The 57671-nt window shown below is 55.0% G+C and carries 49 protein-coding genes and 1 pseudogene (1 of these 50 running past the window's edge); 39 read left to right on the top strand and 11 right to left on the bottom strand.

What is annotated here, in order from left to right:
- Positions 1 to 752: 752 nt before the first annotated feature.
- Positions 753 to 1334, bottom strand: a pseudogene (locus ACFQMF_RS16000) (7-cyano-7-deazaguanine synthase); the annotation flags it as partial.
- 78 nt (positions 1335 to 1412) lie between these two features.
- Between ACFQMF_RS16000 and ACFQMF_RS16005 the strand changes: the two are divergent.
- From ACFQMF_RS16005 to ACFQMF_RS16015, 3 genes are all read left to right on the top strand, one after another.
- On the top strand, positions 1413 to 1775 hold the full coding sequence (locus ACFQMF_RS16005; RefSeq protein ID WP_256409730.1) for a nucleotide pyrophosphohydrolase: 363 nt from the start codon (positions 1413 to 1415) through the stop codon (positions 1773 to 1775).
- A 155-nt stretch (positions 1776 to 1930) separates the two neighbouring features.
- Positions 1931 to 4885: an AAA family ATPase gene (locus ACFQMF_RS16010; protein WP_256409731.1), complete on the top strand. Its 2955-nt coding sequence runs from the start codon at positions 1931 to 1933 to the stop codon at positions 4883 to 4885.
- Positions 4882 to 6240: a hypothetical protein gene (locus ACFQMF_RS16015; protein WP_256409732.1), complete on the top strand. Its 1359-nt coding sequence runs from the start codon at positions 4882 to 4884 to the stop codon at positions 6238 to 6240. The genes ACFQMF_RS16010 and ACFQMF_RS16015 overlap by 4 nt, the downstream gene beginning before the upstream one ends.
- 117 nt (positions 6241 to 6357) lie before the next feature.
- Here the strand turns inward: ACFQMF_RS16015 and ACFQMF_RS16020 are convergent, their stop codons facing one another.
- Entirely contained in the window at positions 6358 to 8484 is a 2127-nt protein-coding gene (locus ACFQMF_RS16020; RefSeq protein ID WP_256409733.1) for a phospholipase D-like domain-containing protein, read from the bottom strand.
- 1035 nt (positions 8485 to 9519) lie between these two features.
- Between ACFQMF_RS16020 and ACFQMF_RS16025 the strand changes: the two genes are divergently transcribed.
- The 17 genes from ACFQMF_RS16025 to ACFQMF_RS16105 all read left to right on the top strand — a co-directional run bounded on the left by ACFQMF_RS16025 (position 9520) and on the right by ACFQMF_RS16105 (position 25360).
- Complete coding sequence (locus ACFQMF_RS16025) at positions 9520 to 10746, top strand: orc1/cdc6 family replication initiation protein (protein ID WP_256409734.1); 1227 nt, start codon at positions 9520 to 9522, stop codon at positions 10744 to 10746.
- Positions 10747 to 10874: 128 nt separating this feature from the next.
- Complete coding sequence (locus ACFQMF_RS16030) at positions 10875 to 11186, top strand: hypothetical protein (RefSeq protein ID WP_256409735.1); 312 nt, start codon at positions 10875 to 10877, stop codon at positions 11184 to 11186.
- A 369-nt stretch (positions 11187 to 11555) separates the two neighbouring features.
- Positions 11556 to 12026, top strand: coding sequence for a DUF7529 family protein (locus ACFQMF_RS16035; RefSeq protein WP_256409736.1), 471 nt, complete (start codon positions 11556 to 11558; stop codon positions 12024 to 12026).
- 169 nt (positions 12027 to 12195) lie between these two features.
- Positions 12196 to 13860, top strand: a complete 1665-nt coding sequence (locus ACFQMF_RS16040; RefSeq protein ID WP_256409737.1) for an ABC transporter substrate-binding protein — start codon at positions 12196 to 12198, stop codon at positions 13858 to 13860.
- 66 nt (positions 13861 to 13926) lie between these two features.
- A complete protein-coding gene (locus ACFQMF_RS16045) occupies positions 13927 to 14946 on the top strand; it encodes an ABC transporter permease (protein WP_256409738.1) in 1020 nt (339 codons plus the stop codon).
- A gap of 2 nt (positions 14947 to 14948) precedes the next feature.
- Entirely contained in the window at positions 14949 to 15857 is a 909-nt protein-coding gene (locus ACFQMF_RS16050; protein WP_256409739.1) for an ABC transporter permease, read from the top strand.
- Position 15858: 1 nt separating this feature from the next.
- Complete coding sequence (locus tag ACFQMF_RS16055; RefSeq protein WP_256409740.1) at positions 15859 to 16989, top strand: ABC transporter ATP-binding protein; 1131 nt, start codon at positions 15859 to 15861, stop codon at positions 16987 to 16989.
- Positions 16986 to 18041, top strand: a complete 1056-nt coding sequence (locus tag ACFQMF_RS16060) for an ABC transporter ATP-binding protein (protein WP_256409741.1) — start codon at positions 16986 to 16988, stop codon at positions 18039 to 18041. The genes ACFQMF_RS16055 and ACFQMF_RS16060 overlap by 4 nt, the downstream gene beginning before the upstream one ends.
- Before the next feature lie 2 nt (positions 18042 to 18043).
- Positions 18044 to 18430: a hypothetical protein gene (locus tag ACFQMF_RS16065; RefSeq protein WP_256409742.1), complete on the top strand. Its 387-nt coding sequence runs from the start codon at positions 18044 to 18046 to the stop codon at positions 18428 to 18430.
- Positions 18427 to 19515, top strand: coding sequence for a DUF917 domain-containing protein (locus ACFQMF_RS16070; protein WP_256409743.1), 1089 nt, complete (start codon positions 18427 to 18429; stop codon positions 19513 to 19515). The genes ACFQMF_RS16065 and ACFQMF_RS16070 overlap by 4 nt, the downstream gene beginning before the upstream one ends.
- Before the next feature lie 2 nt (positions 19516 to 19517).
- Positions 19518 to 20435 carry a DUF1177 domain-containing protein gene (locus tag ACFQMF_RS16075; protein ID WP_256409744.1) on the top strand — a complete coding sequence of 306 codons (918 nt, stop codon included), beginning with the start codon at positions 19518 to 19520 and terminating at the stop codon, positions 20433 to 20435.
- Positions 20432 to 21091, top strand: coding sequence for an AroM family protein (locus tag ACFQMF_RS16080; protein WP_256409745.1), 660 nt, complete (start codon positions 20432 to 20434; stop codon positions 21089 to 21091). The genes ACFQMF_RS16075 and ACFQMF_RS16080 overlap by 4 nt, the downstream gene beginning before the upstream one ends.
- Positions 21091 to 22038 carry an aminopeptidase gene (locus ACFQMF_RS16085; protein ID WP_256409746.1) on the top strand — a complete coding sequence of 316 codons (948 nt, stop codon included), beginning with the start codon at positions 21091 to 21093 and terminating at the stop codon, positions 22036 to 22038. The genes ACFQMF_RS16080 and ACFQMF_RS16085 overlap by 1 nt, the downstream gene beginning before the upstream one ends.
- Before the next feature lie 18 nt (positions 22039 to 22056).
- Complete coding sequence (locus ACFQMF_RS16090; protein ID WP_256409747.1) at positions 22057 to 22932, top strand: nitroreductase family protein; 876 nt, start codon at positions 22057 to 22059, stop codon at positions 22930 to 22932.
- Entirely contained in the window at positions 22929 to 23612 is a 684-nt protein-coding gene (locus ACFQMF_RS16095) for an aspartate/glutamate racemase family protein (RefSeq protein WP_256409748.1), read from the top strand. Before ACFQMF_RS16090 ends, ACFQMF_RS16095 begins: the two co-directional genes overlap by 4 nt.
- Positions 23609 to 24676, top strand: a complete 1068-nt coding sequence (locus ACFQMF_RS16100; RefSeq protein ID WP_256409749.1) for a succinylglutamate desuccinylase/aspartoacylase family protein — start codon at positions 23609 to 23611, stop codon at positions 24674 to 24676. The genes ACFQMF_RS16095 and ACFQMF_RS16100 overlap by 4 nt, the downstream gene beginning before the upstream one ends.
- 141 nt (positions 24677 to 24817) lie before the next feature.
- Entirely contained in the window at positions 24818 to 25360 is a 543-nt protein-coding gene (locus ACFQMF_RS16105; RefSeq protein ID WP_256409750.1) for an Lrp/AsnC family transcriptional regulator, read from the top strand.
- Positions 25361 to 25863: 503 nt separating this feature from the next.
- On the opposite strand, the gene ACFQMF_RS16110 is transcribed toward ACFQMF_RS16105, so the two are convergent.
- Complete coding sequence (locus ACFQMF_RS16110; RefSeq protein ID WP_256409751.1) at positions 25864 to 26001, bottom strand: hypothetical protein; 138 nt, start codon at positions 25999 to 26001, stop codon at positions 25864 to 25866.
- 343 nt (positions 26002 to 26344) lie between these two features.
- On the opposite strand from ACFQMF_RS16110, the gene ACFQMF_RS16115 reads away from it, so the two are divergent.
- The gene (locus tag ACFQMF_RS16115; RefSeq protein ID WP_256409752.1) at positions 26345 to 26809 is read left to right on the top strand and encodes a hypothetical protein; all 465 of its coding nucleotides are present in this window, start codon (positions 26345 to 26347) and stop codon (positions 26807 to 26809) included.
- A 5-nt stretch (positions 26810 to 26814) separates the two neighbouring features.
- On the opposite strand, the gene ACFQMF_RS16120 is transcribed toward ACFQMF_RS16115, so the two are convergent.
- From ACFQMF_RS16120 to ACFQMF_RS16345, 4 genes are all read right to left on the bottom strand, one after another.
- Entirely contained in the window at positions 26815 to 28029 is a 1215-nt protein-coding gene (locus tag ACFQMF_RS16120) for a hypothetical protein (protein WP_256409753.1), read from the bottom strand.
- 580 nt (positions 28030 to 28609) lie between these two features.
- Complete coding sequence (locus ACFQMF_RS16125) at positions 28610 to 29356, bottom strand: hypothetical protein (RefSeq protein ID WP_256409755.1); 747 nt, start codon at positions 29354 to 29356, stop codon at positions 28610 to 28612.
- Positions 29353 to 32745, bottom strand: a complete 3393-nt coding sequence (locus tag ACFQMF_RS16130; RefSeq protein ID WP_256409756.1) for an Eco57I restriction-modification methylase domain-containing protein — start codon at positions 32743 to 32745, stop codon at positions 29353 to 29355. The genes ACFQMF_RS16125 and ACFQMF_RS16130 overlap by 4 nt, the downstream gene beginning before the upstream one ends.
- A gap of 210 nt (positions 32746 to 32955) precedes the next feature.
- A complete protein-coding gene (locus tag ACFQMF_RS16345; RefSeq protein WP_256409757.1) occupies positions 32956 to 33504 on the bottom strand; it encodes a hypothetical protein in 549 nt (182 codons plus the stop codon).
- Between the two features lie 158 nt (positions 33505 to 33662).
- Here ACFQMF_RS16345 and ACFQMF_RS16135 point away from each other — a divergent pair, with 158 nt between their 5' ends.
- A complete protein-coding gene (locus tag ACFQMF_RS16135; protein ID WP_256409758.1) occupies positions 33663 to 34475 on the top strand; it encodes a uracil-DNA glycosylase family protein in 813 nt (270 codons plus the stop codon).
- 1254 nt (positions 34476 to 35729) lie between these two features.
- Positions 35730 to 37532, top strand: coding sequence for a sensor histidine kinase (locus tag ACFQMF_RS16140; RefSeq protein ID WP_256409759.1), 1803 nt, complete (start codon positions 35730 to 35732; stop codon positions 37530 to 37532).
- Between the two features lie 127 nt (positions 37533 to 37659).
- Here the strand turns inward: ACFQMF_RS16140 and ACFQMF_RS16350 are convergent, their stop codons facing one another.
- Together ACFQMF_RS16350 and ACFQMF_RS16145 are read right to left on the bottom strand one after the other, a co-directional pair.
- On the bottom strand, positions 37660 to 37827 hold the full coding sequence (locus ACFQMF_RS16350) for a DUF7987 family protein (protein ID WP_465261794.1): 168 nt from the start codon (positions 37825 to 37827) through the stop codon (positions 37660 to 37662).
- Positions 37828 to 38187: 360 nt separating this feature from the next.
- On the bottom strand, positions 38188 to 38394 hold the full coding sequence (locus ACFQMF_RS16145; RefSeq protein ID WP_256409760.1) for a hypothetical protein: 207 nt from the start codon (positions 38392 to 38394) through the stop codon (positions 38188 to 38190).
- Between the two features lie 169 nt (positions 38395 to 38563).
- On the opposite strand from ACFQMF_RS16145, the gene ACFQMF_RS16355 reads away from it, so the two are divergent.
- From ACFQMF_RS16355 to ACFQMF_RS16165, 5 genes are all read left to right on the top strand, one after another.
- Positions 38564 to 38893, top strand: coding sequence for a DUF8153 family protein (locus ACFQMF_RS16355; protein WP_465261795.1), 330 nt, complete (start codon positions 38564 to 38566; stop codon positions 38891 to 38893).
- A gap of 933 nt (positions 38894 to 39826) precedes the next feature.
- Positions 39827 to 42412: a PD-(D/E)XK nuclease family protein gene (locus ACFQMF_RS16150; RefSeq protein WP_256409761.1), complete on the top strand. Its 2586-nt coding sequence runs from the start codon at positions 39827 to 39829 to the stop codon at positions 42410 to 42412.
- Positions 42409 to 45258 (top strand): UvrD-helicase domain-containing protein, encoded by a 2850-nt coding sequence (locus ACFQMF_RS16155; protein WP_256409762.1) that lies wholly within the window; start codon positions 42409 to 42411, stop codon positions 45256 to 45258. Before ACFQMF_RS16150 ends, ACFQMF_RS16155 begins: the two co-directional genes overlap by 4 nt.
- Positions 45259 to 45373: 115 nt before the next feature.
- Positions 45374 to 46804: a lamin tail domain-containing protein gene (locus ACFQMF_RS16160; protein WP_256409763.1), complete on the top strand. Its 1431-nt coding sequence runs from the start codon at positions 45374 to 45376 to the stop codon at positions 46802 to 46804.
- Positions 46801 to 47100 carry a DUF3006 family protein gene (locus ACFQMF_RS16165; protein WP_256409764.1) on the top strand — a complete coding sequence of 100 codons (300 nt, stop codon included), beginning with the start codon at positions 46801 to 46803 and terminating at the stop codon, positions 47098 to 47100. Before ACFQMF_RS16160 ends, ACFQMF_RS16165 begins: the two co-directional genes overlap by 4 nt.
- A gap of 1 nt (position 47101) precedes the next feature.
- Here ACFQMF_RS16165 and ACFQMF_RS16170 read toward each other — a convergent pair whose 3' ends face one another.
- On the bottom strand, positions 47102 to 47986 hold the full coding sequence (locus ACFQMF_RS16170) for a hypothetical protein (RefSeq protein WP_256409765.1): 885 nt from the start codon (positions 47984 to 47986) through the stop codon (positions 47102 to 47104).
- Between the two features lie 264 nt (positions 47987 to 48250).
- Here ACFQMF_RS16170 and ACFQMF_RS16175 point away from each other — a divergent pair, with 264 nt between their 5' ends.
- The 9 genes from ACFQMF_RS16175 (at position 48251) to ACFQMF_RS16215 (ending at position 54174) form a co-directional block, all read left to right on the top strand.
- Complete coding sequence (locus tag ACFQMF_RS16175) at positions 48251 to 48403, top strand: DUF7837 family putative zinc-binding protein (protein ID WP_256409766.1); 153 nt, start codon at positions 48251 to 48253, stop codon at positions 48401 to 48403.
- A 214-nt stretch (positions 48404 to 48617) separates the two neighbouring features.
- On the top strand, positions 48618 to 49862 hold the full coding sequence (locus ACFQMF_RS16180) for an RNA-guided endonuclease InsQ/TnpB family protein (protein ID WP_256409767.1): 1245 nt from the start codon (positions 48618 to 48620) through the stop codon (positions 49860 to 49862).
- Between the two features lie 113 nt (positions 49863 to 49975).
- A complete protein-coding gene (locus ACFQMF_RS16185) occupies positions 49976 to 50320 on the top strand; it encodes a TRAM domain-containing protein (protein ID WP_256409840.1) in 345 nt (114 codons plus the stop codon).
- Positions 50321 to 50391: 71 nt separating this feature from the next.
- Positions 50392 to 50673, top strand: coding sequence for a helix-turn-helix transcriptional regulator (locus ACFQMF_RS16190; protein WP_256409768.1), 282 nt, complete (start codon positions 50392 to 50394; stop codon positions 50671 to 50673).
- 524 nt (positions 50674 to 51197) lie between these two features.
- Positions 51198 to 52016 carry a ParA family protein gene (locus ACFQMF_RS16195; protein WP_256409769.1) on the top strand — a complete coding sequence of 273 codons (819 nt, stop codon included), beginning with the start codon at positions 51198 to 51200 and terminating at the stop codon, positions 52014 to 52016.
- Positions 52013 to 52414 (top strand): hypothetical protein, encoded by a 402-nt coding sequence (locus ACFQMF_RS16200; RefSeq protein WP_256409770.1) that lies wholly within the window; start codon positions 52013 to 52015, stop codon positions 52412 to 52414. Before ACFQMF_RS16195 ends, ACFQMF_RS16200 begins: the two co-directional genes overlap by 4 nt.
- Positions 52415 to 52520: 106 nt before the next feature.
- Positions 52521 to 52889 (top strand): UPF0175 family protein, encoded by a 369-nt coding sequence (locus ACFQMF_RS16205; RefSeq protein ID WP_256409771.1) that lies wholly within the window; start codon positions 52521 to 52523, stop codon positions 52887 to 52889.
- The gene (locus ACFQMF_RS16210; RefSeq protein WP_256409772.1) at positions 52886 to 53392 is read left to right on the top strand and encodes a PIN domain-containing protein; all 507 of its coding nucleotides are present in this window, start codon (positions 52886 to 52888) and stop codon (positions 53390 to 53392) included. Before ACFQMF_RS16205 ends, ACFQMF_RS16210 begins: the two co-directional genes overlap by 4 nt.
- A gap of 296 nt (positions 53393 to 53688) precedes the next feature.
- Positions 53689 to 54174, top strand: coding sequence for an Lrp/AsnC family transcriptional regulator (locus ACFQMF_RS16215; RefSeq protein WP_256409773.1), 486 nt, complete (start codon positions 53689 to 53691; stop codon positions 54172 to 54174).
- Here the strand turns inward: ACFQMF_RS16215 and ACFQMF_RS16220 are convergent.
- A complete protein-coding gene (locus tag ACFQMF_RS16220; protein ID WP_256409774.1) occupies positions 54171 to 55187 on the bottom strand; it encodes an amidohydrolase family protein in 1017 nt (338 codons plus the stop codon). The genes ACFQMF_RS16215 and ACFQMF_RS16220 overlap by 4 nt on opposite strands.
- Positions 55188 to 55334: 147 nt before the next feature.
- Between ACFQMF_RS16220 and ACFQMF_RS16225 the strand changes: the two genes are divergently transcribed.
- Both ACFQMF_RS16225 and ACFQMF_RS16230 read left to right on the top strand, forming a co-directional pair.
- Positions 55335 to 56015: a carbonic anhydrase gene (locus ACFQMF_RS16225; protein ID WP_256409775.1), complete on the top strand. Its 681-nt coding sequence runs from the start codon at positions 55335 to 55337 to the stop codon at positions 56013 to 56015.
- A 189-nt stretch (positions 56016 to 56204) separates the two neighbouring features.
- Positions 56205 to 57671, top strand: partial view of a proton-conducting transporter transmembrane domain-containing protein gene (locus ACFQMF_RS16230; protein ID WP_256409776.1) — the 5' portion only. The gene runs 21 nt beyond the window's last position; 1467 of the gene's 1488 nt are visible here — the first part of the coding sequence; its start codon is at positions 56205 to 56207; its stop codon lies off the right edge, out of view.

Here is a 57671-nt window from a genome sequence, read left to right on the forward strand (position 1 = left end):
CACAACCTTGCTCACACCTGTATGAAGTCTCATCAACAGAGATGGAGACGGTGTGTGGTTTGTCGCGTCCAAGAGGGGCGGAGTGAGAGACGAATGAACGCTGTCCCATCGTACACGGTTGATAAAGAGACCGCAGCGACGCTTCGAGAATGGTTGTTCGAGCACGCTGTCGAGAAACACGGTGAGTCCGAGATCTCCGAGCCACTCGCCGAACTAGCAGCTGCCATCGACGGCGTGCTCTACGAGGGGGCAGCGGCCGTCGAACTCGGTGCGTGGGCACGGACCATCCCGACAGCTGACCAAGATGCGTCACTCGACGGCCGTACCCCAGTCGATGATCACCGAACCGATGCTGCACGCACACCGGCTGAGCCCACCGACCTCGATACGGACGTCAGTGGCCCAGATCGCATCCACGACACGTCTCCCGACTCGGCCTGGCAGCTCGATCACGATCCGTCCACGACGAACCGGGAACACTCCCCGACAGCAGCGTCTCATGGCACGACGACAGCGGCAGCGAACCCACACACACGACGGCAACAGCACCGTCCGTCAGTCCGGTATTGCACCGCGTACAAGTGCTCCGTGTGCAGCAGCGTTCGCGAGTTAGAAACCACGCTTCGAGTCTGTGCGTTCGTCGATGAGTGTCCCAGCTGCGGAGCGGTCGCTCGCTTTGCTGTAAACGGGATTCCCATGCCGCTCAGAAAGGATTCACAGTAGATAGCGAACCAAGCGTGCTGATTAATAAACTACGAGAACTCCGGCCGTTCCGCGTACGCAATCGGATCGTGTGACCCGGCGTTCCGGAACGCCTCAAGACGGAACGCACACGCATCACATGTCCCACACGCCGGCTCCTCGTCACGGTAACACGACCACGTCATGTCGTAGGGCACACCGAGCTCCAACCCCTGCTCGGCGATCTCCGTTTTCGACCACTCGACGAACGGTGCTTACAACTCGATCTGTGTCTCCGGTTTCGTCCCGACATCGATCACGTTCTGAAAAGCGTCGAAAAAAGCGGGCCGACAGTCAGGATACCCCGAGAAATCCTCCGAGTGCGCGCCGATAAACAGCGCCTCTAAGTCGGTCGCCTCCGCGTCCGACGACGCTATCGACGACAGATTCGCGTTCCGGCAGGCGACGTACGACGTCGGGATCTTGTCACTCCCCAAGTCCGCGTCAGCCACGTCCATCTCCTCGTCGGTCAAACTCGATACCCCCATTTGGGAGAGATGCCTTGTTTCGATATGGAGGAAGTCAGCCGCATCAACCTCCACAGCAAGTGCCTTCACGCACTCGTGCCTTTTGTCGCCAGACCGTGCGCGGTAGTCGAATCATCTCACCAGCGACTCTGATATGGAGGCAGTGCCCAGATTTGATACTCCTCCATAGGGGACTAGTGGTAGATGACTAGCTTCGACGAGTTCACTGAGCGATACAAATCATTTGTCGCGGACCGCGATTGGGACCAGTTCCACACACCAAAGAACCTCGCTGAAGCGATCAGCGTTGAAGCGAACGAACTGTTAGAACTCTTCCTTTGGCATGACAACCATCCATCTGAAACAGTGCAAGCCGACTCCGAACTCCACGGCCGAGTCAAAGAGGAACTCGCCGACGTGGTGATTTATTCGATTGCGCTTGCAACACAGCTCGACATTGATCTTGCTGACGCAGTGGATGAGAAAATGACCGCTAATGAAACCCGGTTTGATGAGGACACGGCTGCAGACATGACTGCGGAACTCGAATCCTGGCAGCGGGACTAACCCACAGACACAGCCGAAATACTCTCTTCGTTTCCCTGAGAGCACTACCACGTTCTAAACTGTTAGTTTGTGACCTCAGACGGTAGTTACTGGCTCCGAAATTTTGTTTAGCAGAATCATGTGTTATATGACATAGGCGTCGTAACCCATTTCTCATGAGTAATGGGTCTCCCGCCGACGGCAATCGTGAGCAGGCCGAACGCCGGGCGTGGGTTGTTGGGTTCAATAATGAAACGTGGTGTAACCTGTTTTTACGCGAAGGGAGCGTTAGCATGGGATGGTCGGACGTCACAACTGACATTTCTGCATTAACATCTCATGAGGCGATTATTGATGCGACGACGGCCCGCGACTCGGTGCACCCGCGAAACCCCGCAGTACAACTCCGAAAATTCGCACATGAAGCCCAGGTCGGCGATATCATCGTGCTCAAAAACGGGCTTCGCTACCGTTCCGATGACAAATGGCAGGGGAAGGCAACGATACGGGCAATCGGTGTCATCGACAGCGATTACACGTATCAAGACCCGAGTGACCGGTACGGCGAGCTCCCACCGACCGCACGAAATTCAGTCAACACTCACCACCGGGATGTTAATTGGATCCTCAACTTCGACGAACTGATCGGTGGAGCATTCACACCTGAAGTCCCAATCAATCGCTGGACCTTCGAAGAATTTGACGATTACCTGGAGCTAAAATCCCAGCTGCAATCATCCCGTGGGCTCACGGATCATTTCTCGGAACTCGAAGCGTACGCAGACCAAGCGAAAACACAACACCGCGACGACCAACCGACGGTCTGGATCGAGAAAAGCTACCACAACCGTGACGATCGCGACGTCGACGGATGGGGGCTCGGGGACGCATTATGGTGTCCACAAACCAGGACCGACGGCGGGAGCTCCGTGTACTACGACAACGCGACCGACGTGGAACCAGGCGACGTCATCTTACACCTTGACCAGCATCAACGCGCATTCACCGCCGCCTCACTCGCCGCAGCTACGTATGAGGAAACGACATGTCTCGAAGACACCGAATGGGATGACAAAGGCGTATCAGAAATGGGGTACAGTTCCGGCGAACGTCCCGCGTACCGGGTCCCACTCACCGAGTATGAGGAATTTGCGACCCCGCTTGACGTCGATGAGGTACTCACAGAAGCCAACGGAGACGTCCTCCATGACCTCCGTGACGACCACACCGTTGTCTACAGTAAGAACCTGAACCTCAATCAAGGCGCGTACCTTACCGAAGCTCCGCCCGCGTTCGTCGAACTCATCAGCGCTGCCGCACGCACCGCCATCGGCGACACACTTCCCCACCTCGACCGAGTGGGTTCCACTGAACGGATAGAAACTCTTCGGACAGACTCGACCGACACAGAGCCAGACGAGTCCGAACAGTTCGACCATCCGACCGACCCGTTAGTGCAGTACGTCCAAGCTGAGGAACCGACGATCTATGGATTGACCGCACCTGCAGACTACTGGGTGACGGCACTCAAGTACCGGGCCTTAGGTTTCGAAGACACACAGCACTCCCAGTGGGCGAATATGGACCCTGGCGATGTACTCATTTTCCACGCTGGCGGCGAACCAATGCATCCCGAGCTTTCACGGCCCGATGGCTTCGTCTTCGGCGTTGCGATCGTGGGCAGCCACTTCGAAACAGACGAGCAGTGGTGGTACGACGATATATACAACACCCGAACGTACCCGTACCGTGTTGCATTTGACCGACTTTTCCTCACCCCTGGGGCTGCTGTTGCGACAGATCTTCCAGACGCAACTGACTCTGTCCATGAGCTAACTGACGCCATCTCCCAACTACAACGAGAGAGTATTCCCATCGGCACCGTCAACGAACGCTGTGATGACGCGACAGGTAATCACTTCCCAAGCCGACAGTTCATCAGCATACTCGACGATGATGCCGAGTACGGGCGTGGTGAGGCAGTCATTGACCTCCTCGTAGCCACGACAGCTGAGTCGTCACCAATTGCAACGACAATTGAATTCTCAGGGACCATCGACCCGGATGCGTTCTCTGGTATCGTGTTTCCTGACGCGTACGATGTACCGTCTGCCAACGAACTTGCCGACCAGATTACGGCTGCTGTTCGCGCCGGCGACCACATCATTTTCACCGGCCCACCTGGCACCGGAAAAACCGAGATTGCCCAGCAAGTCACCGCCCACCTCACCCGCCACTACCCGCATCTATACAGCGGGTACCAGGTTACGACCGCCACTGCCGACTGGTCCACGTTCGACACCGTTGGCGGGTATATGCCGACCGAATCCACTGACGAGGAAAGAAGCGGTGACCTCGCGTTCACATCTGGGATCGTTCTCAACCGCCTCAAAAACACAAAAACGGGTGTTCAGGCCAACGAACCGATTATTATTGACGAGCTCAATCGGGCCGACATTGACAAAGGATTTGGCCAACTTTTCACCCTGCTCTCAGGACAACCAGTCCAACTTCCATACACGAAACACAACAACGAAATCGAGCTGCTCACCACCGATCATCTCGACGGCACCCCCGCGGATTACCAGTATCTCGTCCCTGACTCGTGGCACATCTTCGCGACCATGAATTCCTACGACAAAACGTCGCTGTACGAGATGAGCTACGCGTTCATGCGCCGCTTCGCGTTCATTCGGATCCCAGCGCCAACTCTCCCCGCAGGAACCGACGATGACGCACTCGACGCCCTTGATGACGGGATGCGGCAGTACATCGCTGCCTGGGATAATCTTGACCCGACACCCGAGGAACGACGCGCAGTCGGGCTCGTCTGGAAACATACCAACCAAGCCGTCGAGGATCGTGCAATTGGCCCCGCAATCGTCAAAGACATGCTCGGATACATTACCAACCACCACGACACTGGCAACGGCACCCTGCCAAACCGAGTTACCAATGCCGTTATCAGCTACATTTTCCCACAACTCGAAGGCGTCCCGAAACGAGATCAGATCGTGCGACACATTACTGACATCAACAGTCACGAGGAAACTGCCGATATGATTGACCGTGAACTGTTGGAAACAGCCGCACGTGATATGCTGCAAGTTACACTCGACAGTGATTCATGAACCGCGAGGCCCTCATCGACGGACTTACCCAAGATATTCTTGCATACGTTATGAACGGCGGGTTCCCCGAACGCGAACTCGCCAACTCACTCACATTTGACGGCCTTGACGAGCGATTCGAAGACTACGAGCTCCTCCTTGATTTGCATTTTATCCTCAAGCCCGACGTCGTCGAATTCGTTGAGGAGCTTTCACAGCGCTTGCGCAATGTCCGTACCGAGACCAAAACCGTGGCTCGGACGCAGCGTGGAGGGATTGACGGACACATTAACTGGGGTTCAACCGTCAAAGCCCGGTACTCAACGAATCCAAATGACCACTCACTCTTCGTCACCGAAAACCGTTCCGAGGACTACGACATTCCCGAGAATATCGTTCTCAAACGGCTCCTCTCAATCATTTACACAACGTTGCGTGACGCTGACGAATACCTGAAGGGCAACTACGATTGGGTCTCCGCTCGGTGGCAGGCGAACACCGACCTCATCGATGATGTGCAACGCACCGTGGAACGGAACGTCCACGTTCGGCGGATCCGTGACCCGAAAACGTACGAGCCGACCGAGCGAATGCTCACAACTGCGGAAAACTCTCGACAAGAAATCTACCGTGATGCTGCCGATCTTCTGCGGGATCGCCAGCGGCTCTTCGACGGGGATCCCGATGCGCTGCAGAGTCTCCTCAATCAAACTGCGATCACCCCAGACGATCAGGCGCGGCTCTTCGAGCTGTACGTCCTCTTCCGTTTCATTGGTACCCTCGAAGACCTCCAAGACACACCGCCCGTCTTTCAAACAATCAAGAGTGGACGACAAGAGATTGCTCGCATCGATGGCAGCAAAGAGATTGTGTTGTATCACGATACTTCCGCTAGTGATCGCGGTCTCTCTTTCCGTACAGATACCATGCCAGAGGACCGTGAACTCACTCGTGCCGAGCGCGTTCAACAAACTGCACGCGACGTTGCCAGTGCGTACTTCCAGAAGAATTTCCAAAATCACACGGGCCGTCCTGATGTCATTGTCCTCGAAGTCCAATCTGAGGACCCGCTCACGTATGAGTATCTCATCGCCGAAGTGAAGCATAGTACTCGCGAGGAAACCATCCGAACCGGGATCAAGGAGACGCTCGAATACCTTGCATTCCTTCGCATCAACGAAGACTACGTCTTTGGACGGGACACGAGTGATGAGGAGATTTTCGGGAGCGGGTGGAACGGTCTTCTTGTTGTACAGGATCTCGATCAAGAGACGCCGTCTGTGGATGCACAGGAAGACGAGCCGATAACCATTCTCCAGGCGGGGGAACTCGACGAGGCGTTGCCTGATATTCTGGAGAACGTATTGGATCAATAGCTCGTGTTTTATTACGTGTTTTTTACGTAATCAATACACGACGACATCTGTGAGCTTCTACAGTAGTCTATTGAGTCACTGCGGGTTTGGGGTTAGCTAATCGATGGATAAGACGAATTACCCCAGCAAGCGGTCGAGGAACCCTGGTGATGATTCGGTATCTTTGTTCTCACTCAGTTCAGCGAGGTCAATCCACTCTTCGAAGCCGTCTGGGTTCTTGATAATGATGCTCCGACCGCTCTTTTCTGGGCGCATTTTCGTCGGGAGGGTTTTCCGATAGCTGTAGAGTTCGTGTGGCTCAAGATCGAATTCGGCGATGAGTCGGTTTTCCCGCCGATCGAACGTTACGTCACCGCGTTCGTAGGCTTGCTTCCACTTGCGCTTGCCAATGTTGTACTTCCGGTTGGCCGGCTCTTTCGGGAAGAATCGCGGAACATTACGGTCAGCACGGTCGTAAAATTCGAGAAACACCTGGCGAACGTCATCGACAGTTCCGCCGGCGTCGAGATATCGCTCGTCGGTTAGGATGCGCCATGACACATACGAGAAGATCGGATTGCGGGCATCGAGGATTGTGTTGAGGTCTTCTTGCGCCTTGTAGAAGCCCTCATCCTCGGGATTCGATGGAAACGCGACATCGAAGTGAAGCATCTTCGCTCGGTTCCGGAACCAGTCATTCGGCCGAGAGTCGTTGCTCGTGAAGATGAGCGTCGGATACGCGACCTCATTTGATGGGTGCCACGAGTCTTGCCAGAAATTCCGCAGCGTATCGACACGCTCGATTTTTTGCTTGGAAATGTCGGAGACAACGTACGGGAACACCGTATCGATGTTCCGCAGCGATCGAATCTGGTTCTTACCGACATCGTCTGCGTCTGCGCCACCGCGAACGAGGTCATCAGAGATGAGCCGTAACACGAACTCCGTGAACTTATCTTTCCCTGCGTCAGACTCGCCAAAAATGTAGAGATATTGGAGCGCATTGTCGAGGGTAACGCTTCCGTAGAACTGCTCTGCGTACAGATTCACGAACGGCGCCCAGAGCCCGTAGAGAACGCCTTCATAGAGATGCGCCTTCACAGCTTCTGGGTTGTTCGTTTCACCCCAGCGGTCGATTGTCTTGATGTAGTTCTCGATATTCTCAAGGGCTGCGTCGAGGAGGTCTGGATTGGGATCGTGGTCTGCGGTCAAGATACGGTGATGTTCACCGTGTTGGAGATGGACGCGGTGATTCTCCTCGTCGATCCACATTTTCGGCACGTCATACCGCGTTTGAAGATAGTTAGTGTAGCCCTCAACGGGTGTTGTGATTGCGTCAGCGCCGACATCTGCGCCGCGGCGCTTAAGATCGGTTTCCATCTGGTCAAGATAGCCGTCGGTTTCGTACCCTTGCGTCGAGAGAGTGATTGAGTACTCTGGGGTTTTTGCTGCAGTAATGCCCTCAACTGGTTTTTCATCTGGTTGCTCGCCGTTAGTGTCTGTGTCGTCAGTTTCGATCTGCTCGGGATCGATGCTAACGACTTCATCTGCCTCTTCGGGGTCTTCGCTCACGCCCATAACCTGATCTACCTCGTCGCCTAACGCTTCGAGTTCTTGGCCAACATTGGAGTGGATCTCGCCTTGTTCTGAGAGCTGTGTGTTGCGATTGTCTATCCACAACTCAATACGGCGCTCAACCTCTTCTTCATCATCGAGTTCTTCCAGCTCCGCCGCGAGATCCTCCATGAAGATGGTATCAGCATACTCCTTGCGGTGGTGATCGATCCATTGTGTAAACTGTTGATCGAGTTGGCTCCCGACCTCTGTGTTGAACACGACAACGCTGTTGGTTTGGTTTTTCCAGCTGTTGTAGGATAGATTTGCGCTTCCAGCGATGAGCATCACTGTATCGTCGGCCTCAACGATTCGATACAGTTTGGAGTGGACGACTTTTCGATTTTTGAGTCTGACAGTCAGCCTGTCTTCCTCGTAGTATCGCTCAAGTCGGCGGGCTACCGTGGCATCATCAACGGCGGACTGGTACTCATCTTTATCGCCGACGAGGACGTCCATCGTCTCCAGACTGGAGCCCTCTTGATCAAACAATTCGAGGAGTAGTTCGGGTGACTCACAGTACGTGACTGCGTCGATATGGACCGCGTCATCGAAGAAATTTGTAAATGACTTCCAGCTCTTGACGGTTTGCCACTCCATCTGTGCGGAGTTACCGAACCCGCCGAGGTTGATCGTCGTGTCCCAGTCCATTTGTTGGTGGATTGGGAGGACTGGTAATAAGAATTGGCGAGGTGATTGGTCGGCTGTGAGGTGATAGCTGGGATTGACGCGCGATACCGTCACAGTTAACCAACAGATGGCGGTTCGATTGCCACTAGTTGGTTAAGATTGAAATCACTGGAAGGTGAGCCTAACAGGGACAGGGTTCAACACGGTCAGAGATATGTATAAAAAAGAATTCATGAAGAGAATGTATAATGTGAAAACAAACGGCGTTTCTACTGTGAGCGGACAACGAGAGATTATTTCGGTAGCTCTCACACCCCATATTCGATATGAAATCGGAGACTGGCGTAGCAGTTAGGTGACTTTCACACACCGTTTTCAATATGAATTTGGTTCTTCCACAGCGAAGATTGCTCTAAACCCAATTTCACCGTCTAATATGGCAGTATTAGTATTTTGTTCAAGCATTTCATCTCGAAGCACCTGCTGCTACTCCTCACGATGAGATCTCGTGGACGGGCTCGCACGCAGTGTTTTGGTATTTCATTTCGATGACGGGGTGTGTTGATAGGGCCAATTTCCGTGCTAGATGGTTTCATATCGACTGAGGGGAGCCCACTTCCAAGAAGATCGACTGCGGCCAGGGCTCGGAGGTGGGATTTCATTTCGAAGAAGGGGTGTCTGTCTTGGTATCTAAGATTTCATATCGATAGAGGGGTCTTCACTTCGAAGTCGGTGTATGATCACGGAATTGGGTGGGAAGACAGAGACACACCACTCTTGCAAGTGAAGACGAGAAACTGAGGTAGAGGGTGGAAGTAGAACAAGGCAGTCAAAGGGTCACGAATACTGATCTCAATACATAGAATCACTCTAAGTACAAACTACTACAAATCAATATGAGCAATACGTGTCAACGTTTTAGTTGAAACTGTGGACTGTTCCTTTGTTCAGTACTACTCGATTAGTATTTCACTTGTAACAGTGGTGTGTGTCTGTACCTTCACTTGAAACAGATGTGGGGGTGGTTTTATATGGCAAACACGAGAAAGTAGCGACATGCGTCGATTCGAGCGGAAGCAGAACATCTTCCGCAACAAGGACGCTCTTGGAGAATCCTACCGACCCGATCAAATCGAAGAGCGAGACGAAGAGATCGAGGAGTACATGGATGCACTCCAGCCTGTTGTGGACGGTTGGGAACCAAACAACATCTTTCTATACGGTAATACCGGTGTCGGGAAGACTGCCGTCACCGACTATCTTCTCGACAGGCTCAAAGACGATGTTGCCGACTACGACGACGTCGATCTGGCAATTATCTCGGTGAATTGTAAGACGCTGAACTCCTCGTATCAAGTCGCCGTAGAACTCGTGAATAAACTTCGTCCTGCTGGTGGTGAAATCAGCTCGACCGGGTATCCCCAGCAAACCGTCTTCAAAAAACTGTACGGGGAACTTGAAGCGATTGGCGGAACGATCTTAATTGTCTTGGATGAAGTCGACTCAATCGGTGATCGGGACGAATTATTATATGAACTCCCACGAGCTCGTGCTAACAATAACCTCGACTCGACCAAGGTCGGTGTCATCGGGATCAGTAATGATTTCAAATTTCGCGATCAGCTCGATCCTCGCGTTCAAGACACCCTTTGTGAACGAGAATTACAGTTTCCGCCATATGATGCGCCCGAACTTGAGAACATTCTCGAGTCCCGTGCTGAAGTTGCGATCGCCGAGAATGCCGTCGAGCAGGGCGTGCTGAAGTTCTGTGCGGCTCTCGCAGCTCGCGACAGTGGAAGCGCCCGACAGGCACTTGACCTCCTTCGCTTAGCCGGTGAGATCGCTGAGAATCGTGAGGTAGATCTTATTGAGCGAGACCACGTTGAGGCAGCACGCTCCCGTCTCGAACAGGAACGTGTGGAGGAGGGAATGCGCGAATTAACAACACACGGCCGTCTTGCGCTGTTAGCAGTCGTCTCGAAAGCTGCTAAGGAAGAGACGCCATCCCGAACCCGGGAGATTTACGAGGAATACACCGCACTCTGTGATTCCTCTGGAACCGACTCGCTCGCTCAACGATCCGTGCACAATCATCTGTCCGATCTTCGGATGCTTGGGATTCTGTCGGCCTATGAGAACCGCTCTGGGTCCCGTGGGAACTACTACAGCTACGAACTGGATGTTCCGTTCACGAGTGCGATTGAGGCAATGTCCGACGTTCTGCGATTAAACAGTGAGATAGAGACGATTCGGGATATCGCATCAATGAACAACGTCGTCTAGACACACCACTCTTTCAAGTGAAGCCACCAATGTCGAGTAATTTAGCCTCTTCACTTGTAACCGCGGTGTGGCCAGTTCTACTTGTAATCTCTTGTGGTCGTGGTTCGGTTCACTTGAAATAGTGGTGTGTGAGATGGGCAGAGATCTCAGCGTCGATCGGTATCTGCGTACAGATTGAAGTCCCCAATATTGATATCGACTTCCTAAACATCGGTGAGGCAGGTCATGTACTCCCACAGGTTTTCCTCGTTTTAGTGACCGTGTTCTCTCCAGAGACGCTCCGCGAGGTCGGGATAGTGTCGGAGTTGGAGGACTTGGTTTTTCGCGACGAACGCGCTATCGTGGTAGATGAGTACGATATCGTTGCGCTTGACGTTCCACCACGCCCCGGCTACGGAGTCCCTCAGATGTGGATGAGATCGTTGTCAGATGTCGTCTGAAATAGTTCGAGGCCCTAGTTATTGAGGTTGGACTCAATATCCTCAATTGGATAACCATCTCGGATGAACTGTTTGTAGTCCTCGAAGGCGTCGTCGCGACCAGCGGGGAGGATCACGATTCTGGTCATGCTTGAGTGGAAATCACTAGTGGGAAGCAAATAATTGGCTACAAGTTTATTTACTCTGTTGAAATCCTAAGGAACTGATAGGATTGGTGTGCAAGATACAGAGGATCTATTCAGCACGAGAACTGCGTTATTTCACCCAAATATATCCTGAATCGGCCGATAAAATGTGGGTGCATACAGAATAATCAGCAAGGTCTATTCGGATATCAAAGCTTTTTTTCATCGCCAACAGGGGGTCGGTATGAGTCGCGAAAAGATCAACCGCTCGAACAAGGCGCTGATTCACTGGGAAGACTTGCTTGACGACGTCAAGACAATTGCGTCGGAGTACGAGTCAGATGGCTGGGAAACGCTTGTACTCCACCCTGGTGATGTCTCGACGGTAGCTGAGGGCAACACTGGATTCCGGCTTGTAGTTCCAAAATCCGAGTTGGAAATGCTAGGGGAGGCTGTCGAAGGAGATGAGGAGAGCTTCAACGAATTTGAACTCCACCGTGCGCCCGCAGAAGACCTGTTCTTGTTCGTTGTTGTCGTGAAGTCGAGCGACCACAACCGGGCTATCTTTTTTCCGGCATATTACGATCCAGAAACCGACGAGGAGTTCGTTACGGCGGTCCGCGAACAGGGATCAGTTTTCTCAGAAATAACTAATCTGGATCAATCGCAGCGGTATTCGTTTTGCCATGATGACCCGTCCCTATTTCTCCCGTAGTTATTCATAATCCCGATTATGCTGGCCAGATTATATACTATGTAGCTAGGCCAGCCAGACGGCCTAATGTTAAATTCAAATGTTTTTATAGTTAATTCTTCTAATTTTGCAGACGATTAATTTCCCATTTGGAAAACATTTATTATACTTCGCGACACCAGACGTAGTCATGCGACCCGATAACACGGAACGTCGCAAGTTCCTAAAACTGGTTGGTGTAGGTGCGACTACTGTCGCACTCGCAGGGTGTACAGGCAACGATGACGCAGACGGAAGCGATGGTAGCGATGAGACCGATGGCGAAGACGGAAGTGATGGAGGGGAAACGGACTTCCACTTCATCGCGGGCCAGGTATTCGGCACCCTCGACCCAGCCGAGCAGGTAGACTACACCCAAGGGATGGCTGCACAGAATCTCTACGACGAGTTCGTCACGGTTGATCCGGACTCGCTACAGCCGACTGCCAACATCGCCGAAGAGTGGGATGTTGAGGATGGCGGTCAGACGTGGATATTCACCATCCGCGACGATGTGACGTTCACCGACGGTACAGACATGACCGCTGAGGACGTGGCCTACTCAATGAAGCGGATGCTGGAGATGGAGGCTGGTTACTCGTCCTTCTGGCTCAGTTATCTGAATCCAGAGGACGTGACCGTCCGCGACGAGCAGACGGTCGAATTCGGGTTCAACCAGGCTTACGGCCCAGCGCTGGCAACGCTAGTCCAATTCTACATCGTTAACAGCGAGGTAGTTCAGGAAAATGAGCAGGACGGCGATTACGGAAATGCCTACCTCCAAGACAACTCGGCGGGGTCAGGTGCCTACGTGCTTGACGAGTGGGAACAGGGTAATTCCATTTCAACATCAGCCTACGATGACTACTGGAAGGGATGGGATGACAACAGCTTCGACACGTTCCGGTCGACAGTCATCACCGAGCAATCGACTATTGTCAACACGATGCGTGAGGGCGGTGGCGACATGACTGACCAGTACATGGGGACCCAAGCCTACGAGGAGATGGACTCGTTCTCGAACGTTCGGGTACCAGAGGTCCCCCAACTCCAGTTGTTCCACCTGCCACTGAATACTCAGAAAGCACCGACCGACGATATCAACGTCCGGAAGGCGATCGCTTACGCATTCGACTACGAGAGCGCGGTTAATGAGATAATCGGTGGCGGCGCGGTTGCCGCGGGGCCAGTCCCACGAGAGATGGCAGGTCACAATGATGATCTCGAGCCAATGTCTCAGGACCTCGACCGCGCGCAAGAGTTCCTCGACCAGGCGGAGTACTCTGTTGACGAAATCAACGAGATAGGCCTCGAACATGTAGTCGTAGCCGGAACCGAGCTCCAGCGGCAAGTTGGGCTGCTCAACCAGTCTGGTCTGTCGGAGCTTGGTATTGAAGTGGAAGTCAATCCCCAGCAGTGGGCCACAATCACTGACCGTGCCACCGACCCCGAAGAGACAGCCCACATCACGAATATCTTCCACACCGCGAAGATGCCTTCGCCGGACAGTCACACTTACTTGATGTACCACCCTGAGTCGTTTGGGTCGTACATCTCCCAGTCGTGGTATTCGACCGACGAACTCGAATCAGTCCTCGAGGAGGCTCGCAGCACGCCAGACCTCCAAGAGCGCCTCGAAAAATATCAAGAAGCACAGGCACTGGTAGTCGAGGGGATGCCCAGCGTATTTATTGCGAACCCACCGTACCGCATCGGAATTAACGAGAATGTCGGTGGTTGGCAGTACCAAGGCGTGATGGCATTCGACTGGGACGTGCACTCGATGCACCGCGAAGGGGAGGGGCGCGCAGAATAGCGGCTGCCAGAGCCAACCCTAATTAAACACCTCAGATCCTATCACTTCCAATATTACACGCAACTAATGTCATACGTTAACTACTTGATTCGCCGTGCGCTCCAATCGATCCCGGTTATTTTTGGTTTGTCGATGCTGATTTTTGTCATTTCTCGGGTGATTCCGGGAGATCCGGTTCGGCTCGCGCTCGGCCCAGAGGCCAGCGATCAGCAGGTCGAGGCCCTCAAAACCGAAATGGGGCTTGATGAGCCAATCCCGGTTCAGTACGTCGACTGGCTGATCGGCGTAGTTCAAGGCGACTGGGGAATGTCTCTGCGGACGAATAATAACGTATTCAACGACATTATCGCCCGGTTGCCCGCTACGTTCGAGCTCGTCGTCCTGACACTGTTCTTCGCGGTGCTGCTCGCGATTCCGTTCGGCGTCATCGCGGGAACAAACAAAGATCACTGGCAGGACCATGTCTCTCGTATCACCGCGCTGTTCGGCGTCTCAATGCCACGGTTCTGGGTCGCTATTGTGCTCCAGATCATCTTTGTCGTCACCCTCGGGCTGCTTCCGCTATCGGGGCGGCTGAGCGATGGAGTTGAGCCGCCTCCAGACGTAACGCACCTCTATCTCGTCGACAGCCTGCTTGCGGGCCAGTTCGGGACGTTCGTCGACGCCGCGACGCATCTGATATTGCCGGCGTTCGCGCTCGGACTGGCAACACTAGCACAGGTGATGCGACTCATCCGATCGGACATGATCGACGAACAGCGCAAGGACTACGTGCTCGCTGCGCGGGCGTACGGCCTTCCGAACAACCTAGTCGAGTACAAATATATGCTGCGCAACGCGTTCACGAGCTCGCTGACGGTTATCGGGCTTTCGTTTGGCTTCCTACTGGGAAATGCGTTCCTCGTAGAGATCGTTTTCGCATGGCCGGGGATGGCCCGTTACGGCGTCGAGGCAATTCTGTATCAAGATTTCAACGCCATCATTGGAGTCGTCATGGTCGTCGGTGTCGGGTTCGTGAGTGCGAACTTCATCGTGGACCTGCTGTACGGCTACCTAGACCCGCGAGTTAGACTGGAGGATCAATAAATATGGCTACTGAAAAAAGCGACGGACGGTTTCTCAGTACAGAGGACACCGCTCGACAGGAGCGGCTTAAACAGCTCAAGAGGACCTGGAAGAGCTTTATGCAGAATAAGCTCTCTGTCGTGGGTCTGCTGATGATACTGACACTGGTGTTCGCAGCGACGTTCGCTCCGTTTATTGCACCGTACCCTGATGATGCCGGGGCAGGGGTCCATTTCGACCGCGCGAGCCAGCCGCCAAGTCTTGAGCACCCGATGGGCACGGACACAACCGGTCGCGACATTTTCAGTCGGGTGTTGTTTGGTGCACGTATCTCGCTGATGATGGGTGCAATCGTGCTGTCAATAGCAATTTCCATCGGCGTCACCCTCGGGCTAGTCGCCGGCTACCTCGGTGGGAAGACCAACTCGGTCATCATGCGCACAACTGACATCTTTTTGGCCATCCCGCCAACGCTGCTAGCGATGGCTGTTGTCGCGGCTACTGGGTCATCGTTATTTAATGTCATGGTCGCCATCGCGTTCTCTTGGTGGTCATGGTACGCGCGACTGACCCAAGGAGAAGTCCTCTCAATCAAGGAGGAAGAATTCATCGAGTCTAGCCGGGCATTAGGCTCGAACTGGCTTCGGACAACATTCAAAGAAGTACTACCCAATATTGTGAGTCCGATCACAGTCAAAGCCACACTAGACATGGGATTCGTCATTCTCGTAGGTGCAGGCCTGTCATTCCTCGGACTGGGTGCTCAGCCGCCGACCCCGACTTGGGGGGCAATGATCGCTCAGGGGCGTAACTACGTCACCACCTTTTGGTGGATCGCAGTATTCCCAGGATTAGCCATCTCATTCGCTGTGCTCGGGTTCAATTTCATTGGCGACGGCCTACGGGATGCCTTCGACGTAGAGGTGAACTGAAATGGCTGAGACTCTCTTGGAGGTACGAAACCTCCACGTCCAGTTCGATACATACGACGGCGTCGCGGAGGTAATCAACGGTGTCGATTTCACGCTGAACCGTGGCGAGACGGCCGCATTAGTCGGCGAAACTGGCTGTGGCAAGAGCGTGACTGTCAAATCTATTATGGGCTTACTCCCTGCAGCGGAAATCACCGCGGGCGAGATCATATATAAAGGCCAGGATTTGCTGGAGTTGTCCGATGCCGAGCGTCATGCACGTCGGGGGCGCGAGATTAGCATGATCATGCAAGATCCGATGACGAGCCTCAATCCCGTCCTCACAGTCGGTGAACAGATGATCGACGTGCTAAAATGGCAAGGCGAGCGCCGGCTATCTGTCACCGACTGGCTCCGGGATAAGGTCTCGAGAAGGTCAGACGCGGACCACCGTGAGCGAGCGATTGAAATGCTTGCTGACGTAGAAATCTCTGCGCCAGAGCGGGTGTTTAGCAGTTACCCTGTTGAGCTGTCTGGTGGTATGCGCCAGCGTGTGTTGATTGCCATCGCGTTACTGTCCGAACCAAATTTCCTGATTGCCGACGAACCTGGTACGGCCCTAGACGTCACGACCGAGGCAAAAGTGTTGGATTTGCTTGACGAACTAGTCGAGGATCGGAACACTAGCGTTCTGTATATTACTCACGACCTCGGCGTCGCTCGTGAGGTGAGCGAATTCATCAATGTTATGTATGCTGGCGAGATCATCGAGCAGGCTCCGACAGCCGAACTGTTCGCCGATCCGGAGCACCCCTACACTCGAGGGTTACTCGAGAGTATACCGACACTCTCGAGTGGGATCGGTGGAGGTATTGAAGGTCACCTTCCAGATTACACGGATCCGCCGGCAGCCTGCCGATTCGCGGAGCGATGTCCCCACGCTGAGTCTAAGTGCAGCGAGGTAGTGCCATATCCGCGGAAGACAGCCGATGACCACACGGTTGCCTGTCACCTCTTTGACGGGGAGGCCGCCCACGACCGCCATCAGAAGCTTGCTCAGGAGAGGGTCGACATTGGATCGCCCCCTTGGCGGGAGGGCTCGGAGACTGAGACTGGGTCCGACGTAGTGGCTGATGGAGGGGCTAGCAAATGAGTCTCACTGACAACGCCGACGAGATAGTAACCCGAGGGGCTCGCAAAGAAGCAGACTCCATGGTCCAAGTCGAGGGACTGAAGAAGCACTTCCCTATCCATGAAGGGATCCTACGGAAGAGGGCTGGGGAAGTCCGAGCGGTCGACGGAGTGAGCTTCTCGATCGGTGAGGGGCAGACCTTCGGACTGGTTGGAGAGTCTGGGTCAGGGAAGACGACTATGGGCCGGGCGATGCTGCGGCTGACTGAACCCACGGCGGGTACTGTCAGGATTGATGGTCAGAACGTCGTCGATCTTTCCGAGGACGAACTCAAGCGGTTCCGACAGAACATGCAAATCGTCCACCAAGATCCCACGTCGAGTCTTAATCCTCGCCACCGTGTGAAGACGATTATCGAGGCACCATTGAAGATCCATGACTACGGTGATGCTAAAGAGCGCATCGAGCGCATCGAGGAGCTGCTGGACATGGTCGACCTACCGCGGGAATACATGTACCGCCACCCTGGGCAGCTCTCAGGCGGACAGAAACAGCGGGTCGGTATTGCCCGAGCAGTAGCACTGAATCCGAAGTTCGTCGTGCTAGACGAGCCAACAAGTGCGCTCGACGTGAGCGTGCAGGCCCGCATCGTCAACATACTCCAGCGAATCCAAAAAGAGTATGGGATCACCTATCTGTTCATCACTCACGACCTTTCGCTGTTGCGCAACGTCGCCGACCGCATCGGAGTGATGTACCTAGGCCGGCTTGTTGAGGTCGGTGATGTTCAGTCCGTCTTCAGGACGCCAGAACATCCCTACAGCCGGGCGCTGTTATCGGCCATATCGACGGTGAGTGATGCCGACAAGCAAGCCAAGCCTGAACAACAGAAACTTGAGGGCGAGATCCCGGACCCTCGGGAGAAGCCCAGCGGCTGTGCCTTCCGCTCGCGGTGCCCCCGTGCGTTCGATGCCTGCTCAGGTGAAGAACCCTCGATGTACGAACTGGGAGACGACCAGGAAGCACGGTGCTACCTGCACGATGACCGCTACCGGGAAGAGCCCGATTGGTGACCATGTCTGAGGATTCCTCTCGAATCAAGACACTTCGACGGGCTCGCCAGCGGCAACCCTGGACAGTCGAGCTGCTTATTGAATCGGCGGCTGATCCGATGAAATTCAAGGAACGTACACCGGCCTGTGCAGCCTGTCCGCAGCCCTGCGAGGCCGACGAGGTGTGTGCGACGGCAGTAGGAAAGGCAGGTAACCTCTTCGAGTCGATGGGCCGCGACCAGGCGTATTACTTGGTGGAGAACGGCATGAAGCGATTGCGAACACGAGACGACGCCACGCTCCGGACCGTTGAGCGTGAGCGGCCAAACACGTTCCTAGCGCTTGATAACGAGCGCATCGGCGAGACGGCATCGAAAAACAAGCAACCGACAAAATCCAACGACAAATGAACGACAATAATCACACAGAGATCACCGATGAGTGGGTTGAACACGTAGCGGTCGGCGGGGCGATCCTCGGCGGCGGGGGCGGTGGCTCGCTCGATGAAGGTATCGAGTTCGGCGAATTGGCGGTCGAGTATGGCAGCCCGACACTACGTCCAATATCCGAATTGGACCCCTCCGAGGTAGTTTTGACTGTCAGCGGTGTCGGCGCCCCAGCGGCGACTGACAGCCACGTCAAGCCGGCTGACTACGTGCAGGCTGTCGAGTTGGTGATGAACCGGATCGCCGAGCGTGGTCGATCAGTCGGCGCGCTAATGACCAACGAAATGGGTGGGTTCGCTAGCGTCAACGGATTGCTGCAGTCGGCCGTGACTGGGCTCCCACTAGTGGATGCGGCGTGTAACGGCCGCGCACATCCAACAGGGCCAATGGGGTCGATCGGACTGTCAAGCGACGAGACTGTGTTACAGGCCGGTGTCGGGGGCGAGCCCGACACTGGACGGCGCCACGAACTGGTCGTGGAGGCCCACCTTTCGTCCGCAGCGGACACAATCCGTCAAATAGCTGAGGCGGCCGGAGGCCTAGTTGCGGTCGCGCGTAATCCCGTCCCGGCGGAGTACGCCGAGTCTAATGCTGCGCTCTCGGTGTACGACCAGGCAAAAACGCTCGGTCAGGCAGTTCAGACAGCACGTGACGGCGAGACCGCCGCTGCAGAGGTAGCGTCACTGCTGGACGGCGAAGTAGCAATCACTGGGACCGTTGACTCACGGGAACTGGAGACAGCTGGCGGATTCGACATCGGGACTGTCGTCGTCGACGACCACGAGCTCACATTCTGGAACGAGTATATGACCTTCAGCCGTGATGGTGAGCGGCTCGCAACGTTCCCCGACCTGATCACAACGCTGGACACAGACACCGGCGAGCCGATATCGACTGCCGAAATTGCAGAAGGCCAGTCAGTCACAGTTGTACTGGCGCCGGCATCGTCGCTGGCACTCGGCGCTGGAATGGACGACCCTGGGTTGTTCGAACCCGTCGAAGAGGCTGTCGGGCAACCGGTCGTCGAACACGCGTTCCCGGAGGTGTAACCATGTTTGAGCGAATACAGCGCGCCTACGATGTGCTTGACCACCCCGATGCGGACGGCGAGGCCGTCTGCTCGGAATTAAAAGGGACCGGTGTCGATGTGGATGTGACGACCATCGAGGGCAAAGAAGGAACAACTGACTTCGTAAAAATAGTTGTCCCGGGTGAGGATCCAGACGCAAACACGCTCGGTGTCATCGGGAGGCTGGGTGGCGCGGGAGCCCGTCCCGAGGAGATCGGAATGGTATCGGACGCCGACGGTGCGATCGTCGCGCTTGCGACGGCGTTTCAGCTCGCGGAGATGCATGCCCGCGGTGATGTGCTTGCAGGTGACGTACGCATCGCGACCCACGTCTGTCCGGATGCTCCAACCCAGGCTCACGATCCGGTTCCGTTCATGGGGAGCCCCGTAGATATGGCCACAATGAATGAACACGAGGTTGATGGCGAAATGGATGCGGTGCTATCAGTCGACGCCACGAAAGGTAACCGGGTCCACTGCGAACGCGGGTTCGCGCTAACTCCGACAATTAAACAAGGGTGGATCCTCCGTCCGAGCGAGACTCTTCTCGACGCCCAAGAGCGGGTTACGGGTGAGCCCCCGAGGACGCTCACGCTGACGGCCCAAGATATCACACCCTATGGGAATGATGTCCACCATATCAACAGCATCCTCCAGCCTGCAACCGCAACAGACGCGCCAGTGGTGGGCGTTGCCACGACAAGCGTGAATCCAGTTCCCGGTTCTGGCACCGGAGCAAACTATCTCCCTGAGATCGCCGAAGCCACCGGATTCGTCGTCGAGACGGCGAAAGACTTCACGCGCGGACGTGCCTCATTCTACGATGAGGCAGAGTTCGACCGCCTGAAGTCGCTATACGGCTCAATGGACCATCTTCAGACAATGGGTGAGAGCCGATGACAAAGCTTGGACTGCTCACTATTGGCCAGGCGCCTCGGGATGACATCACTCCCGACATCAAGGCCCAACTCCCCGAGCACGTCGAGGTTATCGAAGCGGGCGCGCTTGACCGGTTCGACTCCGCTAAAGAGATCGAGGAGGCGGCAGGAGCCCACGATGGCGAGCCGGTATTTGTCACGAAACTCCGAGACGGCTCGTCGGTCACCATCGACCGGGCTGCAACAATCGGATTGATGCAAGAGCGGATTCAGGAGCTCGCGGCGGATGTCTCCACTATCGGGGTCCTCTGTACGGGAGCATTCCCTACATTCAACGTTGACGTCCCGGTACTGGAGCCCAGCAAGCTGCTACACGCCTGGACGTCTGGCATCGTCGATGACGGTACGGTCGGCGTACTCGTGCCCGAGCCCGAACAAGTACTCCAGACCCGCAAGAAGTGGGCGGAATTTGACCTGGTCACCGCTTCCGGGTCGCCTTACGTTGATGAGGATGAGGTCAGTCCCGCTGCCGAGGCGCTAGGAACCGATGTCGATCTCGTCGTGATGGACTGTATGGGATACACTCCTGAAATGAAGGATCAGGTCCGGACGACGACTGGTGCGGGGGTCTTACTCGGCCGGTCAGTACTCTGGAAGACTTCCACGGAGGTGCTGTGATGGCGGACCTTCGAGCAGTCGCACGGCGAGTTCTCTCAGAGAATATGGGAGCTGTTGCTGATGAGTCGTTGGTGGTCGTGACTGACACCGACAAGCGAGAGATTGGACGAGCACTATTCGAAGCCGGCGCTGACCTTGATCTCGAAGTCGGAATTATTGAGACGCCGCCGATGGAACGTAGCGGGATGGAACCCCCGGCGTTCGTCGCCGCGGCCATGCGGGAGGCCGATATTGTAGTGGCACCAACGAGCGCGTCACTAACTCATACGCGTGCTCGAGAGGCTGCGACGGAGACAGGCGCTCGCGTCGCCACAATGCCGGGCATCACCGAGCGTATGTTCGGCGAGGGTGCAATTACCGCCGACTATGATGAGGTCGAGCGGCTGACAGCCGCGCTCGCCGACCGGCTGACTGCAGCTGATGAAGCCCGTATCGAGACCGGTAAAGAGGTACTGAAAATGTCGTTGACTGACCGCAAGGGAATTCCCAGTGACGGTCTGATCCGCAAACCGGGTGAGTCAGGAAATCTCCCCTCCGGTGAAGGGTATATTGCCCCAGTTGAGGATACTGCAGAGGGCGCTATCGCGTTTGACGGCGGCCTCGTCGGTGTCGGTGCGCTCGACGAACCTGTTATTGTCCGGATTGAGTCGGGATCGGTTACATCTGTTGAGGGGCCGTCGGCCGAACAGTTTCTTGAGGCAACCGCCGGAGACGACTGCGCTCGCCAGGTCGGCGAACTCGGTCTCGGGACGAACCCAGCTGCGGAGATCATCGGGACTGTCCTTGAGGATGAAAAAGTCTATGGGACATGTCACGTAGCATTCGGGGACAACCACGGGTTTGGAGGGACGATCGAGTGTGATTCCCATGTCGACGGGATTGCACTAGAACCCGACGTTTACCTCGACGACGAACTCGTTGTTACCGGTGGTGAGGTGGTTGTGTGACCGACTGTGAGGTAACAGATGACCGATAGCGATAGTGACAGTAGATACACTGACCGCCCAGCGCTACACGGAGAGGAATCACAGGTGACAGACCTGACGCGGTGGCTTGCAGGGCGGGCGACAGTCCGTGATTTTGACCCTAGTGCAGAGATTCCAGACGAGGAGGTCCGCGAAATGGTTGACGCCGGGCGGAAGGCCCCAACCAGCGGGACGGTACAGATGTACAGCTTCGTGTGGATCCGCGAGCAATCACTGCGTGAGCGCATCCATGAGTTGTGCGACCGCGGAAGCAAGCAGATTGAGGAAGCGAGCCACTTCCTGCTGGTATGCATTGACCTGCGGCGGGTCCGGCTGCTGTTGGAACACCGTGACCGCGAGTTCCGCATCGTACCTGGGATGGGGATGCTTGAGGGAGCAATCGACGCCTCACTGGCGGCGATGACAACGATGACAGCCGCCGAGAGCCAAGGATACGGAATCTGTCCAATCGGGAACATCCTGAATGGTCTCCCCCAAGCTGCGGCAGCTGTCGACCTCCCGTCGGGTGTCCTCCCAATCTACGGGCTCTGTATTGGCGTCCCAGCCCACGGTGAGGCCAAAGAGAACGCCCCGCGGCTCCCGCTCGAGGCAGTTCTTCACGAGGGAGAGTATCAAGATCCTCCACCAGAACTACTTGAAGCCTCCCACGACGCGATGGACGAAATGTACGGTGACAGTGTCTACGGAGACTCCGATCGAGAGTGGTACGGGACTCTCGAGCGCTACTGGGGGCCTGACGGTTTCATGAATCGTCGCGAAGAGACGTTGTTTGCCGCCCTGCGCCAGCAGGGCTTCTTCGCGGCCCGCGGCATAGACGAACCGGCAGAAAAGAACGAAGATACTGCAGATACATGACCAAACAAAATCAAATCGAGATGGGTGTCCTCCGCGTGCTGACGCTGGAGGACCCTGAAGACGTATCGCTACATGGACGCGTGATCGAACAGCAGTTCCCCCATATCTCGACGACATCACGGTGTATTCCTGACCATCCGGAAGGGATTCCGTCTGTCGAGGCTGAAGAGGAGGCGCTACCATACATCAAGGGACTAGGACGGGAAATGGCGACTGACGTCGACGTGCTAACGATCAGCTGCGCGCTCGACCCTGCAGTGTCAACACTCGATAATGAGGTGGACGTGCCAGTTGTCGGTGCGGGCGCCAGCGTTGCGGCGATTGCGATTGCCCGGGGTGAAACTGTCGGGACGCTCGGCCTTGAGAGCGGGACACCTCCGATAGTTCGCAATCTACTGGGTGACCGTTTAGGGGCCACCGAGACTGTTGAAGGCGCGGAAACAACCAACTATCTCACGACCAAGGAAGGGCAGACAGAGATCCGGACAGCGATTAAGCGGCTAGCCGACGCCGGTTGCGACGTAGTCGCGCCCAGCTGCACCGGGCTGACGACCTCAGGCGTGCTGGGTGACATCGGGTCGTCCTTCGAAATTCCAGTTGTCGACCCCGTACTCGCGATGGCTGCGGTCGGTACCACGACGGTGCTGCCAATCACGACAGCCTCGGAGGTAGAAGCATGAGCGATGCCGTCAAGGTCGGCGACGTCAGCGCGGAACCAGGGACCCGCGAGCAGGGGTACATCGAAGGTGTCGAGCTAACGACTGGCGACAGTATCAACATCCCTGTGGTTGTTCTTAATGGTTCCAAAGAGGGACCGACTGCGCTCTTGTTCTCGACCCAGCACGGCAAGGAACTCCAGGGAACAGCTGTCACTCACGAAATGATCCACGAGCGGCTCTCGCCAGACGAGGTAGCAGGTACGGTGATCGCCATCCCCGTTGCTAACCCGCTGGCATTTATGCATGCGACCTACCGGTCGTGGATCGACAATCGAGATGTCGGCTATGTCAACGTCGAGAATACAGAAGGTAACACCACTGAACGCCTCGCTAGCGCTATCTGGGAGAACGCTTGGAGTAAGGCCGATATCGTCGTGAACTATCACTGTAACGACCACCCAGATTCACTGTATTTCCAGATCATCGAGCCGACCGAAGAGACGGAGGCTGACGTTGAGCGGGCTGCCGAGGCGTTCGGTATCACGACGGTTCGAAAGGACAATATTGTCGAATCTGGTCCCGGACCGATTGGTGCTGACCGTGTCCCGACATTAAGTAATAAAGGTGCAGCAGAGGGCATCCCCGAGCTCATGGTGGAGTTCATCAACGGCCGGTATCTTGACGAGACGAGCCTCCGGGTTGGGGTGGATGGCACCCTCAATGTGCTGCGGGAGTTTGACCTCCTAGAAGGGGAACCCTCGGAAGGCCCTCAAGAGGATATCACGCTGGTTCCGTGTCAGTACACTGGTGGCCATGGTGTCAATCGTGCCCACGGAATGGTCCGCAATGACAGCGGCGGAATCCTTTATCCGCGCCAACCGACGGGAGAGTTTGTCGCCGAAGGAGAGACCGTCGCCGACATCGTTGATCTCCACGGTAACCACGTGGAGTCAGTCAAAATGCCTGTTGACGGCTACCTCTGGGCGTACGCCGGCTCCCAACAGTTCGCCACGTCAGGTGGAATGCAGACCATCGAATCTGGCGGAAAAGTTGTTTACGCGTTTACACACGAGGAGAATGTGTAGCCGTACCACTCATAGAACATACAGCCGACAGATCATTAGTGTCTGGCAGAAAGCCAGTAGAACAATCAGTGTCTAAGACGGAGTAACTTTTTGTCAAGTTGCTGTAAGAAAGCTATTAATTGAGGCTAAAGAATACAAGGTATGGATATTGAAATGCCGGAACCAAAGGAGTGGATTGAGGACCCCCAAGTCGTCGAACTGCTGGAAGAGACGATGGATCACAAGGATTATTTGATTTTTCGTGAGCTGAATGAGGACGGCCGGCTATCGGACACAGAGCTGGCTGAGCGAGTTGGTCTCTCTCGGACTGCTGCACGACGGCGGCGGAAAAACCTCCAAGATGATGGGATCCTCGAGATCTTCGCATTGCTTGTATTCAAGAAGGCTGACTATACCTACGCGGAAGTTCACATCTCCTACTCGACGGATGTCAGCCAAAGGCAGATAGAAGAGTTCATTAAGGGCTTTCTCAACGATGGTCTTGTCTACGAGGTGGCCGAAGTGGTCGGCGAACATGATCTTATGATCCGTGTCTGGGAATCCTCGCTTAATGAGCTCAACGCTCATGTACGGGAATATCTCCAGAACAATGATGTTGTCGACTCTTATACACTTGTCCCAATTACAAACTCCTACAAGATGTTCCACCGAGATTTCTACTCGAACGGTGTCGACGACGAATAACACAATATCGGTGACGCACCATACCGCGTTGGGTCGAGAATAAGTGTGAAGTGGTTACTGATGTGATTTGGGAAATAATTGGTACAAATATCGGCGTAAACGAACACTATTGACCGGTTCGCTCTGTTGGAATTGGAAACAACCTTGTCCGGAGTTCGCGCTCTGTATTTAGCATAGCCTCTCCAAACTATCAGCATCTGAGGATATCAACAGAGCTGCCACGGTCGATGTTGGCTGTGACGAGTGTTCTAGAGGTATCGATAAAGAGCAAGACAGCTGATCACCTGCCGATATCGGGTGGCTATAGTAGCTGCTCAACACCGTCGTAATTCCTCATGTAACTCTTGCTTCCCGGTGTTATCTATATGTCACATAAGGAGTTGATATCGGACGTCGTGCGAACGAAACCGAAAACGCCCGTTGCGGGTTTGTCGTGCTACCGAGTGGGAGGAATTAGCGCAATAATCACGACCACAGATGCTACTCGATAGTTGCTTCTTCCATTATCTCAATCTCCTCGTCAGTGAGTCCGTACAACTCGTAGCGATCTCGTCGATCAGGTCGTCTATCTTTGTGATCTTCTTGTCAAACTCCTCGGCAAGCTCGACCGTCTGGAGGTAGTTCTCTATGTTGCCGGCCACGTCGTCGACATCGGAAACTTGCCCGCCTTCAGCCGGTCGACGAGCGAATTCATCTAAGTTGCCGTCTCGCGGACGTTCACGAATCCGGTAGCTTCGTCAGCGAAACCATGATCGCACTGCTCGTCGCCGCCGCCTCCGGTTATCAGGTGCTTCGGTAAGTGGAAGATAGGTATTCGTAGACCGTGTTTTGGTGGTCAGTTAGTAAAACCCGCTCTCCAAGGTCTCTAATGGATATAATTCGGGTATTGTATCTATCTTCTTTATACCTCCCTTCTGCGAACAAGAAACAGTTACCGTTGCGGTCGGGATTTACGTTCTTCCCCTGAGAGACGTTTATCAAGCCATGAGCGGGCAACTCGATACCGATCCGGCGGTCGCCAGACGAGAGCCACATGAGGAACCCGTCACCAATTACGATTCGAAGAGCGTGATACTACGGGCCGAACGCCACGATCGGATCAGAGTCGAGAACACCGTAACGAATATCTCGCCGGGTCAGTCGATTCCCGACGATCTAACGGTGGTGAAGCGGACGTCGACGTATTTCGGCCCGAAATTAGTCATGGAATCGGCGGGTTCGAACTATCTACTCACGGCACCGGGGCCCGACTCACAGCTGGTCCTCTGGCACACGAGCGAAGGCCCTGACGGATTCAGAAACGAGTGGGCAAAGTTGGCCGAAGTAACTGTGGCGTTCGAAGAGGACCAACCACAGTACGATCTCTGTCCCGTCTGTGGCGAGCTGATGAAAACGCTTGAACACGAGCGCGAAGCCGCCTTCGGCTCGTGTCTGGACACCGACTCCTAAACCGCTTAGAAGTCGTCGAGACCGGACTGTTCCAAGCCCGAATCGAAGTCGCCTCGGATCCGTTGGAACGAAGCCGTGGTCGACGGCGTCACGCCCTTTTTCTCAGCGAGGTATTCCACCAGATTGCCGTCCTCGATTTCGGGGTGGAGTTCGCCGGCTGCTAGGGCCTTTTGTTCGGCGTTGACGACCTTCTGAAGCCGGTTCAGTGTGTTCTTCGGAGACCGTCGACAGCGCTCAACCACGTGTTCGGCATCGAGCGACGAATCTTCGGGGAACACTTCGGAGAGTTCGTCAAGCGGAATGTCGCGGTAGATCCACCCGTCTTTATCGAACAGTTTGAACGTGATCGTGTCCTCACCGGATTTGGCTTCGGCGTCCTCATATGCCGACGGAGGCATCCGAGGACTCACGTGTGAGCCGCCGATGATGTCGAGGCCCATTCCCAGACCGGCGAAGTCCGCCGCCGGGCGACCTCCAAGACTGTCGTCCCGATCGCCCGGATCAAGGTTGATCCCGTAGAAGAGGACGCTCTCCTCGATGCCCCTTCGTGCGATCGAGTTCATCATCGGACGGACGATGTCGACCTTCGCGTTCGCAGTGATCCGCGTCCGGTCGAAGTTGAGGCAGAACGCACGCACCTGCTCTCGCCCGTACACATCCATCAACTCCGTCGTGTATTCGTGGCCGAGGATCGGAACAACGCCCATCACGGGCATTTTCGGAGCGGCTCGGTCGGCCACGTCCAAGAACGTCTTGACGCTCTCGAGATAGGACCGGAAGGCCGGATCTGAAACCCCGTTTTCGGAGTCGACAGTCCGAGCCAACTCCGGCATCAGAGGCACCGTCATCACATCGGAGAAGGAGGCGATAACATCGCACAGGTACTCGGCTTCGCTCTCCGAGATCGGCGTGGTCAGATCGTAAGAGATGAACGCGATCGTCAGTTCATCTTCTCGTGTCTTGTTGTAACCTCTCTGGAGACTCTTGACGATCGCGTCTTCACCTCCTCGAAGGGCCTGCGTGAGGGTCTGCCCGTTGACCGAGCGGTGAAGCTCGTTCACACCCCGAGCGTTCTCCTGAACGGACTCGTGTTCGCGGGTCTTTTTGATGTCGATAGCAACCGTGGGAGTGTCGACGGTTACCTCTCCAACCTCTACTCGGCGTAGAGGGGCGAGGATGTCGTCGCCGAACGACTCCGTTTTGACTTTGATCTGGCTCACTTATCGAGGCGAGTGAGTTCCACGGAGGTGCGTTCCCAGATCACCTGATGGAATCGTGGCCCTACTTAACGGCTGTCGGAACGTGTTCATTTTCGCCGGCCTACTGAACACTAAGTGTCGTCCGATCCACCTCTCGGACGCGAAGCGGGTAGGACAGCAGGCGCGACAGAGAGTCGTGGCCGGTGGTGCGGCCGTGACCGACTCAGCGCCACACGTTCTTTCGTGATACATTACGTGTGTAATTCTGGACACGTGCGGGATATGGATAAGGGTTCGGGGGCCGGAGTGAAAGTGAACTAAACAGCGCCAACATCGATTCTTTCTCCCGATTTCGAGTTGGTGAGACGGGGTGTTGAGACTCCATTTCGGAAGTTACAGACACCCGGATATCACACAGGCTGCTCGACGACCTTGATCTACTCGTCGAGTTCTTCCGGCGCGCTCGACCGTCCGGAGGTAGTTCTCTAGGTCGCCGGCCACGTCGTCGACGTCGGGCAACTCGATCGCCTTCAGCCGGTCAACCCGCGAGTTTGTTTTTGTTACCGCCTCACGGAAGTTCGCGAAGCTGATCTTGTCTTGGTCAGTTTTCCCCGAACACCGATTTGACGTATTTCGGTAGGTTGGTCGCAGCGAAGGCGGGCACAAACTCCTCGGCTAAGAGTTCACGCTCGTCTGACGCTCCCGACGAGAAGTCCCCCTCAATTACATCTCTACGGCTCGCGACCTTTCTGATGACAGGGGATATATCGATCTTGGGATTGTGACTCATCGCTTCGCCCGTATGAATGTCTTTCATCCACAGTGTCCATCGGAATCCGTCAGTTCCGATTCCCACTAGGTACCGCTGCTTGGTATCGCGAAGGTACTTACAGAACGCGTCCTCTTCCAGATACTCTCGAATATCCTCACTCGCGTGTGTTTTCGCACCAGTCATTCGCTCCCGGTTTACCGCCTTCGCCTCAACGATACACACGATAGCCGGGTCGATGTTTTTCAGTAGATAGTCGGGCTGTTTCGGCTCGACTTTCCGATACGTTATTGGCTGGCGGATGAAGTGCGGCCCAGTTCCGTCGTATTCCGCTGAGGAGGAACTTAGGTATCCAAGTCCGTGGAGAACGGGTCCAATGAGATACTGCTCTGTGAAGACTTCTGGTGCCTGTTCAACGCGTGCTCCTGAGAACTTCTTCGGACTACGAAAGAGTTCACTGAGCTGCCCAGCCTCTCCGAGCTCTCGGAACTTCTGTGGGAACACCTCTAACTGTCTCCTGACCTTCCCCGCGATCTCGTCGTCCTCGGTTAGGGAGGCCAGAGACTGGTTTTCGCTCACTCTTTTACAGCCTCCTCAACGATCTCGATCTCCTCGTCGGTGAGTCCGTATAGTTCGTACACAATCTCGTCGATAAGCTCGTCCGTCTGCTCGATCTTCGCATCGAGCTCCTCGGTGCGCTCCTTCGTCTGTAGGTAGTTCTCCAAGTCGTCGGCCACGTCGTTGACGTCGGGCAGTTCGATCGCCTTCAGTCGGTCTATCAGCGAGTTCGTCTTCGTCGCCGTCTCGCGGAAGTTCGCGAAGCCCCCCGCCTCGTCGACGGCGACCGGAACAAAGTGCTCGATCAGGTCCGCCTCCCGCTCCGTGAGGTCCGTGATCCGGAACGCCGGCAGGGACTCCGTCTCCGTGTAGCCCCACTGGTCCGTCTCGTGCGCGTCCTCGTCGTCGGGCTTGTAGCGAGCGGTTGCCTCTATGAGAACGGTGTTGGGGGACTCGCGATCGACGCGGGCGGTGCCGATGCGGAGGTTCTCGAGATCTTCGCTTGTTTTCGATACTGCGGTTCTACTGGAACTATTTGTTGGTTGAATTAGACCGTAGTCTTGGATGCTCTTGTTGAACTCAGGGGATCCTAGATGTTGAATCAAATCTGTATTCAGGTCTCTCCTGTTCCGCTTATACGATTTTATTAGTTGTGCCAGCGCTGACAGTTTCACATACGGATGAGACGACTCCTCAATATCGCGAATACTTGAGATAGAGTGCTCTTCATTTACAATATCATCCTCATCTAGTTTTTTGACGGGTAGTTGGCGAATATCTTCAGGATAAACATCAGTATATGATCCCTGGAGAGTACCCGTTGCTAAGAATTTAGAGAAATAATATCCGACGACTGATGAGTTGGCTAGCGCATTAAGAAACCGCACGTTGTACTGTTCCGCATATTCGTACTGTTCGTGATCTGATGGCCCCCTGTGAGATTCCATCTCTTCTGACCATGGGACCGCATGTGCAGCCCTCTGTGCAGTATAATATGAATCATAGTCATAACATGAAACAAGACGGTTATTAGAATCACTAATCCTCCGGAAGATCACCTTTCTATTCTCAAATAATTCTGGGTATTTCGGGCGATGGAAGTGCTGTCTTTTTGAGTCGTAGTCGATGTACTTCCCATCCCACTGAAGAGAATATCGCTGAATGTTTTTACCTTCCAGATACGGCTTAAATCCCGGCCCTTCCTGAGTATCAGACAGTATATCTTCTTTGTTAAAGTCTAATTCACTATCTGCTGCACTATGCGCGACAATTCCCGGATTGACACAACATATCGAGCCTAATGAGGTAGAAATATTATCCAACTTATCTTTTAGCTCCATGTCTTCTGGGGAGATATCTAGTCTAAATGAAGTATTGTTGTAGGTCAAGAAGATCTCTTGATCAATATTGAACTCACTATTGAATACTGGCTGATTGTATCGAACGATTTCAGTAGTACCAGTCGAGGGTTCTTTACAAGCTACGTAAATAACACATTGACGGTCAACCGACTTGAAGACAGAATATTCTCCAAAGTCAACGAGTGCGTGAATATTTGTTTCTCTGACCAAGTGATTCCGGATATCTCTTGCGTATTTTTCTGTTTTGACAGAGCTGGGAAGAATATATGAATGATATCCCCCATGCCGCGTCAATTCTAGAGCCTTGTAACTAAATATCACATACAGATCCCAATGGCCTACCGTGGGCTCCGGATATAGCTCCTCATACGTTCTTGGCGTAATTGGACTATTCTCGGTCAATTCCCAGTTCGAAACATACGGCGGATTTCCGACAACCGCGTCAAACCCGGCCTCTGCCATCTTCTCGCCTTCCGAATCGAAGAACACCTCGGGGAACTCCAGTTCCCAGTGGAAGAAGTCCTGTTCGTCTGCCGTTGCCTGTGCCGCCGTGAACCAGTCTTCCTCGCGAATCTCGGCCCAATCGTCCTCGTCCTCGATCGCACCGGCCATCTGCTCGTACGAGCCCTCAGGCACGTCACAGCCGAACTCCTCGGCGGTGTGGACGTTCGCCAGCTCGAAGAGGCGCGTGTAGAGGGGGTCGTCGCGGATCTCGTCGTACAGCTCCTCCATCGACTTCACATCCTCCAGCGTCTCGTTGTCGTACGCGAGCAGATCCGCCATCAACTCCATCACGTGTTCGAGCGTGTCTTGCCGGACGCGCGCAAACGCCTGCGTCAGCGTGAGCTGGCCACTATCATCATCGTCGCCGCCGTCCTCGGAGAGCACCTCCGTGATGTCGCTGCCGACGAGCGAGTTGCCCGTCTTCAGGTGGTGATCGAGAAACGCCAATGGCTGGTCTGCCGCCAACGTTTCCAGCCACATCGACAGCTTCGACAACTCGACCGCCATCCCGTTCAGATCGACCCCGTAGATGCACTCTTTCGAAATCTCTCGTCGGATATACTGCTCGTCGTACGACTGGATCTCCTGCTCGCGAACGACCTCCATCACCTGCTCGGTGAGGTAGCCGGTTGCCTTCGTCAGGAAGTGGCCTGAGCCCATCGCGGGATCGAGGATTGTGAGGTCCTTCACCTCCTGCCAGAACTCCGCGAAGTACTCTCTATCACTCGGTTCGAGCCCCTGCTCGCGGAGCTTCTCGTCGATCTCGTCGATCAGCGGATCCACCGTCTCCTCAACGATGTAGGTGACCACGTAGTCCGGCGTGTAGTACGCCCCTGTCGCCTTACGCTCGCCTTCGTCGTTGACGACGTATAGCCCACCTTCCTCGACGATCTCGACCGCTTCTGCGGCCGTGACCTCGGAGGCGGGCTTCCACACCTGTCCGCCGTCCTCTGAGACTGCTGCAACGCCCTCCGCGTCCGCGATCCGGAACTCGTGTTCGAGCAGCCCCTCGTAGATCGAGCCAAGGTGTCGCGTGTCCAGATCGGCGTAGTCCGCCGGCACGTGCTCGCCCTCGTCGTTCTCGGTCGTCGACAGCCAGTAGATGACCTCGGCGATGTACGGGTCCTTCACCTCGTACTCATTAAGGAATGCGTGGTCCTCGCGACTGAACAGTCCCCCATTGTACGGCGGAATGTCGAGCGAGTCCTCGCCTTCGTCGATCAGCTCGAACAGCTCTGAGAGCCGCCCCCAAATGGACGATGAGAACCGGCTGTACTCCTCGGTGAACGCCTCGCCAGACTCCACGTCCATATCCTCGACGTCGTCGAGAATCTCCTCACGCTTCGATTCGAGGCTGAAGTACTCGTGGTACTCCTCGCTCGCGTCCGGGTCATCAGGGTCGATCAGGCCACGCGACTCCGCGTACAGCACGAACATCAGCCGATAGAGGAGAACCAGCGACTGCTCTTTCAGTTCGTCGCGATTGATGTCGCCGTCGTCGCCCACGTCGAGGTCGTTCGACTCGACGAATCCCTTCCCGAGCACTCGCAGTGCCCGGAATACGTTGTCCTGAAGATCTTCGCCAAGTTCCTGTGCAGCTGTCTCCGATTCGGTCCAGACGTCGTCGAGGAACGAACTCCCTGCGTGCTCGACGAACGCCTCTGGTCGGAAGAACGCGAAAAAGTACTTGAACGCCTCCAGATCCCCGCTCTCTAGAATCTCCGGCAGATCGACTTCGTAGTAGGTCTGTGTCTCTTAGTCTTTGGTCCCGTAGAGCCGCCATTTCTTTCCGTCGGTGAGCACACCCCACTTCAGATCGCTCGGCGTCCGTTCGAGGTAGTACTTGATCTGATGTGAGGCGTCACGGTAGGAGCGCTGCTCGGCGAATCGTTGCTCGAAGTCTGCGTCCCACTGTTTGGCTTCGAGGATCGCCGACGCCCGTGAGAACAGCCCTTCATGATCGCCGTCGCGGGCGCGCTTCGCCCCCTCTCGACGCACATCGTCGTTCTCGAAGAGCAGCCGGTCAACGTAGCCCCCGCCGTCCGGGAGCGTCACCTCGGAACTCGTACCATGCCCGAGGATGTCGACCACCTCGGCGATCCACGTGTCGATCAGTTCGTCTTCGTTGTAGGAGGGTAAGAGGGCGCCCTCCTTGTTCCAGAGATCACGGATCTGCTCGAAGGCTTTCTCGGCTTCCTCGTCACAGTCCCACGCGTCTAAATCTCCGACGCGCTCGTCGAGATAGTAGCCAGAGAAGAGGTTGGAGTTCCGGTAGGGACCACTCCCGAGCGTCGCTTGGCTCATTGAATATCAAACCCACACGTCAGCGCGATTAAATAGATGACGGAGCGATTACCAACGCTGGATCGTTCTGATGGAGAGCGAAGGTGATGGTATTCAGATCGTTTACGACTCAGTTCACCCGAAGTATCAATTAGTCCGCTAGAGACCATTCGATACAAATGGACGAAACGACCGCTCGTAAACTCCTCTCGGAGATCGACGAGCCAACGGAGCCGACGCTCCGAGAGCTACAGCAGACGGCCACCCGTAGCGTCGAGACGGTCTTCTCGGACGCTGGTTTTCCTACCCGAGAGGAGGTCAGCCGGCGGCTCTCATACACGTTCTACTACGACTGGGAGACTGACGATCCGGACATCGTCCTCCTCGTTCAGGATCCCGGGAACCTCCACGAACGTCACCTGTCAGAATTGCGTCCGCAGAACCCACTCGCCGGCGAATGTTCGGCTCGCGATCAGATCGGCGTCTACCGCGAGTTTGTCAAGAGCTGGCTGACCGGGCGGAACGCCGACTTCTCGGAGCGTTTTTTCGAGACGCTCGCCCGCCACGATCTCATTTCGCTCCCGAACGGCTGGCACCAGTACGTCGACTCCGGACAGTTCTATCGAGACTTCTACCTCGGCGACGTCGTGAAGTACCGCGTCGACGGTTTCGGAGTTGCCGCCGAGCGCGCCTCGTATCAACACCTCCTCAAGCAAGAACTCCGAGCGTTGGATCCGGATCTTGTGATCACCTTTGGGGGAAACGCGTGGCCGGCACTCCGACGCTCGACTGCACCCGAACCCGTCGTGGATACCGACGCCGACCCGGAGAGCATTATGTCCATCCATGGGACACTCCACCGAATCTCCGATCCGGTCGACACCCACGTACTCCCACTGGCTCACATGAGTGGACAGGTCTGGTGGCGGTTCCCACCCGACGAGTACATCTCGCGACTCAGCGAGGCGCTTGAACTTCTCGAACGCCAGTAGCGAAAACGACGGAGCGTGACACGCATCGTCTCGATATGAGATAGCAACTCTACAGATTGTGGGCAGTCACGAGTTTGGGCGGATTACATGTCGAGATAGGGGCCGCAAACCCGAAACGTGGTACTACGCCCGATCGTCCGACAATCAACACGGCTATCGCTCCCAAATCGGCGGCTATCGTACCCATTCGTCAGCTGTGGAGAGGCTCTTGTTTCATTTAGTGAAATGGGTGTCGGCTTAGTAATATTGTGACAGATTGGCGTGCAGGATGGAGTGTGCGTCTCTTACACGGGACACCACCCGTTTTCGAGTGAGCAGATTGCTCAGTACAGCACACACGTAACGCAAATGTCTGTGGCGGTGTAGCCGTTTAGTATGGAGCAGTACAGAACCCTCACGTACCCTGATTGGGGTCTAATAGGTGTCATTACCGTCGTCGCAGTGCTGTGGCAGCTTTCCATCGGTAATTCGTTCACGTCAAGAGCCACCAGCGCAGTGCTGGCTGGCGGACTCAGTCTCGCAATCAGTATGCGCTTGGCTCGGTGGTATCGCAAGCGATGACCACGCAACCACACTGAGCAGCTAATTCATCGGGATCGGTGCGAAATCGACGATGGGCGACGTGCTGACCACACCCTCTGTATCGGCCACGCTCTTATTGACAGCTATCGGGTAGTTTGTTGATTCCGTGCTGAATAGAGAGCGCAAGTGTGGTACGAACCGAGCCTGCTCTCCGGGAGGGAACGATCGGTCAGTATAGTACATCAAGATATTAGTCAAATCGGATACGACAAGTCTGCTGGAATGAATTATCAGGATACCCTAAAATATATCATATCTCTATTTGTTCTAGTTATCGGTGTAATAATCCTTACTAACCCGGTATTAGGCTACTCACAGTTACTTCCGGGGAATATATTTGAATTGATATTTGGAGGGCTTCTCTTAGCTAGCGGCCTGTTGCTATACCAAGTTGGGACTAGCACGGAGTGAAACTGTGCACGTCTATTGATTGGCTAATTCACCCGACTGACGTGAAAGCAACGACGACCAACTGCTGACTTCAACCTCTGTATCCAGCACGCGGTTATTGTCAGTTTCTGAGGACTTCAATAGAGCCGGGGTGTTGTGTTCTATTAAACTACTGAGATAATTCATAACACTCTGAGAATTTTAGCAGGGTCAAACAGAACTGTCTCGTGTCGTTTCAATACCGCAAACTATCTACTGTACCGCTCTCAGTGTAGAGTGCCGATGTGGATTGGGCTTATACACCTCACGCTCGGTATTACTCTGTTTCTCCTGACTGGAGAAACAGCCAGACGGTCTGATGGAGTGGGGTCACGAAGCTTTCTTGCCACGACAGCGGGACTGGGACTGTGGGCCGTCACGGGTGGTATCTATTACCTCATCGTAGAATTTTATGGAATGCGGTCGCCCGACGGCATCATCAGATTCGCTGTACTGGAGTCGGTGTCACCGGTGGTCGAAGTTGGTTTCTATGTATCGATGATCCTCGACTCAGCGTTGCAGACGCTGGTTCCGTGGGCATACGCTCTGTTTGTTTTGGTGTATACGACCCGAACGGACCGTAGCGAGCAGCGGTTACTCTTCGTACTTGCGTTGTTTGCTCTATTGTACGCCGCCGGAACCGCATACGTTACACTGATATCGCTGGCACCTTCAGTCCTGCCGGCCGGCCTTCGCGCGGCAGTGTCAGACGCGTTCGTCACTTTCTTGCAGTTTGCTGTGACTGTCTCGCTATTCGTAACGGGGGCGCTGGTATTGCTCGCTCTCGGGCAATTGTGGCGGACTCTGTATCAGTACGAGTTCGTCTCAAAACGATTGACATTGTCCGTTGCAGTTATCGTTCCGCCGGTATGGCTCGCCGAGGGCTTCCTTGTAGGAGTAACTGAGACCCCAGTGTTGAGGGCGGCTGTCCCCGTTCCATTCCTCGGGCTCTCAGTTGTTGGCGTATGGCTTGCCGTCACTCAACTCGGGTTGTTCGATGAGTTGCCAGCGGCCTCAGCGGTCGCTCGTCGGGACATCGTTGCGGGGATGGCCGACGCTGCAATCGCTGTTACGGACGAACAGCGTGTCGTCGATTGGAATGGTGCTGCAGTGTCGCTGTTCGATCAGAAGTACGAGACGGTCGTTGGGGACTCACTCACGACGGCAATGCCGGACACGTTCGATATCGAAGCGTTACTCACGGGCGAGCAAAGGACGTGTCAGCTACCACAGAGCGATCGGCTCTTGGAGGCATCAGCGGGTCAAATCACCGACGGGGATGGCCGCGTATTGGGCCACACGCTGACGTTTCGCGATATCACGGCCCGTCGACGAAACGCCCGTCGCGCAGAAGTGCTTAATCGCGTTCTCCGGCACAACCTTCGGAACAAGGTCGACGTGACGACGGCGCATCTACAACAACTGAACGACGAGGATTGTTCTGAGAACCCCAGTGAGACGGTGGCAGCGGTTCGCGAACACTTGTCGGATTTGCGCAACCTCGGGACGACTGCCCGTGAAATCGAGTCGGTGCTACAGGCAGACCAATGTGGTAAAGAACACCCTGTTGAGGAACTCACTCATCGGGCTATCGAGGCTGTCCCGCAAGCACACTGTGTAACCGAGCAGCAGACGTGTGATCCTGAACCAGCGTCTATCCCCGTTGTCACGGACATTCCATCAGTGATGACGAGCGCGAATCAAGAGATACTCATTCCGGTTATCCGTGAACTGGTGTCAAACGCGGTTGAACATGGTGGGAGCACTCCGGACCCATGTGTGACGGTGCGAGCGGTTGAAACCGCCCAAACCAACCAACCCGAGGAGTGGCGGATCGAGGTCACCGATACCGGACCGGGAATCAACGAGCACGAAATGAGGGTGTTTGAGCAGGCCAAAGAGACAAAACTGCACCACGGTAGCGGCTTGGGACTTTGGCTGGTCTGGTGGGGTGTTGATCGACTCGGTGGTGAAGTATGGTTCGACGTAGACGGCGGAACAACGGTCACTCTCGCGCTTCCGGTGTCGCTGTTTGAGTGTGATTGACCGTCCGCGATTCGTAATAGATGTGTACCGGCTTATCTAACATATTGAATGCTAAAGGTTGTAATCATATACTTAGGTAGTGTATATAACAGTTCGCGCTGTAGCTTGAGAAGTTTCGATTTCTTGATTAGCTGTCGAGGTACTTGTTGATGAGCAGAGGTGCGACAACACCCACTAACATCAGAAGAGCGTGCCTCATTTTGTCAGAAATTTTAGTAAAACGGCCCGCGGCTGCGTAGAGAATCAGTCCCGCAAACAAAGAGACCACTCGTATTTTGTTTTCTCGTTGAACCATACTCAACTTTGGAGCAGACTACACAAAAATCTGAATGATTTCTTCAATAAAGCAATGAGTGCCCTACTCATACGTCCACCGTACGGGAGACCCCACAGCAGTAGCTTGAGACTGAATATATTAAGATGCTGTACAGACCCTCTAAGTCTTGCACTAGCCGACCCCCCAGCTCCTGAGTACGCTCTTCTGTAGGAGATTGTTGATTCAGTTCTTTTGAAACTGGTGGGGATGAGTAATGACCGGCGGACCGTTCAGATAGCTAATTCTCATCTCGGTCGCTTGATGCCAAAATCGCAAGACAACACTTCATCAACAATGTGCTATACATGAGTGTATGTTGAATATAATGTGAAGTTTCAATTATTGGAACCACGAGATTACTGAGCCAGCCAAGAGGAACAGACCGACAGTGATCAACGCTCCACCTGCCCACAGCGACTCGTCGATCATGAGCACGCCGGCTGCTGTCGCCACGGCCCCGATCACAAATGCAAGGATCTTCCATACGCTATTTGGAATGAATTCGACGACAGCATCAAGAAGCAACCCAAGAATTTCATCTATCATGGTTCGGTAGTGTATAGTGGGTGAGTGTATTTCTGACTAAGAAGTTGGGCACTATCTCAGAATGAGCAAACAGAGCCTGCGGTTAGCTGCTACCAGAATATATTCACTCCGCGCTCACGGAAATGCTAGTGTCGATGCTATCTTATTCTCACCGGCTGTAGATTGCGATATGCGTCCCGCCCTCCGATATGCGGTTTCGATAGGTGTTGGACTGGCTGTATCGATTCCGGTCGGGGAGTTGGCTTCGGGAGACTGGCTTATCACGATCTCGCTGATACCGCTCTATGCAACTACAACATCGATGGGTATCGCGCATCGCGAGCGGTGGATGCAATCCAATGATGATTCTCCGTCAAGATTGGGGGCCGCTGTTGGCGGGGTTGGCGCACTCACCGGGGGCGCACTTATCCGGACGTCGATACCAGCCGCTACCGCTGGATTCGGGTTGCTATTGCTCGGTATGGCGGCAGCCATCGCAATGGTTGATAAACGTGGATGATTCTCATTAGTGGCAATCACACTCATCGGGAGTCACGGGACATACCAAGGTGAACTGATACGGGATCATTGATTCCCCTTCGACCGAGTACCGAAGCAATTATATAACGGAGCGATTTCCGGGGACGCTCTTAGATTGTGACCCTACGGCTAACGCTCTCTATCGAAGCTTGACGCCCGGATCAACAGCGGAGAAATAGAAGTTGAGGAGCTACTGTCACGAATCAAAGACCGGATCGAGAAGACAAATTTCGAGACAACTGACCTCTCTTTCCGCTGATTTCGCTAATGTCGCTACCGCCATCACTAGTTTAGACTCGCATGTTGCTATATCACCAATAATGGAAAAGTTAAGTAAATACGGGGCTATGATCTGAGCGCGAAGGTGTAAGCAACGGCCGGGAACCCGGATTACTTCACAGTCGGCACATTTGAAACAGACAGACCACACTGTGCTTGACCACCACACCGACCAAATGAACGAGCCGCTCTTCTGTATGAGATTGTTGATCCAGTTCTTTCAAAAGTGGTGAGAGTGAGAAATGATCGGCAGACCGTTCAGACAGCTGATTCTCATCTCGGTCGCTTAATGCCAAAATCGCAAGACGGCACTACATCAACAATTTGCGATACATGAGCGCCTGAGTATATACTACTGCTTTAGTACCCCTCTATGTGGGACAGCCGATCTTAAAGAGCGTCGAAAAGGTAGCCCTTTTCGAATAATTCGCAAACCTCCGCTATTTATATACAACCTCGACTGGACCAAAACTCGGTCGAATGAGCCCAATCAACGGCTCTCAAAGGGGCCAGATTGTTAGTGATCACTATCAGTTCGGGGAGTGATCTTGATATGAAAACCGAGGGAATCGCAGACACGGAGAGTGAATAACATCTAACAAAGATTTAACCGATATCCCCGATTCAACGTGATGTGCCATTTCCCCGCGCAAAATCGCCACGTCAACTCTACGACGAAGTCAATTCATACGACCGAGTGATTACCCCTGACGGACCGCTCGCGAGCGCCCTCAACCGCCAGCTTGATCGGTCACACCTCGGTCCGTTTGCGATCCCCCCACGTCGCCTTGCAGTCGGTCGCCGGCAAGAATCTGAGGACCGACTCGCGTTTCTCGGCATGATCGCCAATGAAGATATTTCGTGGAAACGGTGCGCCTACGCAGTTGGGAATATCCTCCAGTGTTGGGAACACCAAGGATCCCACGAGGCTATCTTCGAGTACGACGCCTACGTCGACGAGGCTACCCAACGAGCTGTTGAGCGAATCGGTGACCTTGAGACGGCCTCGATGAAGCTCACAACCGACACTATCGATTCAGATCTCGATGTGGTTGTCGTCGAGCCGGAGATGCTCACGCAACTCGAACGAGCGTATCTGCCTACTGAGTACGATACGGTCAGTCTCTTTGCCGACACAGAGTTTGAGCTGCCCCCGTTTCGCATCCATGAGTCACCAACAGCGATCATCGAAACAGTGGTGAATGCGGTCACCGAGACAAACGCCGAAAACGTCGGGATCGTCCTCGATCAGGAAAGTGAGTACTCGCCGCTCATTGAGTCCGCACTCGAGGCAGCCGACATCCCATTTTTCGGCGGACCGGGCTTTACTGATCGCAGCGAACACCGCTTGTTCCTTCATCTCCTCCGGACTGCCCACCGAGGAACTGACACTCGGATCAGCGAAATTCGGTCGCTACTGACAGCCTTTGACTGTGATGTGGCCGACCGTGAGGCAGACAAGCGGCTCCACGAACTCGATGATGATGACCTTTCGTGGCTGATCGACTTCTGTCACGAGATCCAGGAGTACACGTTTTCGGACGCGCTCTCGGTATTCGAACACCGCACCGACGACACGCTTGAGGCCTTTCGAACGGAGCTAGATGAGCTTGGTATCGCCGACGAGCCCGTCACGGAGGCACGCCTCGACGAGCTGTCGTTCTATCTACAGACGTATGAGGTCCCTGTCGACCGGGATAACGAAGGCGTTCTGCTCGCCGACGCGAAGTCGGCATCATACGTTGGCCGTGAGGTCGTCTTCTATCTCGGTCTCGATGATCGATGGACACACTCGGCACCACGTCGTCCGTGGGTTGATCAGGATGCTCAGTTCACGCGGAATCTCAAGAGCTTCCAGTTGCTGTTACAGAGCGGGAGCCAGCAACACTATCTCGTTCAGGATGCGACCGGCGGATCGCCGGTTACCCCGTGTCTGTACTTCGAAGAACTCCTCGAGCAAGAGTACGATCGTTTCTCAGAGCTGCCGTCTACCACCCATCAACTCCGATCTGAACCACATGACGGGGCTGTATTCAACACAGAGTCAGTTGACGTGTCTCCTGACCCAGTCGAGACGATCAGTAAGTCGAGTCTCAACACCTACGTGAACTCCCCCCGAGACTACTACTTCAGCCGGATCGTCGACGGTCCAGCAAAAGAGTATCTCACTGAAGGCAACCTGTTCCATGACTTTGCGGAGTTCTACGTCACCCATCCTGCGGTCGTCGACGACGCGGCGTTGACAGACGTCGTTGACCTCATGCTTGATGAAGTCCGTCCGCTGATCCGCTCCGTTGATGAACAGACTCGCCGCACTGAGTACCGTGTTAGCCTCGAAACAATCGTCTCGTACCTCGACGACAACCCTCCGACAGACGGAGCGTTCCTTACACCCTCCAGCAGTACTGAGAACGCTATTGCCGACTACTTCGGGTACGATATCGAGTCGCCGGTAACTGAACGCCGGTTTGTTGATGAGGATCTTGGTGTCAACGGAATGATCGATCTTGTCCAGTCGCAAACCGAGCTGCTGGATTACAAAAGTGGGAGTAAGAACGACGCCAATTCGATCGTCCAAGACGCCGCGATCGACAACCCATCCGACGAGCCTGACTTTCAGGCGTTGCTGTATCTCACCTACTGGCGTTCACAAACCCCGGATAAGCAGCTCTCATTCACGTTCTTTTACGTCACTGAACTCGTTGACGACGCCATCGCCGGTGACGTCGATCTCGACGACGCGCTGACGACGGTGACCTACTATCCATACTCTCTCACAGAACACGTCCGAACAGAGGAGTTCTTCGAGTACCTTCGTGAGGAGGGGGCTAACGACTGCCAGAAGACCCTCTCGAAGATCGACTATCAGACATACGCTGCTCTCTTCGATGCCGCACCACTCGCTGAGACAGCTGACAGCGACGAACTCATTGAGTCAGAGTTTGGCCGGACGATGATTGAACGACTAAGATCAGAGATTGGTGAATTCGTCTACGTAACGACGGGGAGCAAACAGGTTATGCGGGAAATCGCCCGGCAACAGAAGGGTGCGTTCTTTGAGCCGGATCTGGATGCGTTTGAGTCGTTCGTTGAGGAGCGATTGACAGAGCTCAACCGACGTCGCACGGGTGACGAGCCGTTTCCCATCGAGGGACTTGCCGGCGAGCCGAATTACCGGCGGGTCGACAATCGGGATCTGCTCTTAGAGGGAGACCAATGAGCGATGTCGAACCGAATCCGGAACAGCGCGAACTCATTAACGCGATCGAGGGCCTGTACCTCGTCGATGCGGGCGCTGGCACTGGGAAGACCTTCACCGTCACCCGCCGATACGCGAATATCGTCGCACAGGATGGGGTTGATCCGTCCGATGTCCTGTTGGTCACGTTCACCAATAACGCCGCCGAGGAGATGCGCGACCGGATTGTGCGGAACAGCGAGTACGGAATGCGGGAGCTCTCAAACGCCCCCATTCAGACGTTCCACTCGTTAGCACACGATATCCTTGATGAACACGGCCATGATGCGCCGACATATCTCGGCGTGGAGGAGACGATCACCGGCTCGACGCGGATCATCGAAGACGACATCATCGAACAGGCGCTGTTTCGAGAGTTCATCGGCCAGTTCATCGACTCGCACCCCGAGTACACCGAGTTCTTCACAGCGATCTCAGAAACGACAGAACTGCTCGATCTCATCAAAGAGCTGTCTGCGAAGGGTGTCTTTCCCACCGCAACCGGCTGGTACCGCGACGGTGAGTCACACCTCGACGGTGATTTTGCGGCGTTCGAGACGCTGTTCGCCGAGATAAACGAACCCCGAAATGGTGGTAGCAGGCAGTCGAAGCTCCGCCAGAAGCTTAACGACTACGGGAAGGAGAAAACCTACCTCCCGGACGCCCCTGAACAATGGGAGCTTCGAGGAGACGGCAAGCAGATCCCAGCGGCTGTCGCAGAACGCGTCTTCGAGGAGGATCGAACGGCACTCAAGCAGTTCGTTCATGACGTGTATCACGCCTACCTCGAGTTTGCGCTGCGACGGAATTACCTGAACTTCGGGTTCCTGCAGCTGTTTGCGTTCGTGCTTCTGTGTGAAGACCACGACCTCCGAGAGCGGCTCGGATACGAGTACGTGATGGTCGATGAGTTTCAGGACTCGAGTGAGATCCAGTTCAAGCTGATGCTTCTTCTCGCCGGCACCGACAATATCTGTGTGGTTGGTGATTGGAAGCAGAGTATCTACAGCTTCCAATACGCCGACGTCGACAACATCCGTGAGTTCGATGATCGGCTCCACCGGTTCGTCGATGAACTCAACCGAGACGCAGAGCGAGTCACCTTCTCGCCGACGAAGGCTGCCGGCAAACGGTTGACGCGAAACTATCGGTCGACACAGTCTATCTTGGAGTTCTCAACACATGCGCTGACAGCGCGTGCGACGAAAAGCGAATCACTGGATACTGAAGCTATCTCTGAGACAGTCACGCCGTTGGAGGCTGATACGGACCGTGATGATAGTCGTATCGAGGCGCTCACGAGCGAGGACGAACACGAGGCGATCCTCGCGAAAATCGACGCCATCGTCGACAATGACGACTACGCCGTTGAGGGTGATGACGGCGAGTACCGCGCGCCGAACTACGGCGATGTCGCCGTCTTGACCCGGACTCGCGACTTCGGCCGGGACCTACTCGACACGGCGAACGCGTACGACCTCCCGATGGCGTATGAAGGTGGGATTGAGGTGTTCCGAACGGACGCCGCAAAGCTCCTGTTAGCGTGGCTTCGGATCCTCGAACGCAACGCCGATCGGGGCTGGGCGCTCGTCTTAGCGGAAGCCGGGTATACGATCGACGAGGTGAACGCGATCCTCGACGGTGACGCGTACCCTGACGCGATGGTTACCTTCCGCGAAGAGCTCCGAGAGATGGAGACATTCGGCGGTGTCGCCCGTCGCGTGTTCGATCGATACGATCGGAGCGGCCCAACTGCGGACGTCGTTCTCGACACGGTCCAGTCCGTCTATGGGACGACAACGTTCACCCGTGGAGAACTGATTCAGTTCATCGAAGCGGCGATCGACGATGGCAGTACCCACGAGGTTGACGCTGGTGCGGGGACGAATGCGGTGACTGTTCAGACGATCCACGCGACAAAGGGCCTCGAATACCCGATCGTCATCCTTGCGAATATGAACAGAAACAAGTTCCCGTCGACCGGCGGCAGTGGGAGCGATATTGCGTATACCGATCCGGTCGGACTCCGACAGCGGAAGGTGTACTCTGAAGAGGCTCACGATGTGCCACACGTCTACGACAATTGGCAGACAGACGTTCTCAACAAGTGTCTCCCGCCGAACTACGATGAGGAACGCCGCCTCCTCTACGTGGCTATTACGCGCGCTGAGAGCCACGTCATTTTGACCGGCGGTGAGGATCCGAACGTGTTCCTCGATGAACTTCCCGTTGACATCGAATCTGTGGATCCAGTTCTGTCGGCCTTCGGCCCGATAGAGGACGAACATTCACCGTTTACGGTTGATATTCCGGAGCCAGATGGGCCGGCACGCTACTCTCCGCATACATTCATTGACGACGCGGTATTCGAAGGGGACACCGGTGGTCGAGGGATGGAGTTTGGGTCTGATGTCCACGAGTTCGCAGAGCGGTATGTGCTCGACGAGGCTGTCGACACCGACGGCAACCCTGATAAAGAGAATGTGCGGGACCTCCTAGAGTCACTTGACGGCGAGAAGCAAGCCGAAATCGACGCGTTCCTTCCGTTGATTGTGGACGACACGGAGGTGACGATCGGTGGGATCATCGACTTGCTCCATATCACGCCTGATCAGGTCGATATCATCGACTACAAAACTGATCTCACCACCCACGCCGAAGACGAATACAAGAAACAGCTCAGCATATACTACCACGTCGTTGCCGACCAATATCCGGATCGGTCGGTCTCTGCTTCAATCTTCTACACCCATGATGGTAACCGGCGCAGGATCACCCAGCTCAGCAAATCAGAACTCAAAGATCTGGTCCGAACACACCGAACGTAACTCCGGCTCCTCTTTATCGATGCCAACTTACGCCTGACGTTCAGCAGCTCACTACCAGCTAGGCCACTCCGTCGGAGTCGCGTAGCTTTACACTCTACCGACGTCGACTGTGTCCATGGACTCGCCAGAAAAGCTCACTACTCTTCTCGTCATCGCCGGGATGGTTCTCCTCGCCGGTTGTGCCGGCGGAATCTCTGGTGACCCGGCTCCTGTTGATCCGGAACCAGCCAACGGGGCCTCTCCTGTCACAACCAACGGGAGTGTTGAGGTCCACTACATCAACGTCGGTCAATCGGTCAGCACGCTCATCACGAGCCCAAATGGTGAGACAATGCTCGTTGATACGGGCCACTACAACGACGACGGCGAGTACGTCCTAGCGTATCTCCAACGCCATGATATCTCGCGAATCGATCATCTCGTCACATCGCATAGTGACGCAGATCACATCGGTGGCAACGCCGCGATCATCGAGTACTACGAAACAGAAGCCGACGGGATTGGCGCGGTGTACGACCCCGGGATCGCGTCAAGCACACAAACCTACGCTGAGTATCTCGACGCGATCGAAGCACACGACGTGACGCTGTACGAAACGCGTGAGGGTGACACGATCGACTTTGGCGATGTCGATGTCAATGTCCTCGGCCCACCGGATCCGTACCTCGAAAACGAAGATCGCAACGAGAACAGCATCGTCCTCAAGCTCACCTACGGCGAAACGAGCTTCCTGTTTTCAGGCGATGCCGAAGACGATCAGGAAGCATACCTCGTCGACGAATACGGACCAGAGCTGGACTCGACAATTCTGAAAGCCGGCCACCACGGCTCTGCGAGCTCGTCAAGTGGAGCGTTTCTTGATGCGGTCGATCCGCAAGCAGTCGTTATCTCGAGCGCGTATGATTCCCAGTACGGACATCCCCACGAGGAGGTCCTCCAACGACTCGCTGAGCGATCACTCCCAGCGTATTGGACCGCAACACACGGCAACATCATCTTGACCAGTAACGGACAGAACGTTACTGTCCAAACCCAACGAGACGCCCCGACTGATCCGAGTACGATCCGTGAGGGCGATCCGATCGACGTTGGAGCGCCTGACGCTGTTAGTGACCGGGCCCGCATTGAGAGCGATGGGACAACCAGTATCTACACTGGTAGCAACGACACTCCCGATGACACGGACAGCGAGACGGATGAGACGACAGCTGAAGCCGCCCTGACAGTCGCTGAAATCCACGCGGACGCGGCTGGTGATGACCGAGACAACCTCAATGACGAATACGTCGTCTTTGAGAACACCGGTAACGAGACGCTCGATCTCTCTGGCTGGACAATCGAAGACGAAGCAGGTCAGAGGTACACTATTCCTGAGGGATTTGAGCTTGCTGCCGGTGAATCAGTGACACTTCATACAGGCAGTGGTACGAGTACAACTACTGAATTGTACTGGGGTTCTGGGTCGCCGATTTGGAACAACGACGGGGATACCGTGATCGTCAGTACTCCTAACGGGGAGCGTGTCCTAGAGGAGACATATTCATGACTGATCTAGTTGATCTGGACAACGGCGAATACACAGCTGTGGTGGACTCACTCGAAGATGGATTCGCTACCGTGTTTTTCGAACGAGACGGCGAGGAGGTAGAGAATGCTGTCCTAGAAGCTGATCGACTCCCTGAGGACGGGCACCACGCCGATGCGATCCTCACAGTCACCGTTGTCGACGGCGACTTGGAGACAGTACAGTACGAACCCGAACAGACCACGAAGCGAAAAGACGCAGCCCAGAATCGGTTTGATCAGCTCTCGAAACGGCCACCGCCGGAAGACGATTCGTAGATCACTCAGTTGATGTCCCCAAGCGGTTACCCGGTTTCTTAGCCGATCGGTGGCCGATGTACTCCGCGATGAGCCCGAGTACAGTAACGATCATGCCGGTCGCAAACCCTGTACCATGAGCGATTACGCTGACAAATCGCCCCGTTTCATCCAGTTGGACTTGGAATAGCTGCGAAAGGAGTACGACCACTACTACACAGGCAACTACGATAGGCAGGAGTCCATCACGCTGTGACCAAGCCCATGCCCGCCACGTCGGAATTTTAGCCCTGTTTCTGACAATCCCGATTCCGATCGCGAAGGCTGCAATCGTACAAAGGATGACAGCTACAGATGGAGACAGCACAGCAGACGTTATTGCGAGCGCGGAGAGCGCTCCGAGGACAATTGTTCCCGTCGTCACGACGCCGGCGGCATAGCCATACCTCTCGGTCACTGTACGTGCGAGTGAGACGTACAGCAATCCACCGAACGCACTCACGACCCCGGAAAACCCGCGTGCCGTCGACGCGTCTGCAACAAGATTCCACTGCAGTTTCAACAGCCAGTAATCTGCGAGTTTTGTCACTAGCGGCGCGAGCACGAGACACCCGACTACAGCGAACCAGAACGGACGTCGACGCTCCCACGTTGTAGTGAGTGCGTACGCCGATGCCATCACGATCACGTACCACGTTACGCTAGACGCTAGATGTGAAACGCTATCGTGGAGGATCGCCGCAGTCCAGGCCGAGACAACAGTAGGCTCGCCGTATGTGAACAGGAACTGCGATCGGAGAGGGTTGGGGAGGAAGAGATGAACGGCAACGAGAACACCAGCAACCCCTGAGAGTGTGGCAATCTCCACTGTTTGGGTTGGTGTTAGAGATCCCTGTCGTCGAGACATTCACGCTGGGTTGTCCAAGAGCGAATAAAAAGGGACAGATCGGTCCACTCGCGAGGAGTTCGAATCTTTGAAAGTTGGGTGGCGATCGAGCACAATCTTAACCAACAGAGTAGAGAAAGAGCGCATGTTGGTTAATCAGACTAGTAGCCTACATCCACTGGAAACCTAGTGTGTTTGGCCCGCAAAGCCGCCAAAGGCTTAGGTTCAAGACCAGCAGATATCCATTTGGAAGGAACACTGTCACACGCTCCTTCCACCCCTTCCATGAACGCTGACGAATCGCCCCTCGGTCGGTGTCCGAAATGTGGTGAGGACATATCCGAAGCGTGGATTCTCGTTGAGTACGAGAAGGACGACGGCACAAAGGGCGTGTGGACCGAGTGTCCGGCGTGTGAGGACGTTGTAGCCCCGGAGTAGAGAGACAGCAGAATAATGTGTGGTTCGTCGCGTATGCGGTGTACGGTCTACAAATGGAGATTTCAGCATAATTCAAGGTGGAGCCTCCGACCTCAGGGAGCGAGTGTAGCGAGCGAGTAGGTCGGAGAGGAAACCGACAACCGACGACACAACCGCACGACAGTAGCTACCCGACTCCCAATCATATTAGTACCGTCAAGTATTAGTCTGAAATATGGAGGTGCGTCGAACCGCGCCGGTCAAACTCATCGTTCCTGATGAGCGGTACGGCGACCTCCACGAATCCGCGCGACAGTTCCTTCACTGCGCAAATCGTGCTGCCGAGTTCTGTTGGGACGACCGTTCCTACACGAACTGCGTCACGGTGAACTCAACTGCGCGAGACGCACTCTACGTGGAGCTGCGGGAAGAAACTGAACTCACAGCGAACCTCGTTCAAGAAGCCATCCGACGCGCCGTCCAAGCGACGAAAGGGTGCGTCGAACGGTGGAAACAGGGCAAGCGTGTGAGCCAGCCGGAGTTCACGTCGTGGAGTATGCTCTATGACAAGCGGAGTGCGACGTTCTATCGGAACAAAGTTTCACTCTCAACCGTCAATGGGCGGGTTGAGTGCGAGTTTGAACTTCCAGCGGACAGCCCAACGCCCTACGAACAGTACGTTCTCTCGGACAAGTATGAATTCCGGGCGAGCACACTCCAATACGACAAGGCGACTGACGAGTTCTACTTCCACATAACAACCCGGAAGGACGATGATGACGAGTCCGAGGTTTCGGAAGATACCGGGCACCAAACAGTCCTCGGTATCGACCTCGGGGTTAACAGTCTCGCCGTCTCCTCAACGGGACGCTTCTGGCAAGGTGACGACTACGACCACTGGTGCCGCGAGTTTGAGAAGCGGCGTGGTGAGCTACAACAGCGCGGCACGCAGGCCGCTCACAACGCGTTGCTTCGCCTCGGAAAGCGCGAAGAAGCATGGCGAAAACAGTACATCCACACGGTTGCCAACGAGATCGTCGAGGAAGCCGTCGAACACGACTGTGACGTAATCGTGTTCGAGGAGTTAACGGGCATCCGTGAGCGACTTCCACAGGCGAAGTGGCACCACGTCTGGGCGTTCCGACGCCTCGCCGAGTATGTCGATTACAAAGCGCCAGAACAAGACGTCTCCGTGGAGCAGGTCGAGCCGAACCACACGTCCCAACGTTGTTCTCGGACGGACTGTGGGTTCACACATGAAGACAACCGCCACGGAGAACACTTTGAGTGCCAGAAATGCGGTTACGAGGTCAACGCGGACTACAATGCAGCGAAGAATATCGGGGTTCGATACGCCCGGAAACAGAGACACAGCCTCCGTTCCTCGCCCACGTCGGGGAGCGGAGACGCACCAGTAGACGTGCGTGTGAATGGTGGGACGTTGAACGGCAAGAGTCACCAGCCCATTGCTGGCGACTGATTGCTGGGAGTCCACATCAAAGCCCTACTCTCAACGAGCGAACCCCGTATGGGGCGAGCGAAGTAGGGTGGGGTAGTTTACGGAAAGTCGAAGAGCGCAACGGGTCGTATGTCATTGAGGTACCGGAGCAAGAGCTCCACCTGGGCGACCTAGAGGCGGACGAAACGTACCGTGTCGCTGTGTTGCCGTCACCCACCACCAGCGAGCCCACCACTACTGACACCGATCCACAGCCCCAGCAAACGTCACAGACGCCCCCTGTCGAGGAAGGAGAACAACGCACTGTCGAAATCGAAGATATTGGTGACCAGGGCGACGGCATCACCCGTGTTGAGCGCGGATTCGTCGTTATTGTTCCCGATACCAAACAGAGTGAGCGTGTCACTATCGAGATCACTGATGTCCGCGAGAATGTCGCCTTCGCGGAAGTTGTTGATCGCATTAGCTACTACGAGTAGTCTGGAGCGTTCATTAGAATTATACTTCGAAGATCAGTAGTATTTCAAAACTCGAATACGTAAGAGAGGGTATGTATGATCTCACAGGCTTTCAGCGCGACTTGCTGTACGTAATCTCCGGGCTTGATGATCCACATGGACTCGCAATCAAAGACGAGCTCGAGGATTATTACGAAAAAGAGATCCATCATGGGCGGCTCTATCCGAATCTCGACACGCTTGTTGAGAAGGGACTTGTCGAAAAAAGTCAGCGCGATCGACGAACTAACGAGTACACCACCACTCGTCGAGGCACCAGAGAAATCGAGGCGCGAGCCGAATGGGAGGCTAAGTACATTGACCACGACGGGTGAACCGTCGCGATTGAGAATGCCCTAGCGTCGCCGCTTCATACTCTTGATGGCAAGGATAGTCTGTGCTGCCGTGTCGTCGGGCAACTCATACATCAGGAAGTTACCAATAATCCGATGAAAGTTAAAAGTCGTACTCGACTGCCCATGAAGCACGATCTCTCTTCATCCCGGAGGTAGTCCTGATCCCTGGTGAAAACGCCCGAAACGACAATAACGAATTCAACGAGCGAAACGAACAGAATGAGAAAAACGAATGTAATGGGCGCATTCTGGAGAACGAATTGGTGTGGAGAAACTGGCTGCCCCATCTTCGATGAACAGAACGACAAACGAAACGAACAAAACGATCGAAACGAATGAAACGAATAAAATGAATGGGTTGATGAAAACGAGTGAATATGCTTCAACGAGTGTAACGAACACTTAGTTTTAATATCGTGGTAATCCTCCCGCCGAGTGAAACACCCTCACCGAACACACTGAATAAAACGAACGAAACGAACACAACGAGAGAAACGAAGATAATGGCCGATACCAATACCGCACGAATCACGGTGGCGAATCAGAAGGGAGGCGCTGGGAAGACAACCGACGTTATTCACACAGGCGGCGCACTCGCCGCCCGAGGCCACGATGTCCTCCTGGTCGATATCGACTACCACGGGGGACTCACCTGCTCGCTTGGCTACAACGATCTGTACTACGATACCGACCGTACAACGCTGTTCGACGTTCTTGATTTCGACCAGATGGAATCGGTAAACGATCTCATCGTCGAGCACGAGGAGTTTGATATCCTCCCCGCAAGCGAGAAGCTCGCAAACAACAAGAACATCCAGACGCTGCTTGAGGCGCCAAAGAGTCGAGAACGACTGGAGATGACGCTCGACGAGCTCGATAAGAACTACGACTATATCCTCGTTGACACGCCGCCATCCCTGAACGTACTCACCGACAACGCCCTGGTCGCGACCGGCAACGTCGTCATTCCCGTCATTCCCGAGAAGCTCAACGCCAACAGCCTCCAAATTTTCGCGAAGCAGCTGAGCTCGCTCGAACAGGCGTACGGCGATATCAATCGGCTCGCGATTGTCTGTAATCGTGTCGAGCAGAATAGCGAGCACCGAGACACTATTGAGGAGATCAAGGTGGCATATTCGCTTCCACTCTTCGAAATTCCGAAGCGTACCGACCTCTCACAGTCTATCGGCGACGGCGTCTCTGTCTTCGGCTTCGGCAAGGAGAACCAACGCGTCGAGGATGCGCGTAACCTGTTCAACGAAATCGCCGACCTGTTCGATGAGACATTCGAAAAGACCGCGCCTGAGGGGGTGAAAGCATGACCGACGGCTGGGGTGATGCATCCGGCATCGAAGGTAACTACGAAGAAGAGGACGATGAGGTTGATTCGGCCGAAACGAGTGAGGCGGATGAGGAGGTAGAACCCAGCTCCGCACCTGAAACGACTGAATCAACCTCAACGAGTGAAACGAACAAAACGAGTAAAACGAACATCAAAGACGAGTGGAACGGGCGGACGATCTACATCCCCGACGATGTCCTCAACGAGATGGAGGATACTTACCTCGAGTCTCAGCTGAAGCTTCGCAAGGCGGGCCAAACTGAGTTTAAGAAGAATCGTCACTTCTACCCGTTACTCGTCCAGTTCGGTGCTGAGGCGCTCTCTGAGGCAGATGCTGAGGAAATCCAGGCCCGGCTTTCGGAACTCGGTGAGCGGTGACCTCGCATAGAGTAGCCCTGACAGAAGTTGAGACTGATAGTCCCAATGCATGTGGCATTCTGGCGTAGTTCATAAATAGTATGAAGACGTAGATTGGGATAGAACGATGGCACGAATTACCGGCTCCTACCCGGATGACCTCGACCTCCTCATCGAGGGTGCTGTCGAGGCTGGTGTGTTCGGGGGCAAGAGTGATGCGTTGCGAGAGTTCGTGCGTGAATATTTCGAGGACCACGAGAACGAACGTATTGCAGCTGCGGTGGCCCTCTACGAACGCGAACGGATCACTCTCGGTGATGCTGCGAGACTCGCCGATGTCGACCGCTGGACGATGCGTGACATTCTCCGCGAGCACGGTGTTGAACTTCGCCTCGGGCTTGTTGATGAAGACGACGCAGCCGACGAGGTAGAGGCAGCACGCGAACTCGACTTCGATGATGAGGACTCGGCCGATGAGGAGCCACGTGCTAAATGACAGGCAACGATCTCCCAGCGAACCCGAGCGTCTTGAACACGACTGTCCTCTCGAATTTTGCGTACATCGATCAACTGTGGGTAGTTGCTGACCTCTCTGGAATCTGTACGGTACCAGTCGTTCGTGAGGAGCTCGGACACGGCATTGATAACCACCCATATCTCCAGGGAGCACTGGATACGCTTGATAACGAAATCCCTGTCGCGACGATTTCGGATACTGTCGCAAACAGAGAAGCCGTTGCTGGTGGGCATCTCGATCCCGGGGAAGCACAGGCGTTCGCTCTCGCCGACGCACACGACGGTCGACTGCTGACAGACGACGGAGATGCACGATCGTTTGCGAAAGACCAAGGGGTGACCGTTGTCGGGTCGGTTGGGGTTCTGGTGGCTGCAATCGATGCTGGAAAGATCGATGAAGCCACTGCTGAAGAATGGCTGTCGATATGGATCGATGAGATCAGCTACTACGTCCCGTATCCAACGATCTCGGAGTATCGATGACGGGCTTTTCAGAGTTCGAAACCCCGATTCGAAACAGTTTCTGATCGCGCCTTCAGCCGAATCATACATCATAGCCCTGTTAAACACAGAGTAGTTTCGACTCCTGGCGGCGCGAGGGAAGTTGAGACTGATCTTTTCAATACATACACATTCACTCGACCAACTCCCTCACGATAGCACAGTATCTTATTGTATGATAGAACCTGTTGAGAGTGCCGGGGGAAGCGAGTGGAGAGTTCTATTGCATACTCATGCAACGTACAAAGGTAAAGTGGCCTTGTCACGGATCTACTGATATGACTGGCGAGGAAATCGATGATGTCGATAAAGCGATCCTATATGCACTTCAAGAAGACGCCCGAAACATGTCATCTGGAGACATTGCGGAACGGACCAGTACCTCCGATAGTACTGTCCGCAAGCGCATTCAACGTCTCGAATCTGATGGCATAATTAAAGGATACAGCGCCAGCGTCGATTATCAGAAATCAGGCTATCCGCTCCGAATGCTGCTTTACTGTACCGCTTCGATCCCTGAACGTGGTGAACTCGTTCCCGATATTCTGGATATTGATGGAGTGGTATCAGTTCAGGAGTTGGTCACTGGTGAAGAGAACCTCCTTGTTACTGCAGTCGGCGAGACGGACAGCGATATTACACCGGTTGCACAGGAGCTTCTCGATATGGGGCTCACCGTTGCCGATGAAGTCCTTGTTCGGAGTCACGAGACGACGCCCTTCGGAAAATTCAATTCCAAGACTCAGAGGGGAGACGACTCCTAGACGAGAACACGTTTGACGTCTACCTCGGTCGCGCGACGAACGACAGCCTGTACTATATCAACAGAACCCGTCAGGTTGTCCGAGTCTCCATCGAGGACGAGGAGTGCTGCGCGCCGACCGGGGGCAATGACACCACAGTCGAGTCCGATGATTTCGGCACCGGCCGTCGTCGCCATCCGTAACACTTCTCGAGCGGTCACGTTGAACCGCTTTACCGTGTACGCCATCTCCCGAAACATCGACGGGGGATTCAGCATAACGTTGTCAGTCCCGAGTGCGACTGTCGTGTGGTCGAGTAATTCCCGTACTGGAGGGGTTCCAACGTTGAGAACGGTGTTTGCACGCGGACAGACCGCCACCGGGACTGACTGCTCTGTAACTCGCTGCAGGTGGTCCTCTTCTGCGTGCACCATATGGACGAGGAGGTCTGGCTCCAAATCGAGTGCCGGATGGATGTCTGTCGCGTCGGGTTCGCCAGCGTGGATTGCAAAGGGCACCGCGCGTTTCCGGCTGGCAGCACGCTGTTCGGTGAAGTCGCCGTCATTCGCCCCGGAGGCGCCGTACCCATCGGCAACATCGAGGACGGACTGCTTTCCGCTCCCGAAGATGAACGGGTCGAGGGAAACGGACGCTGCCGCCTCACGGAGCGCGCGTGCCCCGGCAATACCGGATTCTCGGAAGTCTAAACAGGCAACTGTCCCCGTTCGCTCCATAAATCGGAGCGTCCGGCGCATCGCTGATACCAAGTCGGAACGGTCAGCAGCCGCCAATTGTCGGTGTTTCAGACTGTCAGGCGGTGCCACTGCTTCGTCGAGCGATAACCCGACAGCGGCTTCCTTCGCGACGGAGTCACCAAGATGCGTATGAGCGTTGACAAACGCCGGCAGTATGATATCGGTCGATGTTGTTTCCATCTTTTCAAAACACTCGATCTGACCATCTTCGATAACAACACGACCCCGAATCGGCTTGAACGAACGGCCGACGAGGACAGTTCCAGAGAGTGCTTCCATGCTAATACCGCCCGGCCGATAACAATATGATTTTTTGTATGAACATAACGAACGATTTGGTAAAGTAATGCCAATTCAAAAAGCAGAATGGTCGAAGAAGGCCGACGTTGACAGTAATGGGTCGGAGCAGAGGTGTCATAGCGCGGTATGAACGCAAATAAGCTCGACTCCGTCATCGAGTCAGTCGAAGACTGGGCCGGGTCTCGAAGCGGCATGGGACACGAACCTGACGCGCAGACGGCACTCGCCATCTCGTGCTTAATGAGCAGTTGCAAGCTCAGTGAACCGCTATGGCCGGTTGACGCTACTTGGAACGTCGTTAGCGTTGAGACTCTCGGAAATCAGACACAGGAACGTTACGAGGGGAAAACGGTTCCAGACAGCACTATCGAACACCTCAGAACCCAGCATGACATCAAAGCAGTCCTCGTTGTGGGACACACGAGTTGTGAGGTTCTCGGAGACGCCTATGAGCGATGGATTGCTCCCGACACAGAGTCACCTGTCGGGATCAAAGCCCGGTTGGAGCCGCTCCGCTCGCTCGTCGGAAAGGGATTCGAGCAGGGAGTCTTAACGGAATCGTTGTCGCTTCAGACGGTACAGTACCGACTCACTGAATACAATGTTCGCCAACAGGTCCAATTTCTCCAGCAGGCCTTCCCCTCGTCGGTGACGATTGCTGGCTACGTGCATGATCAGGACGGTGTGTATAATTCGTTCCCGGACAGGCGGTATCTGGTTGCCTTAGACGGTGTGACAGACCCGACCACAATTCGGGCTCGTCTCCCTGACGATGCGTCGATACGTGTCGCAAGCCTCCTGACCTGACCCACATTACTGGGTATCTCTGCACACCGCTGGAAATTATAATGTTCTATTATGGCCTTATTTTGAACAGTTTGTGAATACAAATAGCTTTAACAAACAGTCTGTTCATAGGAGGTTGCAGGGACGACCAGATGCGGACCCGGCAGGATCGTCTCGGGTGCCGCAATAAGTCGTACGATGGGCTGAACGATGTCAGGACACAGTTCGAAACCGATGGTCGGACCGCTCCCGGACACGACGGCGAATTCGCCGCTCGTGCCTGGTGCACTAACATGGCTCGTGTGGTCGCTGTTCGTCACAAGTATCGTCGTCCTCATCGTCAAAATCAGGTTTGGTGCCGTGTGGGAAATACCCGGATTGGTTGCCATCGACGGCTTGACTGTGCTGATGTGGGTAGTGGTTACCTTCTTCAGCGGTATCGTTCACAGCTACTCGCGCCGCTACATGGCAGGGAGCACCTACAAAACGAGATTCTTCATCGGTACGTTCGGATTCACGGTAACCGTGATGGCACTCGTTGCGGCCGATCACGTCGCACTGTTCGGGTTCCTATGGGTGGCGATGGGTCTAGTGATGGCCGAGCTCATCGGCATCAATGGGGGCTGGAAGCAGGCACAAGCTGCTGCAATGGTCGCTCGCAAGTACTTTCTTGCTAGTAGTGTACTTCTTGGGATCGCACTAACGGCGCTGTGGTGGACGACCGGCTTGACGACGGTCTCCGGAATCGGCGCAGCCGCCGACACGCTCGGTGGTTCGGTGTGGCTCGTCGCAGCCGGTGCGCTCGTGCTCGCGGCAATGATCCAGTCTGCCCTTATCCCGTTCCACAGCTGGCTGCTCTCCTCGATGACCGCACCGACGCCGGCGTCTGCGCTGATGCACGCCGGGTTCGTCAACGCGGGCGGTATCCTGCTGACCCGCTTCGCCCCGGTTATTACGGTCGACTCCACGCTCATGCTCGCTGTGGTCGCCATCGGTGCGGCGAGTGCTGGCGGTGGGAAGCTCCTGAAGTCGGTCCAAACGGATATCAAAGGCAAACTCGGCTGCTCGACAGTCGGTCAGATGGGCTTTATGATCATGCAGGCCGGTCTCGGTTTCTTCGGGGCTGCGATCACCCATCTCATTCTACACGGATTCTATAAGGCCTATCAGTTCCTCAGTTCGGGTGAACAGGTCGAACACACGACTCCGAGCGAGACCACCGAACACACAATCGGTCGGATGACGAGTGCCGTCGGCTTCGTCGTGGCGTTGCTGACCGGTCTCGCCGGTGGCATGGTGTTCACGGTGCTGACAGGAAAGGGAGCAAGCGTCGACAGCGGCCTCTTGTTGACCTTCTTCGTCGTTTTTACCACGCTTCACGCGGCCCGCAGCGCAGTTGAGCACACCTCACTTCCGACGCTCGCCCGCTACGGTGCCGTCCCGCTGGTGTTTTTCCCGGCCATCGTTATCTACGCCGTTGTCTATGAGGGGGTCTCGAACCTCCTGTCTGTCAGCACGGCAACGACCGAACTGACCCTGCTCCACGGGGTCATCGCTGTCGGTTTCGTCGGCATCTACATCGCTATTGAGAGCGGGGTACATGAACACAGCCAACGGCTCTACGTGGCACTGCTGAACGCCACCCAACCGTCATCGAACACTCTACTGACTTCCACG

The sequence above is a fragment of the Halorubrum rutilum genome (assembly GCF_042665015.1).
Taxonomy (GTDB): domain Archaea; phylum Halobacteriota; class Halobacteria; order Halobacteriales; family Haloferacaceae; genus Halorubrum; species Halorubrum rutilum.

What these genes read in the sequence shown, in the direction of transcription:
- ACFQMF_RS16005 (WP_256409730.1), top strand. Translation starts at nt 1,413, where the DNA reads ATGACTAGCTTCGACGAGTTCACTGAGCGATACAAATCATTTGTCGCG.
- ACFQMF_RS16010 (WP_256409731.1), top strand. Translation starts at nt 1,931, where the DNA reads ATGAGTAATGGGTCTCCCGCCGACGGCAATCGTGAGCAGGCCGAACGC.
- ACFQMF_RS16015 (WP_256409732.1), top strand. Translation starts at nt 4,882, where the DNA reads ATGAACCGCGAGGCCCTCATCGACGGACTTACCCAAGATATTCTTGCA.
- ACFQMF_RS16020 (WP_256409733.1), bottom strand. Translation starts at nt 8,484, where the DNA reads ATGGACTGGGACACGACGATCAACCTCGGCGGGTTCGGTAACTCCGCA.
- ACFQMF_RS16025 (WP_256409734.1), top strand. Translation starts at nt 9,520, where the DNA reads ATGCGTCGATTCGAGCGGAAGCAGAACATCTTCCGCAACAAGGACGCT.
- ACFQMF_RS16035 (WP_256409736.1), top strand. Translation starts at nt 11,556, where the DNA reads ATGAGTCGCGAAAAGATCAACCGCTCGAACAAGGCGCTGATTCACTGG.
- ACFQMF_RS16040 (WP_256409737.1), top strand. Translation starts at nt 12,196, where the DNA reads ATGCGACCCGATAACACGGAACGTCGCAAGTTCCTAAAACTGGTTGGT.
- ACFQMF_RS16045 (WP_256409738.1), top strand. Translation starts at nt 13,927, where the DNA reads ATGTCATACGTTAACTACTTGATTCGCCGTGCGCTCCAATCGATCCCG.
- ACFQMF_RS16050 (WP_256409739.1), top strand. Translation starts at nt 14,949, where the DNA reads ATGGCTACTGAAAAAAGCGACGGACGGTTTCTCAGTACAGAGGACACC.
- ACFQMF_RS16055 (WP_256409740.1), top strand. Translation starts at nt 15,859, where the DNA reads ATGGCTGAGACTCTCTTGGAGGTACGAAACCTCCACGTCCAGTTCGAT.
- ACFQMF_RS16060 (WP_256409741.1), top strand. Translation starts at nt 16,986, where the DNA reads ATGAGTCTCACTGACAACGCCGACGAGATAGTAACCCGAGGGGCTCGC.
- ACFQMF_RS16065 (WP_256409742.1), top strand. Translation starts at nt 18,044, where the DNA reads ATGTCTGAGGATTCCTCTCGAATCAAGACACTTCGACGGGCTCGCCAG.
- ACFQMF_RS16070 (WP_256409743.1), top strand. Translation starts at nt 18,427, where the DNA reads ATGAACGACAATAATCACACAGAGATCACCGATGAGTGGGTTGAACAC.
- ACFQMF_RS16075 (WP_256409744.1), top strand. Translation starts at nt 19,518, where the DNA reads ATGTTTGAGCGAATACAGCGCGCCTACGATGTGCTTGACCACCCCGAT.
- ACFQMF_RS16080 (WP_256409745.1), top strand. Translation starts at nt 20,432, where the DNA reads ATGACAAAGCTTGGACTGCTCACTATTGGCCAGGCGCCTCGGGATGAC.
- ACFQMF_RS16085 (WP_256409746.1), top strand. Translation starts at nt 21,091, where the DNA reads ATGGCGGACCTTCGAGCAGTCGCACGGCGAGTTCTCTCAGAGAATATG.
- ACFQMF_RS16090 (WP_256409747.1), top strand. Translation starts at nt 22,057, where the DNA reads ATGACCGATAGCGATAGTGACAGTAGATACACTGACCGCCCAGCGCTA.
- ACFQMF_RS16095 (WP_256409748.1), top strand. Translation starts at nt 22,929, where the DNA reads ATGACCAAACAAAATCAAATCGAGATGGGTGTCCTCCGCGTGCTGACG.
- ACFQMF_RS16100 (WP_256409749.1), top strand. Translation starts at nt 23,609, where the DNA reads ATGAGCGATGCCGTCAAGGTCGGCGACGTCAGCGCGGAACCAGGGACC.
- ACFQMF_RS16105 (WP_256409750.1), top strand. Translation starts at nt 24,818, where the DNA reads ATGGATATTGAAATGCCGGAACCAAAGGAGTGGATTGAGGACCCCCAA.
- ACFQMF_RS16115 (WP_256409752.1), top strand. Translation starts at nt 26,345, where the DNA reads ATGAGCGGGCAACTCGATACCGATCCGGCGGTCGCCAGACGAGAGCCA.
- ACFQMF_RS16345 (WP_256409757.1), bottom strand. Translation starts at nt 33,504, where the DNA reads ATGAGCCAAGCGACGCTCGGGAGTGGTCCCTACCGGAACTCCAACCTC.
- ACFQMF_RS16135 (WP_256409758.1), top strand. Translation starts at nt 33,663, where the DNA reads ATGGACGAAACGACCGCTCGTAAACTCCTCTCGGAGATCGACGAGCCA.
- ACFQMF_RS16140 (WP_256409759.1), top strand. Translation starts at nt 35,730, where the DNA reads ATGTGGATTGGGCTTATACACCTCACGCTCGGTATTACTCTGTTTCTC.
- ACFQMF_RS16350 (WP_465261794.1), bottom strand. Translation starts at nt 37,827, where the DNA reads ATGGTTCAACGAGAAAACAAAATACGAGTGGTCTCTTTGTTTGCGGGA.
- ACFQMF_RS16145 (WP_256409760.1), bottom strand. Translation starts at nt 38,394, where the DNA reads ATGATAGATGAAATTCTTGGGTTGCTTCTTGATGCTGTCGTCGAATTC.
- ACFQMF_RS16355 (WP_465261795.1), top strand. Translation starts at nt 38,564, where the DNA reads ATGCGTCCCGCCCTCCGATATGCGGTTTCGATAGGTGTTGGACTGGCT.
- ACFQMF_RS16155 (WP_256409762.1), top strand. Translation starts at nt 42,409, where the DNA reads ATGAGCGATGTCGAACCGAATCCGGAACAGCGCGAACTCATTAACGCG.
- ACFQMF_RS16160 (WP_256409763.1), top strand. Translation starts at nt 45,374, where the DNA reads ATGGACTCGCCAGAAAAGCTCACTACTCTTCTCGTCATCGCCGGGATG.
- ACFQMF_RS16165 (WP_256409764.1), top strand. Translation starts at nt 46,801, where the DNA reads ATGACTGATCTAGTTGATCTGGACAACGGCGAATACACAGCTGTGGTG.
- ACFQMF_RS16170 (WP_256409765.1), bottom strand. Translation starts at nt 47,986, where the DNA reads ATGTCTCGACGACAGGGATCTCTAACACCAACCCAAACAGTGGAGATT.
- ACFQMF_RS16175 (WP_256409766.1), top strand. Translation starts at nt 48,251, where the DNA reads ATGAACGCTGACGAATCGCCCCTCGGTCGGTGTCCGAAATGTGGTGAG.
- ACFQMF_RS16180 (WP_256409767.1), top strand. Translation starts at nt 48,618, where the DNA reads ATGGAGGTGCGTCGAACCGCGCCGGTCAAACTCATCGTTCCTGATGAG.
- ACFQMF_RS16190 (WP_256409768.1), top strand. Translation starts at nt 50,392, where the DNA reads ATGTATGATCTCACAGGCTTTCAGCGCGACTTGCTGTACGTAATCTCC.
- ACFQMF_RS16195 (WP_256409769.1), top strand. Translation starts at nt 51,198, where the DNA reads ATGGCCGATACCAATACCGCACGAATCACGGTGGCGAATCAGAAGGGA.
- ACFQMF_RS16200 (WP_256409770.1), top strand. Translation starts at nt 52,013, where the DNA reads ATGACCGACGGCTGGGGTGATGCATCCGGCATCGAAGGTAACTACGAA.
- ACFQMF_RS16205 (WP_256409771.1), top strand. Translation starts at nt 52,521, where the DNA reads ATGGCACGAATTACCGGCTCCTACCCGGATGACCTCGACCTCCTCATC.
- ACFQMF_RS16210 (WP_256409772.1), top strand. Translation starts at nt 52,886, where the DNA reads ATGACAGGCAACGATCTCCCAGCGAACCCGAGCGTCTTGAACACGACT.
- ACFQMF_RS16215 (WP_256409773.1), top strand. Translation starts at nt 53,689, where the DNA reads ATGACTGGCGAGGAAATCGATGATGTCGATAAAGCGATCCTATATGCA.
- ACFQMF_RS16220 (WP_256409774.1), bottom strand. Translation starts at nt 55,187, where the DNA reads ATGGAAGCACTCTCTGGAACTGTCCTCGTCGGCCGTTCGTTCAAGCCG.
- ACFQMF_RS16225 (WP_256409775.1), top strand. Translation starts at nt 55,335, where the DNA reads ATGAACGCAAATAAGCTCGACTCCGTCATCGAGTCAGTCGAAGACTGG.